At 55.4% G+C, this 56,315-nt stretch carries 42 protein-coding genes, 3 tRNA genes and 2 pseudogenes; 16 read left to right on the plus strand and 31 right to left on the minus strand.

Annotated elements, in window-relative coordinates; genetic code table 11:
• Nucleotides 1-88: 88 nt before the first annotated feature.
• Nucleotides 89-369: pseudogene (locus I1969_RS11385) on the plus strand (transposase); the annotation flags it as partial.
• A gap of 549 nt (nucleotides 370-918) precedes the next feature.
• Here I1969_RS11385 and I1969_RS08105 read toward each other — a convergent pair.
• The 8 genes from I1969_RS08105 to I1969_RS08140 form a co-directional block, all read right to left on the minus strand.
• Nucleotides 919-1,275, minus strand: coding sequence for a DUF2304 domain-containing protein (locus tag I1969_RS08105; protein WP_117840743.1), 357 nt, complete (start codon nucleotides 1,273-1,275; stop codon nucleotides 919-921).
• Nucleotides 1,275-2,021 (minus strand): glycosyltransferase family 2 protein, encoded by a 747-nt coding sequence (locus tag I1969_RS08110; RefSeq protein ID WP_117840741.1) that lies wholly within the window; start codon nucleotides 2,019-2,021, stop codon nucleotides 1,275-1,277. The genes I1969_RS08105 and I1969_RS08110 overlap by 1 nt, the downstream gene beginning before the upstream one ends.
• 605 nt (nucleotides 2,022-2,626) lie before the next feature.
• Nucleotides 2,627-3,772, minus strand: coding sequence for a glycosyltransferase family 4 protein (locus I1969_RS08115; protein WP_084591857.1), 1,146 nt, complete (start codon nucleotides 3,770-3,772; stop codon nucleotides 2,627-2,629).
• A gap of 33 nt (nucleotides 3,773-3,805) precedes the next feature.
• The gene (locus I1969_RS08120) at nucleotides 3,806-4,666 is read right to left on the minus strand and encodes a LicD family protein (protein WP_195234459.1); all 861 of its coding nucleotides are present in this window, start codon (nucleotides 4,664-4,666) and stop codon (nucleotides 3,806-3,808) included.
• Between the two features lie 4 nt (nucleotides 4,667-4,670).
• Nucleotides 4,671-5,915: an MATE family efflux transporter gene (locus tag I1969_RS08125; RefSeq protein WP_147326478.1), complete on the minus strand. Its 1,245-nt coding sequence runs from the start codon at nucleotides 5,913-5,915 to the stop codon at nucleotides 4,671-4,673.
• Nucleotides 5,916-5,959: 44 nt separating this feature from the next.
• Complete coding sequence (locus I1969_RS08130; protein ID WP_195234461.1) at nucleotides 5,960-6,907, minus strand: glycosyltransferase; 948 nt, start codon at nucleotides 6,905-6,907, stop codon at nucleotides 5,960-5,962.
• Between the two features lie 108 nt (nucleotides 6,908-7,015).
• Entirely contained in the window at nucleotides 7,016-9,085 is a 2,070-nt protein-coding gene (locus tag I1969_RS08135) for a L,D-transpeptidase family protein (RefSeq protein ID WP_195234463.1), read from the minus strand.
• A 42-nt stretch (nucleotides 9,086-9,127) separates the two neighbouring features.
• Entirely contained in the window at nucleotides 9,128-11,299 is a 2,172-nt protein-coding gene (locus tag I1969_RS08140) for an NlpC/P60 family protein (RefSeq protein ID WP_158554630.1), read from the minus strand.
• 165 nt (nucleotides 11,300-11,464) lie between these two features.
• Between I1969_RS08140 and I1969_RS08145 the strand changes: the two genes are divergently transcribed.
• Nucleotides 11,465-13,237 (plus strand): phosphotransferase, encoded by a 1,773-nt coding sequence (locus tag I1969_RS08145; RefSeq protein ID WP_217495622.1) that lies wholly within the window; start codon nucleotides 11,465-11,467, stop codon nucleotides 13,235-13,237.
• Nucleotides 13,238-13,239: 2 nt separating this feature from the next.
• Nucleotides 13,240-14,181, plus strand: a complete 942-nt coding sequence (locus I1969_RS08150; RefSeq protein ID WP_195234465.1) for a DMT family transporter — start codon at nucleotides 13,240-13,242, stop codon at nucleotides 14,179-14,181.
• Nucleotides 14,182-14,242: 61 nt separating this feature from the next.
• On the opposite strand, the gene I1969_RS08155 is transcribed toward I1969_RS08150, so the two are convergent.
• From I1969_RS08155 to I1969_RS08175, 6 genes and pseudogenes are all read right to left on the minus strand, one after another.
• On the minus strand, nucleotides 14,243-14,890 hold the full coding sequence (locus I1969_RS08155; protein ID WP_195234467.1) for a C39 family peptidase: 648 nt from the start codon (nucleotides 14,888-14,890) through the stop codon (nucleotides 14,243-14,245).
• Nucleotides 14,890-16,143 (minus strand): N-acetylmuramoyl-L-alanine amidase family protein, encoded by a 1,254-nt coding sequence (locus I1969_RS08160; RefSeq protein ID WP_195234469.1) that lies wholly within the window; start codon nucleotides 16,141-16,143, stop codon nucleotides 14,890-14,892. Before I1969_RS08160 ends, I1969_RS08155 begins: the two co-directional genes overlap by 1 nt.
• Nucleotides 16,144-16,483: 340 nt before the next feature.
• The gene (locus tag I1969_RS11115) at nucleotides 16,484-17,437 is read right to left on the minus strand and encodes a hypothetical protein (RefSeq protein WP_229028348.1); all 954 of its coding nucleotides are present in this window, start codon (nucleotides 17,435-17,437) and stop codon (nucleotides 16,484-16,486) included.
• A 27-nt stretch (nucleotides 17,438-17,464) separates the two neighbouring features.
• Nucleotides 17,465-18,217 (minus strand): annotated as a pseudogene (locus tag I1969_RS11350) (glycoside hydrolase family 25 protein); the annotation flags it as partial.
• Nucleotides 18,218-18,482: 265 nt separating this feature from the next.
• A complete protein-coding gene (locus tag I1969_RS08170; protein ID WP_082421895.1) occupies nucleotides 18,483-20,693 on the minus strand; it encodes an N-acetylmuramoyl-L-alanine amidase family protein in 2,211 nt (736 codons plus the stop codon).
• 80 nt (nucleotides 20,694-20,773) lie between these two features.
• Nucleotides 20,774-21,994 carry a hypothetical protein gene (locus I1969_RS08175; protein ID WP_158554609.1) on the minus strand — a complete coding sequence of 407 codons (1,221 nt, stop codon included), beginning with the start codon at nucleotides 21,992-21,994 and terminating at the stop codon, nucleotides 20,774-20,776.
• A gap of 360 nt (nucleotides 21,995-22,354) precedes the next feature.
• Here I1969_RS08175 and I1969_RS08180 point away from each other — a divergent pair, with 360 nt between their 5' ends.
• Nucleotides 22,355-22,804 carry a DUF4869 domain-containing protein gene (locus I1969_RS08180; RefSeq protein ID WP_195234473.1) on the plus strand — a complete coding sequence of 150 codons (450 nt, stop codon included), beginning with the start codon at nucleotides 22,355-22,357 and terminating at the stop codon, nucleotides 22,802-22,804.
• Entirely contained in the window at nucleotides 22,804-23,781 is a 978-nt protein-coding gene (locus I1969_RS08185; protein WP_117746656.1) for a translation initiation factor 2, read from the plus strand. Before I1969_RS08180 ends, I1969_RS08185 begins: the two co-directional genes overlap by 1 nt.
• Here the strand turns inward: I1969_RS08185 and I1969_RS08190 are convergent.
• From I1969_RS08190 to I1969_RS08210, 5 genes are all read right to left on the minus strand, one after another.
• The gene (locus I1969_RS08190; protein WP_195234475.1) at nucleotides 23,778-26,264 is read right to left on the minus strand and encodes a glycosyltransferase family 2 protein; all 2,487 of its coding nucleotides are present in this window, start codon (nucleotides 26,262-26,264) and stop codon (nucleotides 23,778-23,780) included. The two genes, I1969_RS08185 and I1969_RS08190, sit on opposite strands and share 4 nt — an antisense overlap.
• Nucleotides 26,265-27,332 (minus strand): glycosyltransferase, encoded by a 1,068-nt coding sequence (locus tag I1969_RS08195; RefSeq protein ID WP_195234477.1) that lies wholly within the window; start codon nucleotides 27,330-27,332, stop codon nucleotides 26,265-26,267. It abuts the gene before it with no gap.
• Between the two features lie 12 nt (nucleotides 27,333-27,344).
• On the minus strand, nucleotides 27,345-28,463 hold the full coding sequence (locus tag I1969_RS08200) for a glycosyltransferase family 2 protein (protein ID WP_195234479.1): 1,119 nt from the start codon (nucleotides 28,461-28,463) through the stop codon (nucleotides 27,345-27,347).
• A 74-nt stretch (nucleotides 28,464-28,537) separates the two neighbouring features.
• Nucleotides 28,538-29,578 carry a glycosyltransferase family 2 protein gene (locus I1969_RS08205; RefSeq protein ID WP_195234481.1) on the minus strand — a complete coding sequence of 347 codons (1,041 nt, stop codon included), beginning with the start codon at nucleotides 29,576-29,578 and terminating at the stop codon, nucleotides 28,538-28,540.
• Between the two features lie 6 nt (nucleotides 29,579-29,584).
• On the minus strand, nucleotides 29,585-30,688 hold the full coding sequence (locus I1969_RS08210; RefSeq protein ID WP_195234483.1) for a glycosyltransferase family 2 protein: 1,104 nt from the start codon (nucleotides 30,686-30,688) through the stop codon (nucleotides 29,585-29,587).
• A gap of 256 nt (nucleotides 30,689-30,944) precedes the next feature.
• Here I1969_RS08210 and I1969_RS08215 point away from each other — a divergent pair, with 256 nt between their 5' ends.
• Nucleotides 30,945-31,964: a glycosyltransferase gene (locus tag I1969_RS08215; protein ID WP_195234485.1), complete on the plus strand. Its 1,020-nt coding sequence runs from the start codon at nucleotides 30,945-30,947 to the stop codon at nucleotides 31,962-31,964.
• 20 nt (nucleotides 31,965-31,984) lie between these two features.
• Here the strand turns inward: I1969_RS08215 and I1969_RS08220 are convergent, their stop codons facing one another.
• From I1969_RS08220 to I1969_RS08240, 5 genes are all read right to left on the minus strand, one after another.
• Nucleotides 31,985-33,781 carry an AAA family ATPase gene (locus I1969_RS08220; protein ID WP_195234487.1) on the minus strand — a complete coding sequence of 599 codons (1,797 nt, stop codon included), beginning with the start codon at nucleotides 33,779-33,781 and terminating at the stop codon, nucleotides 31,985-31,987.
• Nucleotides 33,782-33,983: 202 nt separating this feature from the next.
• The gene (locus I1969_RS08225; RefSeq protein WP_195234489.1) at nucleotides 33,984-35,801 is read right to left on the minus strand and encodes a VgrG-related protein; all 1,818 of its coding nucleotides are present in this window, start codon (nucleotides 35,799-35,801) and stop codon (nucleotides 33,984-33,986) included.
• Between the two features lie 128 nt (nucleotides 35,802-35,929).
• Nucleotides 35,930-36,349 (minus strand): HI0074 family nucleotidyltransferase substrate-binding subunit, encoded by a 420-nt coding sequence (locus tag I1969_RS08230; protein ID WP_006235564.1) that lies wholly within the window; start codon nucleotides 36,347-36,349, stop codon nucleotides 35,930-35,932.
• Nucleotides 36,336-36,623 (minus strand): nucleotidyltransferase family protein, encoded by a 288-nt coding sequence (locus I1969_RS08235; protein ID WP_006235563.1) that lies wholly within the window; start codon nucleotides 36,621-36,623, stop codon nucleotides 36,336-36,338. The genes I1969_RS08230 and I1969_RS08235 overlap by 14 nt, the downstream gene beginning before the upstream one ends.
• Before the next feature lie 8 nt (nucleotides 36,624-36,631).
• A complete protein-coding gene (locus I1969_RS08240; RefSeq protein WP_035138650.1) occupies nucleotides 36,632-37,063 on the minus strand; it encodes an RrF2 family transcriptional regulator in 432 nt (143 codons plus the stop codon).
• Nucleotides 37,064-37,287: 224 nt separating this feature from the next.
• On the opposite strand from I1969_RS08240, the gene sufC reads away from it, so the two are divergent.
• From sufC to sufU, 5 genes are read left to right on the plus strand one after another with little or no spacing between them, the layout of a single operon-like run.
• Nucleotides 37,288-38,088 carry a Fe-S cluster assembly ATPase SufC gene (gene sufC, locus I1969_RS08245; RefSeq protein WP_195234491.1) on the plus strand — a complete coding sequence of 267 codons (801 nt, stop codon included), beginning with the start codon at nucleotides 37,288-37,290 and terminating at the stop codon, nucleotides 38,086-38,088.
• Nucleotides 38,089-38,100: 12 nt separating this feature from the next.
• Nucleotides 38,101-39,513, plus strand: coding sequence for a Fe-S cluster assembly protein SufB (sufB, locus tag I1969_RS08250; RefSeq protein WP_195234493.1), 1,413 nt, complete (start codon nucleotides 38,101-38,103; stop codon nucleotides 39,511-39,513).
• On the plus strand, nucleotides 39,513-40,784 hold the full coding sequence (locus I1969_RS08255) for a SufB/SufD family protein (RefSeq protein WP_117746668.1): 1,272 nt from the start codon (nucleotides 39,513-39,515) through the stop codon (nucleotides 40,782-40,784). Before sufB ends, I1969_RS08255 begins: the two co-directional genes overlap by 1 nt.
• Nucleotides 40,781-42,106, plus strand: a complete 1,326-nt coding sequence (locus I1969_RS08260) for an aminotransferase class V-fold PLP-dependent enzyme (RefSeq protein ID WP_204986374.1) — start codon at nucleotides 40,781-40,783, stop codon at nucleotides 42,104-42,106. The genes I1969_RS08255 and I1969_RS08260 overlap by 4 nt, the downstream gene beginning before the upstream one ends.
• Entirely contained in the window at nucleotides 42,099-42,521 is a 423-nt protein-coding gene (sufU, locus tag I1969_RS08265; RefSeq protein ID WP_035138654.1) for a Fe-S cluster assembly sulfur transfer protein SufU, read from the plus strand. The genes I1969_RS08260 and sufU overlap by 8 nt, the downstream gene beginning before the upstream one ends.
• Before the next feature lie 671 nt (nucleotides 42,522-43,192).
• On the opposite strand, the gene I1969_RS08270 is transcribed toward sufU, so the two are convergent.
• Complete coding sequence (locus tag I1969_RS08270; protein ID WP_035138656.1) at nucleotides 43,193-44,005, minus strand: transposase; 813 nt, start codon at nucleotides 44,003-44,005, stop codon at nucleotides 43,193-43,195.
• Nucleotides 44,006-44,408: 403 nt separating this feature from the next.
• Between I1969_RS08270 and I1969_RS08275 the strand changes: the two genes are divergently transcribed.
• The 3 genes from I1969_RS08275 (at nucleotide 44,409) to I1969_RS08285 (ending at nucleotide 47,949) form a co-directional block, all read left to right on the plus strand.
• Nucleotides 44,409-45,143, plus strand: coding sequence for an iron-sulfur cluster assembly scaffold protein (locus tag I1969_RS08275; RefSeq protein ID WP_006235554.1), 735 nt, complete (start codon nucleotides 44,409-44,411; stop codon nucleotides 45,141-45,143).
• Between the two features lie 18 nt (nucleotides 45,144-45,161).
• A complete protein-coding gene (locus tag I1969_RS08280) occupies nucleotides 45,162-46,166 on the plus strand; it encodes a GGGtGRT protein (RefSeq protein WP_006235553.1) in 1,005 nt (334 codons plus the stop codon).
• Nucleotides 46,167-46,422: 256 nt separating this feature from the next.
• Nucleotides 46,423-47,949, plus strand: a complete 1,527-nt coding sequence (locus I1969_RS08285; protein WP_195234495.1) for an FAD-dependent oxidoreductase — start codon at nucleotides 46,423-46,425, stop codon at nucleotides 47,947-47,949.
• A gap of 394 nt (nucleotides 47,950-48,343) precedes the next feature.
• Here the strand turns inward: I1969_RS08285 and I1969_RS08290 are convergent.
• The 3 genes from I1969_RS08290 to I1969_RS08300 form a co-directional block, all read right to left on the minus strand.
• A tRNA-Lys gene (locus I1969_RS08290) sits at nucleotides 48,344-48,416 on the minus strand.
• 43 nt (nucleotides 48,417-48,459) lie between these two features.
• Nucleotides 48,460-48,535: transfer RNA gene (locus I1969_RS08295), tRNA-Lys, on the minus strand.
• A gap of 22 nt (nucleotides 48,536-48,557) precedes the next feature.
• Nucleotides 48,558-48,634, minus strand: a tRNA-His gene (locus I1969_RS08300).
• A gap of 166 nt (nucleotides 48,635-48,800) precedes the next feature.
• On the opposite strand from I1969_RS08300, the gene I1969_RS08305 reads away from it, so the two are divergent.
• Both I1969_RS08305 and I1969_RS08310 read left to right on the plus strand, forming a co-directional pair.
• Nucleotides 48,801-49,982 carry a pyridoxal phosphate-dependent aminotransferase gene (locus I1969_RS08305; protein WP_195234497.1) on the plus strand — a complete coding sequence of 394 codons (1,182 nt, stop codon included), beginning with the start codon at nucleotides 48,801-48,803 and terminating at the stop codon, nucleotides 49,980-49,982.
• Between the two features lie 141 nt (nucleotides 49,983-50,123).
• Nucleotides 50,124-51,014, plus strand: a complete 891-nt coding sequence (locus I1969_RS08310; protein ID WP_195234499.1) for an ROK family protein — start codon at nucleotides 50,124-50,126, stop codon at nucleotides 51,012-51,014.
• 114 nt (nucleotides 51,015-51,128) lie between these two features.
• On the opposite strand, the gene I1969_RS08315 is transcribed toward I1969_RS08310, so the two are convergent.
• From I1969_RS08315 to rho, 3 genes are all read right to left on the minus strand, one after another.
• Nucleotides 51,129-51,578 (minus strand): VanZ family protein, encoded by a 450-nt coding sequence (locus tag I1969_RS08315; protein ID WP_148332258.1) that lies wholly within the window; start codon nucleotides 51,576-51,578, stop codon nucleotides 51,129-51,131.
• A gap of 7 nt (nucleotides 51,579-51,585) precedes the next feature.
• Entirely contained in the window at nucleotides 51,586-52,986 is a 1,401-nt protein-coding gene (locus tag I1969_RS08320; protein WP_195234501.1) for a hypothetical protein, read from the minus strand.
• 313 nt (nucleotides 52,987-53,299) lie between these two features.
• A complete protein-coding gene (gene rho, locus I1969_RS08325) occupies nucleotides 53,300-55,855 on the minus strand; it encodes a transcription termination factor Rho (RefSeq protein ID WP_271748092.1) in 2,556 nt (851 codons plus the stop codon).
• Nucleotides 55,856-56,315: the final 460 nt, after the last annotated feature.

The raw sequence follows: 56,315 nt of genomic DNA on the forward strand, positions 1-56,315 counted from the left end.
GATGCGGGCGTGTTGGCTAAAATGGGTCGGCCGGGATTGGTCAATCTCGGCCGACTATATTTGGCTAAATTATTCCGGCGCTAACAGCATCCCGAAGCTCCGCTCCGGCAGCTTCTTCCCGGACGACGTGATCGAGCGCCACCGGCGCGTGGACCGCGCCCTCGTTGCCGCCGTCGCCGAGATGTACGCCACCGGCACGAGCACCCGCAAGGTGCAGAGGGTAGCCGAGAAGATAGGCGTCTCCAGGCTCTCGAAGGACCAGGTGAGCGCCATCGCCTCGAGCCTGGACCAGGCATCGAGGATCTGTACGGAAGGCCGCTCGAGGGCTCGCCAGTGCCCTACGTCTGGCTCGACGCGACCTACGTCAAGGAGCCCACTCTTCTTCGAGATTGTTTTCCGCAAGATAGCCAAAGCAATATCATTCCAAAGGCGTATTTAAAACCCAGCCCCACTGGGGCGTAGCGGTAGTGTGGTAGTAGTTCAGCCATCAGGCCAGTGATATCGTCCTAATAAATTTAACGGGTTAAAGGGCTAGCAAAAACCGATACATCATCTGCATTATGCATTACAAAATGATGCGTAACTACACACCACATCGAAATTAACCCAAATGGCTCGATAATGGAATTACGCTCTTTTGTAATGGAGTCCTCCGGCTGATTCTATTATCTGTTCTACATTATTAATACAAAACTATTCGACCACGACATAACAGCTGAAACAACATTGCAGCCGGAGCAGGGATATCGCCTCCATTGACAAGCAAATGGCAACCCGCGATGAGAATCATCGGATTTGGTACCGATCCAGACCTCAGCAAAGGGTATAAGCAACGTTTGTATAAGGCAGATTTCCACTTTCCTCAACTAGCAGCATTGAAGAACTAAAAGTAAACTGAATCAAATAATTGTATCAAGCTCAGTCATAATAATCCAACCGATTCTCAAGCTCTTTTTCGAGCAAGGCAATCCTTTGTGTAAGGCTTTTGATTGCCAAAACATGACGGCTCACCGCAACGCTAAGGGATAGAGAGATTGCAAGCAACAGCACAATTGCACCCAGGAAGAGGAAATTGGCCGGGTTAACAAACCCAATAGCCGTGGAGCAATAAAAAATAAGCTGAGGGAATAAATCACAAAGCAAGGCCGCCATGCACATTAAAATCCAAAGCAAAGAATACTTAAGAAGCATCTTTCCTTTGGATACGAGTCGAAGAACATAAACGAGGAACCCACCAAAAAAGATGGCTGCCCCAATCCTTAGAAAAAAATTCATTATTGGTCTCCCCTATGGATCCAACACACAAGGACAATAGCAAGCGTAACTTTAATCATGTAGTAGACGGAAGAGAGAACCCCAATGGATGAACGCCCGCCCTGGCGCTCATTCATCTTTACAGGTGCCTCCATAACGGGGAGACCAAGCTTCATAGCCAAAGCTATCGATTCCGGCTCCGGATAATCATCAGGATAGCTCTTGCAGAATAAGTCGATGGCGTCTTTATTGCAGGCTCTAAAGCCAGAAGTGGGATCGGTGACCGCCTTACCTGTAAGCAACTTAAGCAAAAAAGAGAGCCACCTGATTCCAACACGACGCATAAAGGTTGATTGGAAACCGTCGGTCTCGACCAAGAATCGAGAGCCTATCGCCAGACTCGCCCCACCCTCAATCAGCTTAACAAGCTCAGGTATATAAGAAGGATCATGTTGGCCATCGCCGTCAACCTGAATGTCAATATCATAACCAAATCTCTGAGCATACTTATGCCCCGCCTGGACCGCCCCACCGATACCAAGGTTCTGTGGGAGATCCAATATGTTGACATCATGCTCTCGACAAAGCCTAAGTGTCCCATCCTGTGAGCCGTCGTTAATTACGACATAGTCATATCCAGCAGCCTTAATAGAAGCAACGGTATTGAGAATGCATTCCTGCTCGTTATAAGCGGGAATAATTACCAGAACACGCGGATATCCTTTTGAATCTTTTGTTAAAGCAAATGACAATCGAGTTTCATCCATTCCAAATAATAGTTGGCCCTTAGCGACGCTCGAAGAAAATGCGGCCCTTACAGTCCAACGCACTGTCTAGTAATGAATAAAGTTTACAGCATCCGGACTAACCATCGCGAAGTTACATCTCAAGCTTGGATATTTAGTTTGCACGGCTGGCATACAGCTGACGTTCACCTGGAGCCCCCATCTGCCATCGCGAGATACAAATCCGCTGCGGCTCTCGCCCAATTGCGCGGTGCATAAGACTTCGACGCCATTCTAATCGGACAAAACTGCTCCAACTATCCCCCCCATCCCAACGATAGCCTTAATCTTTGGCACTAGCTTAAGGAAACGCGGTCTGGGTTGATACAGGCGAGGCCAACATGCAGCAGCGACGCGACGCCGGACGCTAGCAATAAATAGGCGCCGAGACCCATGTCGGCCCCAAAGCCAGGCGCAATAACAGCGGCGTGCTTCTTGATATTCAGCGGTGCTCAAGCGAGCAAATATTCATGAAATAGGAGGAATCGACAATACCAAAATCGGCACTTATATCCAACTTCACGCAAAAGCCGAACAAAAGCCCTTGATTATCAACTTCATCCGAACAAAAGCCAGCCAAGTATCACTTAGCAAATACAAAACGCCTTCTCGACATCCATAGCAGTGGCATCCCAGTTATATCGATTTTCAACAAGCGCCCTAGAGTTTCGAGACTGAAGAGAAAGCAGCTTTCGATCATCAAAAAGCCTGCATAATGCCGAAACCACCTCATCAGATGCCATGGACCGAATTATTGTGCCGTAGCTATCATCTAAGATAAGCTCGCGTGCCCCGCCCACGTCTGTTACCACTGCAGGCGTTCCGCAGGCTGAAGCTTCAAGAAGTACCGTTGAAAAGCCTTCGGAACGAGTTGGAAGACAAAGCACATCTGCTTGCTGAAGTAAGGAGGAAATATCCTCTGTGTTACATCTCCCAAGCCAAAACAAGTTAGACGAACAAGCTTCCTTGACCTCATTAGCCAGCGGACCATCCCCTGCAAGAACAAAACAAATATCACGCTTGGTAATATCTTTTGTGCGAGCCGCCTCAATAATTGAATAAATTCCCTTTTCAGGAATAAGCCGCCCGACAAAAGCTACAACCAAAGATGACTGAGGGATACCTAATTCAGATCGGAAATCTCTCCCCGAAGAAATACTCCTATAGAATGAGGCATTGATTGAGTTTGAAATTACGCCTTTTGCAGTGATATTAAAGTGCTGAAGCCATTCAACACTTTTAGAAGAAATCCCATAGAAATCAGGTTCAAACGACTTTACGCGATCAGTAATCCAATCTTCATATCGGCGAACAAAATAATCAAGAAATGGCTGATTGAAAGAGAGATACGCTGAGCCGTGGTCGAGAACAACAGCCTTAGCACTATGATCCGCAGCAAACTTCAGCCCTTCGAGCGAGAGAGGGAAAAGTCTCGTGTTTATCAGAACACCATTCCACTCATAATCATCAAGGGTTTGCAGGAGTCGGTAATAATCACTGGTTTTTTTGGGAAGAGGAAGTCTTCCATCAAGTAACGGAATGCAAGGAAGACGAATTACCTCCAGGCCGTTTTCGACTGAATGACCGACTCCCACGCGCATCGAATCATTAGTAACGATAACCACCCTATCGCCGCGTGCAGTCAAGGCGTGAGCGAGACCATCGACAAAATTACCAATTCCACTAAGTTGCGGGTGATAATGGTGAGTGAAAATACAAATAGAGGAGCTCATCACATAACCTCATCTGATATAGATGTCATATCCTTAATTCTGTGCCGTCCAGACTTCCCCATCTCCAAAGTCGAGCAAGAGCGGAAGATGGGTATGTCGATTATCCGGTGACGGTATTTTTTTCCAATCGCCATACATCGTTGTAAGATATGTATCCGTCATACGAGGAACAGGGAATTCACTGCCTTCGAAAACCGCACTGCTCAGAGGGAAAATCTCTGAAATAGGCACTGGCGCCATATTCGGCCAGCTTAACGTCAGACAGTAATCAGAGACCTCACCCGTATTTGAGTCGGCAATACAGGAATCGAACAAATCCTGGTAAGAGCATGCGCCTCGAGAAACCAGTTGTTCCACCACGTGCATAGCAGAACAACCAATTTGCTCGAGTTGACCAAGGAACCCTTTATGAGGGACAACAATGGAAGAAGAATGATATAAATAGGCTCTTTTCTGTGCAATTGATGCAGTTCGGACTTGCTTTGCACGAAGGCGTTTATCTGTATAGAGCTGGTCATATGGAAAGATGTCGACAAAAATGCCCATCGAACTGGAAGCCTCTCGAGCCTCTTGATTCTCGAAGCGAGTTCCATCGCGATACACCTTAGCAAACATCGCAGCATAGCCAGTAGTATTCCGCGATGTATGGAGCGAATATCCTTCCGGTAACCCACCCTCGGCTAAAGAGCAAAAGCGGTCATAATCTGAACGCATCATTCCGATATCTATATCATCATCCCAAGGGATAAACCCCCTATGACGCATTGCTCCTAAACATGTTCCACCGTCAAGCCACCACCTGATGCCGTGCTTAGAGCAGAATGCGGCGACAACCTGAAGGATATCCAATTCAGTGTTTTGAAGCTTTAATAGCGCGTGAGCTTTAGACATCATCGGCCTATCTCTTTTCCCCGAACCATTGTTGCGTCTGTTTCCCCAAAACAGAAGACTGATAAATAAGGCAAATGGCATTGGATATAAGCGCCGATACAGTAGGGCCATTTAAGCCAAACAGCATTTGCGCAGGAGCCATAACAGCGACAGCACTAATTAAGGACAGCATGCTGCCAACAAATACCCCTCGGTAATTATCAAGAGAAACCAACAAATCGTTGACAAACCAAGCGATGCCAGTCAAAAAGGCACAAGCCAACATAGGCTGAAGGAGATCGGTATGTTTAGCTATTCCAGCGCCATAAAACAGTGACAGCAATAATTTACCGAAAAAGAAAAGGGCAACTGAAGATATGACACCGACAAAAAAGATGCCAGCAAGTATTTTACCTATGAGCGAAAAAAAGGACTTTTCTCTAGAATGGTAACGCTCTACTAGATAACCTAATAAAGGATTATAAATATAGGTCGCACCCATTTGGATAATTGCCACAGGTGCAGCAACTGATGCATAAATACCCAGAGCAGAATCTCCGAATGAATAAGATAAATACTGCCTGGGAATATTCGGCGCCGCAGAAGCAGCAATGCCGCCCAGAACGATGGGCAAACAGCTACATAGGAAGGCTCTGACCTTCGCTCGGCTAATTCCAAGCTTGATTGCAGAAATCCGATTTGATCTTGGATAATCGTAAATAACTCCGATGCCTATTGTCACTACCGTCATAAGCAACAGTGCACCTTCGAGGCTATTAAAAAATCCAAAGACAAGAATGAATGAAAGGAGAGAGCCGATGCCCTGCATTATGAGGGATTTCCCAATATAGTCCATCCTATGACCAACCTGATCATTAGCATGCATGACATCAATGACTAAGCCAGCGGTTTTATAGAGAGCATACAGAAGAATAGCGGGCACCGTACCAATACGACACGTTGCAATGGAATAGACGGCTAACATTGCAAACGCTATAAAAGTAGTAAAGAAACGAAAAGTCAGGTATTCACCAGCAGAGTTTTTCCTTTCAACATCTGCAATTTGCACCGTGTACATCCTGTATTGGGCTAATTGAGAAAACATGTTGAAAATAGACATAGCCAGCGAATAAATGCCTGCAGCACTATATCCATCAGACAGCCGAACGACCAAAATGGTGATAAGCCACTGACAGCCTAAATTAGTCAACGAACCGACGGTATTCCAGAACATATTATGTTTAATCGAAAGAGTCTTCTCTGTGGCCTTCACAAATATAAGCGCCCTTCTAAACCTGTCGAAATGAGGATACGGAGCTATCTCGCAGCTTTAAGTTCTTTTAAAATCAAAATAAACAGCCAATTCGGCATAAGACGTATAATGATATCTGCTTTAGCGATAGACGGGCAAGCTCGTCGGTATTTAAGTAAACCAATTATGGAGCGCCGCTCCCTTGCTTCAGCGAACCCCAATATTTCCTTTAGATGCGATGAATCGGGAAATCTATCGGCAAATCGCCTAGCAGTATCAACCCTGTTTTTAACTCTTGTCGAATACCAATCATCTTTTGAAGAAACACCTGCAAGGAATCCAGTTTCGTTACCACCATGTCGACGATACTTAACCAAAGGAGTCATAGTAAAGCTGCACTTCCCCAGTTCACTGCAACCCAATGTCAACCACAAGTCATGTGCAGTCGATTCCGGAAAGGGAATCATCGACTTCGCCGCACTCGCATCTAACATGAGAGCCATACCAATGCCGTAACATACGCTTGCGGCCTGTACAGTAATATCCTCTCCAGAGCACCAATTTACTTCCGGCGAATTAGGATGAGCTTTCCTATAACTCTTTACCAGAATATTTCCGTTTTCGTCAATTACCGATCTATCACAAACATCTAGAATTGAGCCTTCTTCTAGCATATGGTTGAGCGAAACTTCAACTCTATTAGGCTCCCAAATATCATCCTGATCGCAAAGTACTACGTAATCCCCTTCCGCCAAGGAGAGCAGCGCCTCGAACGATTTGACATAACCGAGATTATTATCACCGTGATAATACCGATAGGCGTTTTTCGTTATATGCGCTTGGATAAACCGCTCTAATGAATCCGATTCAGGGCAGTCATTTCTAACTAGAAGCGTAAGCGGAAACGTTTGTTTATCTATCGAATCAAGTTGTTCCGCGAAAAACTTAAGATCGGGTTTATAAGCTGAGAGAAGTACGCATACGCCAATATCATTTCCCATTTCTATTTCCAAAAATCCTCCCAAATTCATTGCTTAAAGATTATCAAAGCACCCTCAGTTAAAAGAAACTCTTTTAAAAATAGAGTATTTATCCCTGTCTCTTAAAACGAGTGCCTAATATCAATAAGTAACAACCTTTGTTCCATAAGGAATGTTATCGTAAATCCATTTTGCATTCTGAATCTCAAGGCGTACGCATCCAGCAGAGGATGGAACGCCCATCGTGGGATCCATCACGCGGTTGCTGTTGACGTAGTAGGGTGAGGAATGGAATAAGTAATCACCATAGAACTGCGTGTAGTAATAGCAAGTATATCCATGCCCAAAGGAGTATCCCTTACCGTAGACTTGATACTCCCCTATCACCGTAGGCGTGCTAGCTTTTCCCGTCGAACATACATATCGACGGTTTAAGGACCAGTTATTCCAGGATCCAGTGTAAATACTCGTAACGCAACGTGACGTATCGACAAGTATCAGCCAATTTGTATTGCTTGAATAACTTTGAGCCTTAGCATCCATATAGTCTGACACCCACGCGCCGTTAGCCATAAAGAAATTCCAGGATCCGTCCACAACGCGCCAGCCAGTAGCCATAGCTCCACTAGCATCAAGCCAATACCAGGTGGCGCCCAGATTGAGCCATCCTGTCTGCATATAACCAGACGAATTCAAGTAATACCAAGATCCGTTAACGGCAACCCAACCGGTTTTCATAGCATAAGTGGACGGATCTAAATAGAACCAGGAGCCATCCTTGTACAGCCAGCCAGATCGTGCATAGCCAGCGGTCTCATCAAAAAAGTACCATTTTCCGTTAACGTTCTTCCATCCAGCGCAGGGGGAGCCATCGGTTGAATCAGCATAGAACTTACAGCCTCCAAGCATCACAAACCCGTGAGCTTCGACCAATTCGCCATCGCCGTTTGATGTAAACAGTTTTCCATTACGCAATGCTCCACACAATGAGCAATCAGAACCAGCAAAAGCCTTAGATGGCTCATCCTGAACCGAGTCCTGGACATCTACCCATTCACGACAAGCAACAGCGCCTGAAGCTTTTGCATAATAGCTTTTCCCATTTACAGAAAAATGACCAAGAAGCATTTTACCGTCGGCGGCAGGATCGAGATAATAGTATTGACCACCGTCCTTCAGCCATTCAGTCTTTATAATGCCCGACGCTTGAGAAGGCTCAGCGTAATACCAGTCTCCATCGCTCATAAACCAGCCAAGTGACAACGCTCCCGTTGAAGAAAAATGATACCGGTTGGATCCGATGACATAAAAGCCGGTAGCCATTCTATTGTCATTTGCGACATCGAGCCAATACCAAACGCCATTCACCAAACGCCAGCCCGATGCAAGTGCGCCGGAACCGTCAGCGTAATACCAGTCCGTCCCATCAAACGCCCAACCAACAGTCATTGCGCCGGAATCCGATAAATAGTAACGAGACGAACCGACAGAAACGATTCCTCTAGACATAACACCATCATTGGCGGGATCAAGCCAATACCAGTTATTGCCAGTTTGAAGCCAGCCGGTTAAGACTTCACCATTGCTACCCCAATACCATAAACCGTTATCAAGGTACCATCCATTAATCAGTCCATAGGTTCCAAGAAGATAAGGGTGCCCATCAATAACACGTCGACCAGTAGCCATAGAACAGCTGTTAAGGGAGTCAAACCAGTACCATTGGTCTCCAATAAACTGCCAGCCACTTGCCAGAGCGCCTGACGGACCCGCGTAATACCACTTATTTTCAGTAAAAATCCAGCCGCAGCTCATTGCGCCGTCACGAGCGGGGTCCAAGTAGTACAGCAAGTCGTCAATATTCTGAATTCCGGTCAAACGACAGCCATCTAGATAGTAATACCAGGACAAACCGTTCCATTGCCATCCAGATAGTTGTTCTGTAGTCGACGGGTCATGGCTATCGACAACCTGTAGGCTCGAATCTTCCGTTGTTTTGCCGGCACAATCGCTGGAGTCTTGAGAGCAACCGCCACCGACCAATGCTCCCGGCCCTCCTGTCGAGTCGCGCTCTACGACACCGTTATCCGCCCCCTCTTCCACGGCATAAGCAGTGCAAGAAAATGCGGGGGCTGTAACTGAAAGTAAGGCGGAAAATAGCATCAAGGCAATTACTCGCCAGCAAATTCGATGATCAATCCGAGCATTCATTTCAAGCCCCCAACCGGTACCGACTGTCTTGCAGGGAATCTATTAAATAAACGGACGAGCTGCGCCGATTACATTTCCCCTTGCGCTAATAGGATGAATTCCGACACCTTGATGAGGCCAGGAATCAATCATCAAGCCGCCGCCAAGTGCAATTGCAATATGACCGCGGTAATAAATCACATCGCCGCGTTGAATCGAGCTCGTGCTCACGGGCATAAAGATATTGCTTCGATACCAATTCATGGAATTGTAGGTTTGGCTTGGATCCCAGCGATGGTTATAAGGGTTGTAAACACCCATATCCATGCCAGTAGCATAAAGGCACTGCAAGACAAAACCAGAGCAATCAACAGCTCCACCGGGAGCGGTAGACCAAGGCTCAATATATTGCGTACCGATATACTCATAGGCGCGCTGGATAAAGGCGTTCACGCAATCTTCCCGCGTTGCTTCGACAGAAATGCGAGAAGGGGTCACATAGGTAAAGTATCCGGTGCAATAGCTAGGCAGCTGAACAGTCCAAGAACTGACCTGAGGATACTGGGATGGATTTTGCCAGCCAACTTTGTCGCACTGGCCATCGCTCCAGAAAATTCGGCGAACACCGTCGATGGTCCTTGCGCCCGTTGCCATAGCGCCGCTGCCGTCTAACCAATACCACTTACCCGAATCTTTAAGCCAGCCAACATGCATGCTTCCATTGGACTCAAGGTAATACCATGTTCCATTCAGGCATTTCCAACCAGTTGCCATTTTTCCGTCAGCGTTTAGGTAATACCATGAACCACCAGTAAAAACCCATCCGGTCTTCATCACGCCGGAATTGGCATCAAGCCAATACCAATCGCCGTCAATCTGCAGCCATCCAAGATGAATGGCACCCGTTCCGGGCTCAGCGTAAAACCTTAGATTTGCGACATTAACCCAGCCGGACGCAACCTGCCAACCATCAGCTCCAGCGGTTTTTAGAATAGCGCCGTTTTCGCGAATCACATCCTTGCAAAGATATCCATTATCATCGGCATATCTTTCAACGCCATCATTAACGGTAACCCAGCTTGAAACCACGAGCCTACCGCTCTGGTTTGCAAAACAATCGTTGCCGCTCACCTCAAATAAGCCCGTTTTCATTAGATGGCTAACAGGGTCCAGGTAATACCAGCTAGCGCCTTCTTTATACCAGTCAGAAATAAGCGCACCAGATTGAGAGGCTAGATACCAGCCGTTCTCGGACTGAGCCCAGCCAACAGCCATAACCCCATTGGGGTTCAAATAATATGCTGCATTGCCAAGGTCTAAATACCCAACGGACATCTTACCATCGGAGGCTGGGTCGAGATAATACCAAGCGCCGTTAACGAGTTTCCAGCCAGTGGCCGCAATACCGTTAGAGCAGTAATACCAATCTGCTCCGTCTTTGTACCATCCATTTGCGAGGCCATAGTCACCAAAAATGTAGGTTCTTCCATCAATCTTTTGACGACCCTTAAACATGATGAACGTCTGTGGGTCAAAATAATAGCGAGCCCCACCTATCGTTTGCCATGACGAAGCAAGGGCACCCGATGAATAAGCCCAGTACCAATTCCCGTCAACGAGAATCCAGCCGGTTTTCATAGCACCAGTGGCATCTAAATAGTATTTCCCGCTCCCGAGGTCGACAAAACCAACCTGCATTATATGGGTGGCAGGATCCAGGTAATACCATGTGCCGTCTTGATAAAACCAACCAGCAGCTAAATCGCCTCCAGCATTGGCATAAAACCAATTTCCATCTGAGTTACGTAGCCAGCAGTTCTGATATAGCGCGCCAAAAGGCGTTGCGGCATTGCCGTCATTCGCATAAAACGAAGCAGTCGATCCGCCAGCATCGGTCACATTGAAATAACCTGTCTGCATTGCACCATCATTGGCTGGATCAAGCCAATACCAATAGCCCCCGCTTTGCAGCCAGCCAGTTTGGTGTTTACCGTTTTTTCCGTAATACCAAACTCCAGACGACTCGTCTCGTTGCCAGCCATCTTTTATGACGGAAGAATTATCAGGTTGCAAATCATCGGAAACCACAGAAGAAAAATCCGCTTTTGACTCAATACTCTGAGCCTCAACGGAATCCTGTGCAAACGCGACATTCGCACTCAGGGGCAAGCAGCAAGCAGTGATTAATGACGCAGCAGCACAAACAAGCGTGGCCTTCTTTTCGAATCGATACATAAGCGACCCTCCCAGATATCTCATTTATTAATTTTAATCCACATTCCAGGATTGATTTTCGTTACTGTCTGTTCAGTCTATGTAGATAAATATATTAAATTGAACATAACGTTCAATCATTCTATTCTTTTCCTAAGCAATGAACATCTTAATTGGAGGCCTGCAGTGGAACTGACCAAGCGTAACTTTACTGTTCTGTACGAATACCTAAAGAACCCATATGCCAGCCAGCGAGAAGTTGCCGAGCGCACTGGCCTCTCACTTGGATCGGTAAACGCAGCAAATAAAGAGCTTACGAATGAAGGCCTTCTCGAATCGGACAGCCTAACCGACAACGGTTACGAAGCACTTCACCCCTATAAGGTTGAAAACGCAGTGATATTGGCTGCGGGGCTTTCGAGCCGCTTTGCTCCCATTTCGTATGAAAAGCCCAAAGGCCTTTTAAAGGTACGTGGTGAGATTCTCATCGAACGTCAGATTAGGCAGCTGCAAGACGCAGGTATCAGCAATATCACCGTCGTTGTCGGCTATAAAAAAGAGTATTTCTTCTATCTCGAAAGCAAGTTCGGCGTTTCGATTGTCGTCAACAACGAATATGCATCCAAAAATAACCACGCATCGCTTATGTGCGTAAAAGAGCGGCTTGGCAACACCTATATTTGTTCAAGCGATGATTACCTTCTAAACAATCCGTTTGAAGCATACGTTTGGAAAGCATTTTATTCTGCTCAATATGCTGAAGGCGCCACCAAAGAATGGTGCATTCAAACCGGAGCAATGGACAGAATCACCAATGTTACGATTGGCGGTTCCGATGCTTGGTATATGCTCGGACATGTCTACTTTGATAAAGCCTTCTCGCTTGCATTTAAGCAGATTCTCGAAACGGAATATAACAAGCCCGAAACAACGGACAAGCTTTGGGAAGATCTATATATCGAGCACATCAAGGAGCTCGATATGGTGATCAAAAAGTATCCTGAGGGCGAGATCAACGAATTCGATTCTCTTGATGAACTGCGTGCCTTTGATCCGCATTTTATCGAAAACGTTGACTCCGATATTTTCGATAACATCGAGCAAGTGCTCGGCTGCTCCAAATCAGAGATTCACGACGTTTATCCCCTTAAACAAGGTCTTACGAATCTATCGTGCCACTTTAGAACCAATGACGGAGAGTACGTTTACCGCCATCCGGGAGTCGGGACCGAACTGCTTATTAACAGAAATGGAGAAGTAGCCGCACTTAAAAAGGCCAAGGAACTCGGCCTTGACGACACGTTCATTCATGAGGACCCAAAGCGCGGTTGGAAAATTTCGAAGTTTGTACCCAACGCAAAGCAGCCTGATCCGCATGATGATGCCCAAATGAATCGAATGATGCAGATGTGTCGTTCGCTTCACGAGAGCGGTGCAAATGTCGAAACCGAATTTGACTTCTACCTCGAAGCGAAGCGCTACGAATCACTTCTTTTGGAAAAAGGCCCTATCGACATTCCAGGCTACAGGGAAATGGCCGCCGAAATCGATGAATTGGAGCACTTTGTCCAGGCCGACAATGCGCCAAAATGCCTTTGTCACAATGACTTCTTTTACCTCAATTTCCTTATCGATGAAAACGACAAGTACTATCTCATTGACTGGGAATATGCTGGCATGAGCGATTATGCAAACGATTTTGGAACGTGCAGTGTCTGCTGCGAGCTTTCCGAAGATGAAGTCGACCGCGCGCTTGATGCATATTTTGGGCGCAAGGCAACAAACAACGAAGTTGCACATAACTATGCGCACATTGCCCTTGCAGGATGGTGCTGGTACCTCTGGTCTCTTCTGAAAGAAGCCGAAGGCGACTTCGTAGGCGAATGGCTCTATATCTACTTCAATTACAGTGCCAAATACCTTAAAAAGGCACTGGAGATCTATCGAAAAGGTGAGTAACGATGCAATTCGGCTTTTTTAGCGGTCTTCTTTGGGGCCTTGATACAGTAATACTTGGAATCGGTTTGGCGCTCGCGCCCTATATTGGATCGGCGGAAGCGCTTGCATGTGCCTCCATTGCGGGATCTTTTCTCCATGATGCCTTCTGTGCGATCTGGCTCTTTGGGTACATGGGAGTTCGAGGCAGATTAAAAGACACGCTCGCTGCACTTAAAACTCGTTCGGGCAAGGTCGTCATCGCCGGCGCACTGCTCGGTGGACCTATCGGAATGACCGGATACGTATTGGCGATTAATAATATCGGAGCAGCCTACACGGCAATTATATCCGCCTTCTATCCCGCTGTCGGAGCATTCCTTTCTTTCGTGCTGCTGAAGGAGAAAATGGGCAAAGGACAGATTCTTTCCCTTCTCGTTGCTCTTTGCGGCGTAATGACGATGGGCTATCTATCGGCCGGATCGAGCGAGATTGCAAATGCCCCCCTCGGCTTACTCGGCGCGGTGCTTGCTGTTATCGGATGGGGATCCGAAGCGGTGCTGTGCGCATGGGGAATGAAAGATGATGCCGTTGATGACGAAACGGCTTTGCAAATCCGCGAAACTACAAGTGCGCTTGTTTATGGAGTGCTTGTACTCCCCCTCTTCGGAGCATGGCATTTCACGCTGGGTGCCATCCCGAGCATGCCTACATTGATTATTGCACTCGCCGGACTCGCAGGAACTGCATCCTATCTGTTCTATTACAAGGGGATTGCGGCAATCGGAGCAGCGCGTGCGATGGCTCTGAATATCTCCTATTCGGCATGGTCGGTGGTCTTTGGCCTGATCTTGCTTGGAAAAATTCCCGATATGGCATCCGTAATCTGCTGCGTTGTAATTGTATGCGGAACAGTTTTGGCAGCTAGTAACTGGGACGAACTATTTGGACGTAATAAGACGGCGTAGCTTGATTAACAATATAGTAAAAGGGGAGAGCTCGACGAGCTCTCCCCTTTTAGCATCATGGCTATTCAATTACCACAGCCTGGCTATCCATCTGTTGCCACGTGCCGAAGAACACCTGGGCATTTCGCGTAACATTGCCGTTAATCGAATCCGAAAGATAGACAATTCCCTGCTCGTCATCATAGCCTTTAAGGACTACGGCATGATTACCGCCCCACAGACCATAGGAATGCCCGTTATACCAACGAGCAGCATAACGGCCTCCTGGCCAACTTCCCCATTCGGTATTCCACATCTCAACAGGTTGTCCACAGGTCAGTCTGTTCTTAATGGAAGAAATTGACGAGAAAGAAACGTCTTTTGCCTGCATGATACTTCCCGCAGCGCGCAGAAAGTTATTACCAGCAATAGTAATCGCAGGGGCGACGCATCCCATGAGACCCCCGCTGCTACGCCTTGGGTTGCCATCAAAGGCGGTAACAAAGTTGCCGTTGCTTCCCTTGGGCAAGTAATAATCCGCAATAATCGTCTTACCTAAACCGAAACCATAGTAGTTAAGCAAGTTTGTAAGGGCAACCGACTCACAGCCAGTAGGAAGTTCCGGGTACTGCGAATAGCACGGGACATCGACCCAAGCGCCAACCATTGCGCCGGATGAACTGAACTTGTAGTCAGTAGAGCCGATCCAATACCAACCGTTGCTCAACATTACTCCCCCACGTGCGGCATCAAGGTAATACCATGTGCCCCAAGGGAAAGCCATCCCGTTTTCATCGCGCCAGAAGCGGAATCCAGCCAGTACCAGTTGCTGCCATCGTTAAGCCAGCCGGTCGCCATTCGACCATCCGAGTTAAAGTAATACCAAGACCCAGCAATTTGCTGCCACCCAGTCAGAATTACTCCACTAGCAGAACAATAATATCGAGCACCCTGACTCTCAATCCAACCAGTTCTGGCATTACCGTCGTCGTCAATCAGCTGGATTCCCGAATCGGTCATGATGCCTTTAAGGTCAATTGCGCCGCTGGATGACGAATGATACATCCAAGACCCATCACCGTTTGACCAGCAATTAGCCATCATCTTGCCGGTACTATTAAATATGTATTCACATGATCCGATAGTTTGAACGCCCGTGGCCATGGCGTGCGTCGAGGGATCGAGCCAGTACCACGCACCGTTTAGGTTGAGCCAGCCGGAGGCGAGGGCGCCGGAGCCAGTCGCGTAGTACCAGGTCCCGCCGTCGAGGACCCATCCGGTCGCCATCGCGCCGGAGGCGCTGAACCAGTACGCTGAGCCGTTGCACGCGTGGAGGCCCGTCACCATGGCGCCGCCCGCGTCGGGGTCGAGCCAGTACCAGGAACCGCCGGTGTAAAGCCAGCCGGTCGAGGCGATACCGTCAGCGAACCAGTACCAGGAGCCGTCGACGAAGCCCCAGCCGTTAAGAGGGCCGCAGCTGCCGAAGTAGCGGCGGACGCCCTGCGCATCAGTCTGGTAACCCGTCAGCATGGCCCCCGTCCGGGCGTCGAAGCAGTAGGGCACGCCGCCGACGGAAACGGGGCCGCGCGCCAGCGCGCCGGAGCCAGTCGCGTAGTACCAGGTCCCGCCGTCGAGCACCCAACCGGTCGCCATCGCGCCGGACGAATTAAACCAGTACAGGGAGCCGTTGCACTCGTGAAAGCCCGTCGCCATGGCGTGCGTCGAGGGATCGAGCCAGTACCACGCACCGTTTAGGTTGAGCCAGCCGGAGGCCAGCGCGCCTGAGCCCGTCGCGTAGTACCAGGTCCCGCCGTCGAGCACCCATCCGGTCGCCATCGCGCCGGAGCCATTGAACCAGTATGCGGAGCCATTGCACTCATGGAGCCCGATGGCCATGGCGTGCGTCGAGGGATCGAGCCAGTACCAGGCCCCATTGGTATAGAGCCAGCCAGAATGCAACGAGACCGGATTGACTGAATCCACATAGAACCAGTTGCCGTCAAACGAATTCCAACCCAGATTCCATTTAACGGATTCTTGAGCAGGACCATCATCGATTGAATCGGAAGGAGAAAGAGTCGAGGGGACGGATTGCCTCTCAATATCAGTAGGGATAGAGGAGCTTATGGGTTCTGCGTTCGCGATATCAACCACACCGGGCCCAGCGAGCAGTAGGGTTGAAAGAATGATTAGGATTAATATTATTCGCTTTTTCCTTGCCATGTGCAGCCCCCAGTAGTAACCAATTTTTACATAAACATAGTCTACAAATGGATGGCTAAGAGCAATATGTAATTAGAAAAAAGCAATTAAAGAAGAGCTGCTAGCCAAGCCATACACCATTGCTAGCAAAAGAGTATTGCACCCCATCGATTTCTTGAACACCCGTAGTCATTGCGTGCGTCGTGGGGTCAAGCCAGTACCAGGCGCCGCCGACGTATGCCCAGCCGGAGGCCAGCACGCCTGATCCCGTCGCGTAGTACCAGGTGCCGCCGTCGAGGACCCAACCGGTCGCCATCGCGCCGGAGGCGTTGAACCAGTACGCGGAGCCGTTGCACTCGTGGAGCCCAGTGGCCATGGCGTGCGTCGAGGGATCGAGCCAGTACCACGCACCGTTTAGGTTGAGCCAGCCGGAGGCGAGGGCGCCGGAGCCAGTCGCGTAGTACCAGGTCCCGCCGTCGAGGACCCATCCGGTCGCCATTGCGCCGGAGCTGTTGAACCAGTATGCGGAACCGTTGCACGAATGGAGGCCCGTCGCCATGGCGCCGCCCGCGTCGGGGTCGAGCCAGTACCAGGAGCCGCCGGTGTAAAGCCAGCCGGTCGAGGCGATACCGTCAGCGAACCAATACCAGGAGCCGTCGACGAGGCCCCAGCCGTTAAGGGGACCGCAGCTGCCGAAGTAGCGGCGGACGCCCTGCGCATCAGTCTGGTAACCCGTCAGCATGGCCCCCGTCCGGGCGTCGAAGCAGTAGGGCACGCCGCCGACGGAAACGGGGCCGCGCGCCAGCGCGCCGGAGCCAGTCGCGTAGTACCAGGTGCCGCCGTCGAGGACCCATCCGGTCGCCATCGCGCCGGAGGCGTTGAACCAGTACATGGAGCCGTTGCACTCGTAGAGCCCGGTGGCCATTACACCGCCCGCGTCGGGGTCGAGCCAATACCAGGCTCCGCCCTGGCGCAACCATCCGGTATACGCTTTGCCGTCAGAGGTTGCGTAATACCAAGTGCCCTCTTTTAACTGCCAGTAATAAAGAGAGACATCAACATACGCGTAATTCATATCAACATTTCCGCTAATACCAGAAACTTTTCCGCGGCTTGTATACTGCCAAAAGCTGTAACTGGCGGTATAGTGACATTGGGAGTTGTATTGAGCAATCCAATGATCCCAAGAACCGCTCTTAAATACAGGGTCGGTCAATATATTGTTAAACCAATTTAGGTTTGCATAAATGCCTGGCTTATATCCAGCACTAGAAATCTTATTACAGAATGTCTGAGCTCTAGATGCAATTCCGGATTGACGACCATCTGCAATAATTGTCTTGTCCTCAAGATCGTAATACACCGGTAGCCTAGGATTGTGCCCCGATAGGCAGTCAATCACCATGGACGCCTCATCGGCTGCCTGTTGATTATCAAAAGCATATGAATAGACATAGACGCCGTAGGGAATTCCGAGTCGCTCGCACTCAGAAATATTTCGATTAAATTGATAGTCAACTCGACCGCCGAAAGACGGAGCGCCAAACCCAACGCGCAGAATAGCGAAATCGATGCCAGAAGCTTTAACTGCGTCCCAATCAATACGCCCTTGGTGCTCGCTGACGTCAATGCCCTGAGCTGTAACCCCATCGGGAAGAGCGTCCATAGACAATAAAGCTATTCCGTCTTCTTCGGAAGAAGCATCATCTGAAACTAATTGTCCACCCTCATAACGCCAAGAATTCTCAACCAGAGTCTGAGCAGCCTCTGCATCCGCAGGGCATACAAACATAGAAACGGGCGCAAAGAGCATCAGCACCAACAATGCCGAAAACAACTTAAGATGTTTGTTCATGTAAACCTCGTCATTCGCTCTTGATTGCGTCTAGCTTACAGCATAGCTATGAAAGATTCCCGAACATCTAACAGGACAAGATGCCATCTAGGACAATAAATAGTTGGGCGCAATGCTGCAAAGAAAAGAAGAACTTACCGGCAGGGTTGAACCCGCAGGCTCATTGCCCCCTCCTCTTGCCCCCAAGAATACCGACTTCAAATAAACTTTCAAACCAGATGTCAAAAAGGTAGGGGGCCCAGAGAGTCCCCTACAACTCGGAATTCTAACGAATCAGTATTACTTTCGATGGGCCCAAAGCGGTCAAACCGGAGATGCGATTTCCATAACCATCACTATGCCAGAACAAATTTTCGCTCGGCGAATTGCCCCAGAAAAAGCCAATGTGGCTATCGTCCGCATATGGGTTGTAAGGATTGAAGAACACAATGTCCCCCTTACGAGCCAAACCACTACGTAACAACTCATCAATAGAGTTGAAATAAGTCACGTTCGCACACGTATCGATAGCGTAGCCGTACCAACGATAAGCGTTTACGCAGCCGCCCCTTCCGGGACCTCCACTCCAAGGGGAATGGCTCTGCTCGGCGGCAATGGGAGCTAAATTCCCGCCCGCCTTCATATATGCATGCGATACAAATCCACCACAATTCATGCCCGTATAACCGTCCCAACGCGGATCACCCTTTGGGTACATGCACGTTTCCTGGCTGAGATGCGTGTCGTAGCGTGTTCCACGGTAATAGCCGTCGTTTTCGTGGCTCATAAGCCAATTGACCAAGCTGGACCTATTGACCCCCAAAACAGAACCAGACGTATTCAACCATGCACCACTTGCATTGAAGTAATAGTCAACGCCATCGATTTTCAGCCACCCGTTAGCAAACATGGCACCCGAAGGCTGGAGCCAGTACCACGTACCGCCGTCATTAAGCCATCCAGTTTTCATCTTGAATGTGGAAGGGTCCATCCAATACCACGCACCGTTGACATATTGCCAACCAGACTTAAGGACACCATTGGAAGATGCGTAGTACCAAGTATTGCCACTTTCGTCAGAAGCGTCTTTCGACATAATCCAACCAGACGCCACGTTAACGACACCATTCGCATCCGCATAGAAAACCGCATCTCCAATATGAATCACACCTGGCAATGAAGACGAGTCAGTACGATCAGCGACTACAGGAGATCCATCAGATGAAGTAGGCAACGGCTCGCTCAGTGCTCCAGACGAATTCGCCCATGCCATACCATCGTTCAAGTTGATCCAGCACGAAGATGCCATTGCACCGGAATCATAAGAAAAATAGCGCTTGCTTCCTACCGCAAATTCACCAGTACGCATTGCGCCGGATACATCATCAAGGTAATACCAGGCGCTTCCGGACTTTATCCATCGCCCTCGTTGAATAGCTCCGTTTGATGCGGCGTAATACCAAGTACCATCAGCAAGTGCCCAGCCTGTTGCCATGGCACCTGAGCTCGTAAGGAAATAGGTGGACGAGCCCACTTGCACAAAGCCCGTGAGCATAATATGGCTTCCTGGATCCAGGTAATACCAAGAATTCCCTAGAAGTAACCAACCTCCATGCAGTAAGCCGTTGGAGTCAGCGTAATACCAGTTGTTGTCAATAAGTGCCCACTGGGAGGATAGCATGGCCCCTGAACTGTTAAAGATATAAGAGGTGCCATTGCATTCATTCAGCCCGGTGGCCATAGAACCGTCTGCAGGATCAAGCCAGTACCAACGACCCCCATCCGAGAGCCAGCCCTTTACCAGAGCGCCAGAGCCGGAAAAATAATGCCAGACAGAAGCATCAAGATGCCATCCGATAAGCATTGCACCAGAAGAAGAGAATCCATACGTGGCTCCCCCAATCTGCAGCATCGCATCGTGGACCATCTTGCCCTCATCATCCAGCCAATACCAGTTGCTGCCGTCTGAAAGCCAGCCTTTTACCATGGCGCCAGAACCGGAGAAATAACGCCAAGCAGAAGTGGAGCCCGTAGAATCTAGGTACCAGCCGACACGCATTGCGCCCGAAGAGGAGAAGGCATACGTCGCACCCCCGACTTGAACCAACCCATCCTGAGCCATTCGACCTTCGTCGTCGAACCAGTACCAGCTACCGTCTATATGTCTCCAAGAAGAAACAGCGATTGTTCCGTCGGACAAGCCCCAACGCCAAAAACCAGCCCCTTCTTCGGGTGATATCCACCCCTGATGCCAAATAATTTGATTCGAAACCTCGGAAGGGGTCTCATTATCCACCTGAGAGTTCTGCTCGACAGCGAAGGTCGATTCGCGCTGAGCATCAACGCCTGACTCGACAGAAGCAATAGCAACGTTAGATGCGGGACCTTCGTCAGTGTTATTCGAATCAAGGGCGTATAACATCGAGGGCGAACCCAAAAGGAGCCCAAAAGAAATGAGGCCCGAAAAAGCCAGCACTCCGAATGACCATTTCTTCATAACAGCACGGTATCCAATCACGCAGCGGCCCCGTCGCTTCAGGGCAACGGGGCCTCAATCAAAACTAGCTCAGTAATGTGCTAGCCAATTTGCTGGCAGTTTTTGCACTCTCGTGAAGCGCCACGCCTCTGGGCCTCCTGAATAGAGATCTGCGAATAGCCCTTTGCGTCCTTACCAACGGTACGGCACTTATGCGTATGGTAAACATCGCTACCGTTCTTATACCAAACTAAACCGTAGCCCGGAATCCACTTGCCGTCCTCGCCGACATAGTAGGAGCCAACCCAGGCATTCGTAGCCATGGCACCGGAAGACTGGAGGTAGTAGTCGCCGACCCAGGCGTCGTGAGCCATAGCGCCGGAACCGCTAAAGTAGTACCAGGCGCCGCCGACCTGACGCCAGCCGGTGGCCATCGCGCCGGAATCGTCGAACCAGTACCAAACTCCACCAACGTTAGCCCAAGAGTTAGAGGCCATAGCGCCCGAACCTCCGAGCCAATACCACGTGCCGCCATTGCTGAGCCAGCCGGTTGCCATGGCGCCCGAACCGCTCGCATAGTACCAAGAGCCGCCTGCCAAGAACCAGCCAGTGGCCATTGCACCGGAGTCGCCGAACCAGTACCAGGAGCCGCCGAGGCTGCGCCAGCTGTTAGCGACCATGGCGCCCGAGCCGTCGAGGTAGAACCACGTACCGCCGATGTTGAGCCAGCCAGTGACCATCGCACCGGAGGCATTAGTGTAGTACCAGGTACCCGAATCGTTGATCCAGCCAGTCAGCATGACCCCAGATTCGTTGAAATAGTACCAAGCCCCGCCGAGATTATGCCAACCGGTCAATAGCTCACCGTCGGAGGTCGCATAGGACCACTTTCCGTAGATGGAGTCGTAGAACCAGCCACTATGCTGCATGCGGCCATCGGCGTTGGCACCAGGGGTGTTCAGGAAGTAGTTCTTGCCGTCAATCTGAACTCGGCCGTATGCCATATCATGGTTTTCGGGATAGAAGTAATACTTGTCCCCACCGATAGACTGCCAGCCCGACACCGCGGTCCCGTCAGCGCCAAAATAGTACCAGACAGCTTCGTATTCGTTATGCCACTGGTTCGTGACCATGGCGCCAGTTTCGGGATCGAAATAGCGAAGGTTGCCGTCCTCGCACCGAACGAGTCCAGTCTTCGGACGACCGTCGGAACACCATTCCGTAATCGGTCCACCGCCTCCGCCACCGCCAGCAATATCAGCAAATGAGGGCGCCGGGGCAACCGTCATGCAGGCAGCAGCAAATGCAACAACTCCCAGCACTGTTAGTCCGTGCCATCTTTCTCGAAGGTTTTTCATACGACATCCTTTTTCCGAGATTTAAGGCTCTCTTAAGTTATTTTTAAACTATCAATTCAGTATTTCAACGGGAAATCGATAAAAGGTGTCTTTGTGACTGCAATTTAAATATGAGTCGCCACACCTCAACCGTTACGCTAAATAGCTTCTAAGGCAAACTTAGCGCATGAGCGAACTGATTAAACGAGTGAACTGAATAATAAAGCAACAAAATACAAACCTTGGTCATCAATCACATCTACCGCGGGCCGATAACGCCCGCCTCATGTGCTGCGATATAATCAATCTCACTAGATGCCAAATCAGCAAGCCGAAGGAGCTGACGTGCTAACAATTCACTATGGTGATATGGAAAACGTTATCTACAACACGTCCGTTTACTTCGATAACGTATATTCGCCCCAGTGGTTTCAAGACTCCTTTGCCCAAAGGGTCATAAAATCCATCGACAAAGGCACCGTGGTAGGCCCCAATGCAATCGATACCAAGATTCTAGGCATCATTCCTCCCGAGAAACTATCCAGCGGCACCAAAACGCTACTGCTTATGTACTTTATGCCGCAGAATATATATAACGCCTCAAATTGCGGTGATAATTGCGCCTACTGGATTCTGAGGATCGCCGCGCAAAAGGATCTAACAATCAATCTCTACCACATAATGGATTTTGGAAACGGCAAATTCACGGTAACCATTGCAAATACGGGCGATATAGTCCACACAATGTTTGACCTTGTCCCCATAGCTGGAAAATGCCTAAGGGAGAGCTCCTGATGCGCGGATCATACAAGGTAATTATTCAAAATAACCGGGTTCAGTTTAAACTGACCATCAATAGAAATCTGACCATCATCCAAGGTAACAGTGCTACAGGCAAGACAACTCTGCTTGATATGGTGGCAGCTCACGAAGAGCTTGGGGCACAAAGCGGCGTAACAGTAAGTTGCAAAGTGCCCTGTAAAACAATATCTGGAAAATATTGGCGTAGAGATCTCCAAGAGATTTCCAGCAGTATTGTTTTTATTGATGAGGGCAATACTTTTGTTCGATCAAGAGAATTTGCCCATGAAGCAAAGCGTAGCTCAAACTACTACGTAATTGTCGCCAGAGAGTCACTGCGCCAACTGCCCTATAGCGTTGATGAAATCTACGGTCTTAAGAACACCAACCGAACCACAACGAAGTATCCCGTTTACTCTCGTGTCTACACCTCTACATATCGTATTTACGGTGATACTGATTTTAGAGGCGAGAGGCCCGAGCTTGTCATTGTCGAGGACACAAATTCGGGCTACGAATTCTTCAGTTTGCTATGCAAAAAGAGCAGCATTAAATGCATCAGCGCGGGAGGCAAATCAAATATTTGCAACTGCATTATGGACGCACCGGAAAACGACATCCTCGTGATTGCCGACGGTGCCGCCTTTGGACCAGAAATTGCGGAAGCAGCTGCTCTATTGCGCCGAAAGAACATCAAGCTATTCCTACCGGAATCGTTTGAATGGCTCGTGTTGAAGTCGGGATTATTCAACAGCAAACACATTAAGGACATGCTGCTTAACCCCGCTGAACATATCGAAAGCTCAAAGTTCTTTAGCTGGGAGAAGTTCTTTACTGCAGAACTCATCGAATGCTCACGAGACACACGTTTTCGATATGACAAGAGCTGCTTGAACGAGGAGTACCTGAACCCCACCGCTCTTGCAGCTCTGGAGGATACTTTGCCGGACCTTGGCATTACTTCGCACTAAAACGAGAAGTACTCACTGTCGGAGGATAGGTTTGGTCCGAGCCACGGGTCGCCATCGAGGAAGAACTCAGGCCAGTGCTGCATGAACAGCGCCTGCTCACGCTTCCAGCGGCGCAGCTTTTCCTCGTTGGCCTCTTCCCTGCCGCGCGAGGTGAACTCGTAGTGGTACAGCTCGGCATAGGGCGTAAAGATGGTGCGGTAGCCAGCTTCCCGCACGCGCAGGCAAAAGTCAGCGTCGTTAAAACCGACGGCAAATTCCTCGTTGTAGCCGCCGACCTGCTCAAATACGTCGCGTCGCACCATCTGACAGGCACCTGTTACGGCGCTAAAGTTACCCGGACGTACGGCGCGGGCAAGATAGCCCTCGCGCTTTGCCGAGAAATCCTGGTTGGCATGGGCAAGTGCGCCACGCACACCAACCAATATGCCAGCGTGTTGCACCAGATGGTCGGCAAAGTAGAGTTTGGCGCCCACCACGCCCGCATCGGGACGCTGCAGATAGCCCATCATCTCTTCGATAAAGTCGGGGCTTATGACCTCGGTATCATTGTTCAGCAACAGAAGGTAATCACCCTTGGCATGCTCCACGCCAAAGTTAATGATCTGGGAGTAATTGAACTCACCCGGCCAGTACGCAACGCGCGCGATGCCCTTGCCTTCGGATGCTGCAGCCACGCGCTCTGACAGGGTTTCGTAATACGCAAACGTCTCCGGGGCTTCGCTGTTGTTCTCCACCAAGACGATCTCGTAATTGGTATACGTGGCCTTCTGGGCGATCGACATCACACAGGCGTCAAGCGTCTCAATGTGATCCTTGGTGGGAATCACAATGCTCACCAGCGGCGCAGGCTCCGGCAGCGCAAAGCGCATGCGGTAGACAAACGGCGTCTCGGTCTCCTCGACCGTTCCGCAAATGCCCAGCGCGTTAAAGTGGCGCTGCAGCGCAAGACGACCGGCTTCAATAGCATACGGCTTGCTATCGGCAGAGCCATCGGCGGTCGACCCCGGATGAACGCGCCAGTGATACAGCACGTGCGCAACATGTTCAAACCGCGCGCCCGCCGCAAGGCAGCGGAGCGTCAGGTCGTAGTCCTGGGCACCCGCAACGTCTTCTGGGGACGTGCCGATACGATCGATAAGCGCCTTCTCCACCATCAGGAAATGCGTCACGCAGTTATGGCTATAGAGCAAGTCTACATTGAGCTTGGTCTTAAAGACCGGCTGGCCCCACTCCCCCGTTTTCTGAAACATGTCCTCGTCGCAGAACAGGACCTGGGGACGCTCGCCCTCGGCAGCATTGTTCAGCGCGGCAACATAGTGGAACAACGCGTCCGGCTCCAGAATGTCATCGTGGTCCAAGAACGCGATGTAGTCGCCCATCGCTTGCTCAATACCCGCGTTGGTGTTGACCACAATGCCGCCGTTGCCGGGCAGCCCAAAGCGACGAACGCGCTCGTCGTGGGCGCCTGCCGCAAGGTCGGCAACCGCATCCCATTCAGGTGAGGCATCCATAAGGAGCAATTCCCAGTTGTCATAGCTCTGGGCTAGCACCGAGTCCAGCAGCTCGCGCAGGTAGACTCGATCGGTCTTGTAGCACGGCACCACAATGCTCACGAGCGGCCTATAGGCAAAGGCCGCCGAAGCGACACGCTGGCACGCCAAATCGCCCGGCTTTGCGCGATGCTGCTCAAACCAACGTCGATAAGCTGCGTCGTCTGCACGCGCGTCCTTCATACGGTTCCAGCTGTCGTCGACCATGCCGTTGTACAGGCGACCATCCATGGCGCAAAACCCGCTCTGGATCTGCTCTGTGGGATCGCTCACAATCGCGACAAAATCTCGTATATCCTGAGGCATCTCAACGCTCAGAAACGTTTTATTGACGCGGCATCCGTCCTGCTGCGGCACATCGACCTGCGACTCAAACACATGCACGGTGACATCGATGGCATTCATATGCGTATCGGAGATCTGGAACTCGGGTGCGCACTGGGGGTCTCCCGCCCAGGTAACCTCATAGCGCCACACCGCGCCGGAGTCTGCCGGCAAATAGCGAATGGCATCGATCTCGTAGCGACCGCAGCATTCGCCACGCTGCGCATCGCGGATAAGCGCGCACAGCGCAGGCTTTGCTTTGTAGTTAATCTTGGATTCCAGCTTGGCCACGCGGCTATCGAGGCGAATAGAGCCCAACCTTTGACCACCGGATGCAAAAACGACATCCATCGACGAGCCATCCAAAAACGGAAGTACCATGACGGCGAGCTCGCGCTCGTAACCGGAAACGGAAGGGCAAAGCGCCAGCACACGGCCATGATCGACCGGGAGCACCAGCGACGGCACACGAGAACCGCTCGTCGTCGCATGGACAAACGCTTGAGAACCCTCCCGCTCAATAAGCGCGGCGACATCCTGACCGGCAAAACGAAGCAGCACAAACAGACGGCCCTGGCTGCGGCAAAGTGCCAAACGTTTGATACTCATCTACACTTCTCGCTTTCCCAGGGCGTTCGCTGCCATGCGTTTGCAGGCACCCAGGCGCCCAAACCTCAAGACGTCGTAATCGAACATGAGCTTTTTGCACAAACGAGCAGCAGGGGCCTTACCGATAAGTGCCGCGCGCACCATGGCGGCAACCGAAGGAGCACATTGTGCGAGCGCAGCATCGTTGTCCACGGCAGAACCGTTAAGCGCCGCGGCAACGGCAGCAAACACTTTGCCGCAGTCCGAACCCAGCAACCTCAGCGCATCGTACAGCACCAGATCACACAGGAAGTACGCCAGGTCATCAGCATGCTGTGCGTCGAGACCGTCGCGCCGCCAGTCAGCCAGCATAGCGGAGTAAATCTTCACGTGCTCCAGCAGACGTGTCTCGTCGTCGTAGCGCATGGTGTCCATGAGCGAACCCTTGCGAGCCACGCGATAGTCGTACAACTTGTTCGAGATAAGCGCGGTCTTGTGCGAACGACCGTACACGGCAAAGTCGAAGACCTGGTCCTCGCCATACTTAACGGTTTCGTCGAACACGATCCCGTTGCCCAGCAAGAAGTCGCGCTTGCAGGCGGTGCGCCATGCAAAGGGACGAGACGCTTCCTTAAACAGCAGGTCGGAGCTATAGCCCTCAAACGACACATCGCGCGGGCTAAGCACATAGTTAAGCCACGGATACCCCGCCTCCAGCGGATACGGGTTCGCGCCAAAGGTCAACACGTCGCAGTCCTCGCGCTCAAAGGCATCGACGATCACGCGGCATGCATCGGGCGTAAAGCGGTCGTCGGAATCCAAGAACGCGACAATAGGCGCCGTGGACGCGGCGATGCCTGCATTGCGCGCGCTCGACAGGCCCCCGTTCTCTTTATCGACCAACGTAAAGCGCGCGTCCTTTTCGCAATAGGCAGCCGCAATATCGCGCGAACCGTCCGGCGAGCCATCGTTGACCAGCACGCCTTCCCAATCGGGCATGTCCTGCGCAAGCAGGGAGTCCAGGCACCAGGCCAGGCACTCCTCCACCTTATAGATGGGAACGACAACGGAAATCTTGGGGGTAGTCATAGCCAAGTGCTCCTACTGTGCGGCCGGCACGTCATCGGGATGCGGATTATCGCCGTAGGTGCGCTGATACGTCAGCACGCGCCAGACCAGCGGCAGGCCGCCAATCTTAAAGTAGTGCTTAAACGTATTGAGCTTGCCGGGCTTCTTAAAGTCAAAGCGCGAATCGATATAAGCACGGGGCGACTTGACCATCAGGCGCAAGTCGGTCTCGCCGCGCGGATCGAACAGCGACAGATCAAAGCGACCGGCATCCCAATCGGCCTTGAGCTCGGGCGAAGCCTTCTCCCAAAACTGCTCGCGCAGCTCATCGACCAGACGCTCGTCATTCCAGCGATACGTATCGACCTTCATGCGCATTAAAATGCCCTGGAGCTGAACCTTGAGCTCGGGACGTTCATCCAAAAAGCGCTGCATCTCGGCGTATTCGTCGCACACGCAAAATACCTTGTTGGGCGAATTAACTGAGCTCTTCTCGTTGTCTTGGCGATAGCACAAAATGGGGTCCGCGATAAACGCTGCACGCTCGGCGCATGCCCAAACCTTAAAGTTAAAGCCTGCGTCCTGATACGAGGCGCCCGGCGTGGGAAGGAACCGAATCTGATTGTCGTTGAGGAACTCGCGCCGATAGATGGCCGACCAAATGGAAGGTTTGCGGTAGAAGATGCCCGGGCGATCGACGGGGCGATACGCGGCGCCCGTCATATACTCGCCGATGATCCCAAACAGCTCACGGCGCTCGCTGGGCGTGGACCAATACAGATAAAAGTCGCCCTTTACCACATCGGCATGCTCAGCATCGGCCTTGGCGACCAGCTTTTGGAGCGAATCCTCAAACATAAAGTCGTCGGACTCAAGAATGCCCACGTACTCACCGCGCGCCATCTCCAGGCCGCGGTTCATCGAGTCGCCGTAGCCGCTGTTGGCCTTGTCGATCATCTTTACACGGGGGTCGCGCTCCATGTACTCGCGGATGATATCTGGCGAACTATCGGTAGAACCGTCGTTGATGCAGATGATCTCGATGTCCTTGAGCGTCTGCGCCACGGCGGAATCGAGGCACTCGCGCAGGTAGCGCTCAACATTGCAGATGGGAACAAGCAGCGAAACTTTAGGGGTATCAGAGTTCTGCAAGAGAACCTCCTGTTGAATAGCGTATAACAGGGTTATTTTAGCAGCCGAGTTGCGGCGGGCGGCAGCGCTTGGAATTAGAGAAAGCGCTCCAGGCAGGCTTTGAGACCGCGAGTCGAAAGATAGAACAGCGTGGCGTCTGCCATCGAAACGCCCGAGGTCGCCGCAACGAGCTTATGGGCAACACGACGAACGGCACCCTTAGCAGGCATATCCGCCCACTCCGTTCCCAAAAACGTCGTGAGGTCCATGTTGACGCGAGCCGCCACGCGATAGAAGTCATCGGCATCCAAGCGCGCCAGGTCGAACACAATTAGGTCCAAAAACCAAGTTATCAGCTCGCCGGGGCACAGGTCTAAAAGACCGTAGGCCGCCCAGTCCTCCAAGACCTCCTCGAGCATCCTCATGTGGGCGTCAAGCTTTTTGGCGCGAGCCTCGGCACCGTTGAACTCGTGCGTCGCCGATTCGCTCTCCATCACGTAGTGGTAGAACTTGTCCGGCATGACGACGGTCTTGCGGGCAAGCGCATAAGCCGCAAATTGGAAGACGACGTCCTCGCCCAAAGCCAAACCGGGGGCGAAGCGAATGCCTTCGCGATTGAGCAGCTCGCACGAAAAAGCCGCACGGCAGGCATAGGGCTGCGCATTCGAATGGAACAGCAGTTGGGGATCACGGGCGCCGAAGGTACCAGCTTTGGGGCTCATGAGTTGCTGGACGCGCTTGGGGGCAGCATCGGCAGGTTCACAGACGCCGCCAAAAACGGCGGCCTCGGCATCTGCAGACTCCATGGAATGCAGCACGTGCTCGACCGTCCGGGCATCGATGTAATCGTCGGCGTCCACAAAAAAGACGGTCTCGCCCTCGGCGACATCGATACCGGCATTTCGAGCACACGAGACGCCCGCGTTTTCCTGGTCAATCACCAGTACGCGATCGTCGGCCTGCGCGATCTGGCGCAACACGTTCAACGAATCATCAGTCGAACCGTCGTTGACGCAGACAACCTGAATCGAGCGCTCGGACTGGGCCAACAGCGAATCGAGGCATCGCTGAATGGAGCGCGCAGAGTTGTAAACGGGGACGACAATGGTAGCTTTAGGACACGAGGCCTCTCCCATGTCGACCTACCCCCTCAGCGATTCGATGAGGAAGGCAGCGACCACGCCTGGGCCTCCAACCGAGGCGTAATACTTAGCACGCCCCAAGGCACCATCCGTCGCGAAACTCGGATGCTCGTCAACCCAGCCCTCAGGATCTTTGAGGATGGCAGCGAGATTTGCGCGCTTCCACGGCTTGAGGTCGTCAAGCGAAAAGTCCCCGGCGTCCAAGGCCGCTTGGAACTCCTTGGCCATCTGAACCAGGAACTCCTTATAGAACTTAGGCGCCAGGCGCACGTAGTTCCACATGTACGAATCGTACTTAATGAGCTGATTGAACTTGAGCATGCGCGCGACGTCATCACTTGAGTGGTCGCGGGCATAATCCTCTCGAATCCAACGCTCAATCTCGGCATACTCGGTATTGACGCAAAAGACCTTAGCCGAAGAATTGACCGAGGAATTCTCGTTGTCCTGGCGATACGACAACACGGCATCATGCAGGTAAACAGCCTTATCGGCACACGCGATAACCTTAAAGGCGAATGACGTGTCCTGAAAGGATGCCCCTGGAGTCGGCAAGAACTTGATGCCGTTGCGCTCAAGAAAATCGCGACGGTACACGGCCGACCAAATCGACGGCTTTTGCTTAAAGAACTGCGTCGTGTCGCTCGGGTGCACCGGCTTGTCGCAGTCCTTGGCCTTAAACATCTCGTGCAGCGAACGGCGCTCCTCGGGCTTAGACCAGTAGAAATCAAAGTTAGCCTTCGCAAAGTCGGCATTATTGCTATCGGCGGCCGAGACAAGCTTTTCGAGTGCGTCGGGCGCCATAAAGTCATCGGACTCCAAGATGCCAACGTACTTGCCACGCGCCATCTCCAGACCGTGGTTCATTGAGTCGCCGTAGCCGCTGTTGACCTTGTCGATCATCTTGACGCGCCCATCGCGCTCCATATACTCGCGGATAATCGCCGGCGAGTTGTCGGTCGACCCGTCGTTAATGCAGATGATCTCAATATCCTTGAGCGTCTGCGTCAGGGCGGAATCGAGACACTCGCGCAGGTAGCGCTGAACATTGTAAATGGGAATAAGCAGCGACAGAACAGGGCTGCCAGAGGCGTTAGTAGACAAATGTGCTCCTTAGGAAATACCTGTCGTTTCATGGTATCAAAGGGCCAGCGCGCCAGCGGGCGTTTATATAATCTATGGAGCCTCTTGCGGGCAAAGCAGCCCCACGTCATGCGGCGGGCCCATGGCAGGTTCCTGCGTTTTATTCAAAGCTTGCCGCCAAGGTGCGCCGAGCCTTTACAATAGGACAGTCCCAAGGACGTATTCGATAGCTTCCGCGCTGCACTCACCCGCCGCGCGTGAAAGGATATATTGCCCCATGCCTTCAACCCTTCCCGCTCCCATCGATAAGCTCGCCATTGTCGTCGTTACGTACAAGCGCCAGGAACTCCTGGCCAACTTGTTCGACTCCATGACCGAGCTTACGTCAGCGCCCTGGCGCATCGTGATCGTCGATAACGAGAATTCGCGTGAGACCGAGGCCATGTGCACCGCATTCAACGAGCGCCTGGCCAACCTGTGGGGCACCGACATCGAACAGCCCGACGCGAAGGGCGGCACCGACCGCGTCATCTACGCACCACAGCTCGAAAACGGCGGCGGTGCAGGTGGCTTCTCCGCCGGCACCAAATGCGCCTACGACCTGGGCGCCCAGTGGTTCTGGGTGATGGACGACGACGTGCTCGTCATCCCCGAAGGCATCGAGCGTCTTGCCAAGTGGACCGACCGCTACGATGTCATCCAGGGTTCGCGCCTGGACTTTGACGGCGGCGCCTTCTTTTGGCAGTACCAGCTCATCCTTTCGCTTGGTATCCCCAACCCCATCGCTAAGTGGGACCTGGGCCCCAAGGGCTACCGCGCCATGAACCAGTTGTGCTTTGAAGGCGGCATGTTCTCGCGCCGCGTGGTCGACAAGATCGGCCTGCCCGATGCGCGCTTCTTTATCTACGGCGACGATGCCTGCTACGGCTACGTAGCCAGCCAACACTTCCCCGCCGCCGTTGTTGCCGACGTGGTTCTCAAGCGAGCCCGCGCCGTCTCTAACTGGGATATCGCCGGCAAGCGCCAGCTCAACTCTACGAGCGACACCAACCGCTACTACATCATGCGCAACCGAGGCTTCCTCGCTCGCTATATGCAGATCTACGGTGACTACCACCCCATACTGTTCCGCCTGGGCAATGCCGCGACCTTCTGCAAGGAATTCATTCGCCTGGCTGCGGTCGATAAGTGCTTTAAGACCGGCATTCCGGCGCTGCGCCGCGGCATGAAGGACGCCCGCAAGATCATCAAGGATCCCAACTGGAAGCCCATGCCGCCCATGAAGGACGCGGAGTAGTAAAGGGCTTTCGCCATCCCCTATAACCGCTGGCACACCACGGACACGCGCTGCCCATCAAACCCAAACCCCCAGCGTATGCGGCCAACGCCGGGTCGCGGCACACGGATTTCGTCGATACCGTCGCGCTCTATGTCGAGCAGCGCCTGCACGGCCAGCAATTCCAGGCCCAGCGCATCCACACCGGGGTCATACATCATGTTGATCGTTACCAGCGGACGTTCATCGAGCATACCGATCGTATCGGCTATGTCAAACACAGCGCCCGTAGGAAAAACCTGGATGTCCCAGCGATCCGCGCCACACTTTCGCCTCGAAGCAGGATTGGCATAGCCCGGCAATCCAAAGCAGAGTCCTTGCAAGAGTAGGTGATATGGCAGCGGTGTATCTGGGTCGGTCGCACCGATTCCCGCATCTCCCAAGATGCGGCTTAGCGCCCGCCTCACGGTATCCTCGTTCCCATGGCACAGCCCGTCGCGAAACGCATCGACGTCTCGAATGTCTTCCGCAGCGCACTCAAACCACTCAATAATCACTAGACGCAAGGCCTGACGAAGCTCGTTATTGGGCAATCGCAAAGCACAGAGGCGATCGCCATACTCTGGCTCCTCAGTCATATCTGTCGTCAGGAATCCTGACAGATACAGCGCCGTCCACAAGCCATCATCAGGCGAGGCCCCTAGCCCCGCAGCGCCCAAACAAAGCGGGACCCCAACGCATCCATGGGCCTCGAGCAAATCAAACAAGACCGAAAGGCGGTCGAGATTCCAGTCACTAACTACCCTACTCAGGCAATCCGCATACCCATACAGATCGGCACGCACGGGCGCCGTGCAGCCTCGGTCCAGAAAACCGATCACACGCGCTGGACTCGAGCAATAGGCCCTACCAAACCGATATCCCTCGAGCCATTCACGCGCATCATCCAGGTATTCCTCGTGCCCAACATGATTCAACAGAGCCTGGACCTCGGCATCCGAAAAGCCGAAACAACGGTCACACCAGGTCGAAAGCGGCGCCGTCAGACAATACGAGCAGCCATGCAAAGAAAGCGCCGCTTCGGCAGGGCCGGGATACTCCCCCATCAGACACGTCAGCCGCAACGAATCGTGCGCAGTGGCAATGGCGTCGAACAGTACGCGATCGAATAGCCCTGCCGGATCGGCGTCGGAAGCGTCCCTCGCGCTCGCACGGCGAGACCACGCCGCATCGTACCCATCGACGAGCAATACAACCTGCTCATCGCAGGCCATCTCCAGCAGCTCAATGAGCACACCGAGCACCGAGTCAACCTCGTCCGCGCTCGCCACGCCACGCGCGACGTGTTCGATGTGACGCACCTTATCTCGAGCTAAATCCGGAGCCTCCAAGAGCGCCAACAAGCGAGCGCACTCGCCCGAAAGGGCATCGCGCACGACGCCGGCAACAGCGGGGCCACGCCTCGCAGCGCCAGAAAAGTCCAGCGATATCACCGGATAGCAAGCGTACTCATCCCGATAGCGCCCGCCGTCTGCATCCCAAATCTGAGCATCGGCAAACAAACGCTGGCCAGAGCGACCGACCGCTGGACGCTCCAGAAAAGCCCTGAGCATCGACAAGTTCATGCTCTTGCCAAAACCCTCGGGTCGACAGCACACCACAACGGACGCGTCGCAGTCCAACACATCGGCAATAAACATGGTCTTGTCAACCAGCATGCAGCAACCAAGGGCCTCCGCATAGTCGTGCATGCCAATGGGCAAAACCGCATCGTTGGCACAGCCGATCAAACGCACGCCAAAGCCGGCATCACAACCATTATTCGCCTGTTCAGACACCAAAACGTTCCCCCTAAATCGCAACACGACGCCAATTGTAATGACCGCATCGCATGTACCGATGTCACCGCGCAAACATATCGGGCAACGGTAGCAACAAGAGGCGTGAGGGGGCACAACTAATCGTTGCACAACAAAACGGGGCCCGACGCATTCGCACCGGACCCCGTCCCGACTCTTTAGTTATCTGGCAACCGAGAGGCTACTCCTCCGAGCCGTCCTCCCCAGCAGCCTTCTTCTGCTGATCGAGCTTATGCTTACCGCTCACGATGGACGTAGCGCCCAGCGTAGCCAAGCTCGCACTGGCAAGGCTCGCCATCACGATCAAGTCGCCCGTCTTGGGCATATTGCCGCCAGATGACTTGGTCGTTGTAGTCGTCGTGGTTGTAGTGGTCACCGTCTTGGAGTCATTTTGCTCTTGGTTCTGGTTGTCGGTGTTGCCCTTACTGCTGTCCTCGCCCTGCTGCTTTCCGTCCTCGGTCTTGTCCTTGTTCTTGTCCTTCTCCTCAGATTCAGACTTCTTGTCCTCGTCCTTCTTCTGAGCGGACTTGTCGTCCTTCTCATCAGAGCTAGAACCCTTATCGGATTCAACCTTCTCGGAAGCCTTATCCTTGGAGTCGCCCTTTGCGGCTTCGGTCTTTTCCGTGGAAGCCTGATCAGAGTTGTCCTTGTTCTGGGCCGAGCCGTTATTGACGCCAGCCATCAGCGAAGAACCCAGCGTAGAACCAAGCTGCTCGGAGAAAGAAGGCTTCTTGTCCGGCGAAGCAACGGGAGCGTCCGGCACCTTATTCGAGTCGTCCTTGGAAGCATCGGAATCAGGGGTTGCGTCAGAGCCAGAGCCGTTGTTAGAGCCGGTGTCAACGGACGAATCGCTCGAGCCGGTGGATGAGTTAGAGGTGTCAGCGTCGGTCGAACCAGAAGCGTCGCTGTCCGTATTGCCGGCAGAGCTTGAAGACGAATCGCCCGCAGCAGAGCCGTTCGAATTGGAGCCGTTCGAGGTAGAGCCGTCGTTGGTAGTGCCACCAGCAGAGCCATTACCGTCAGCATCGGTCGAGGGCGCATCCATCCTGTCATCGTTGGCATCGTCACTCGAGTCGTCATTCGAATCAGGTGTCGGCGAGGGCGCCGGTGTGGGCTCGGGCTGCACGGGCGTCGCGGCGGCAGCCTCGTCCTCAGCGATATAAACCAAGCAGTCCTTTAGCTCATTCTTATAACGATTCTTCCAGCCCTCATGATACTGGGGCTGGCTCGAATACTTGGTCGCCACGTTATTGACCACGCTGTTGGAGAGCGCCGTCACAAACTCGCGGTCGGACATATCATTGGAAAGATTCGCCCAGCGGAAAAAGTCCCTGCAGCCACCGGTGCCGCACATGTTGGTAATGCTCCACACCATGCCCTTGACGCAATCGGCGCGGCCCGAAATATCAATACCCAGGCCGCTCTTGAGCCACGCCTCGGTCACCGCATAGTACGAGTTGTACGCATAAGCATCTTGAAGTGCTGAGAACTCAACAGGATCGGTGTTGTAAGCACCCTGGAAGGCCTCCTGCGCAATACGGCCCAACTCGGTGAGCTGACCGTTCTCGTACATGGCATTGCTCGTGTTGGAAATCTCGCTGCCGCGATCAATCGCATCCTTGAGCATGCTGTATTTTTCGGGGCTGTAGTTGTAGACCTGCTTCATAAACGGAATGAGCGACCAGCGGCGGTCGAACTGGTAATAGCCCAACGCGTTATAGCCGTCACCGTACGAAAAGCCCTGGTTGTAGTTACCATGGCTCTCGTACTTGGTAAAGTACTTCATCTCGGGAGTCACGTTGACAAACGAAACGCCCTGGACCGACCTCAGCACGCCTGAGAAGGACTGCTGGGTGTAGAGACCCTTATCGATATCGGTGGCATCCGAGGCAACGCCCGGCGTGGGCTCCTCGGCAGCGGCGGGTGCCGGCGCGGAAACGGCGCCAAACGAAAGCGCCAACGTCAGGCCCGCGACAATAGCAGAATGCTTGGGCTGCATAAGATCCTCCCTGCATTGGTGTAGTTAAAGTTCAGTTTGCAAAGATAAAAATAAGTATTGCAGCTCGCCCGTTGTTGCACAACAACCCCTCGGTAAACGGCAACAACCCTCCGCGAAATCTTAAGGAATTAAACAAACTGGTCGTCGGGCGCCATCAGAAGCTCGCCGTATCGCTCCATCAGCCCGTCCCTCAACTGACAGAAAGCGGGGATATAGACGTTCAAGATGCGCTGAATCAAATCTTGAGCGAGCTTGTTGTCGTAGATATGGACGTTCGTATTGCGGTCTCTGAGCATGTCTAGCCAGGCCGCCTCATCAATAAAGTCGTAGAATCGGTACGACTCCTTCACGATGGCACGAGGAGACCCCGACGCGGCAAGCGTGGCGCCCTCATACTCGAGCAGACGCTTAAGGAGCTTCCAGCTCAGTTCAAATTGAAGATTGAACTTATTAATCAATCCACTCTGAACAAAATCATTGTTGAGATCCTGATTGGGCGCATCCTCAAGATTCGCCAAGGCGCTAACAAAGTTCTCATATTTTTTCATACAGAATCACACCATCCCTGGCAATCTCATCGAGCAATTGCTGCGAGAGGGACTCGTCGAGATTGACGACATCTACATCTAAAAGAGTATCAAGATGTTCCTCGATCAAATATGAGAAACGGCCGAAATCCCGGCAACCTGCTACGGCGATGTCAATATCGCTCTTGGGCAAGTTGTCGCCTCGAGCACGAGAACCAAACAACACGACCTTCTCGGCGTCACATTCCCGAGCAAAAACTTCGATTTGCTTGTACACCTTGTCGAGAGATGCCATTTGCACCCCTACAGCTTAATGTCAAAGTTGATTTCGGGGACGGCAGCCAGGTCGGCCAACGTCACGCCGTCGACGTACTTTTCGATCACGTCGTCCAAACCGCGCCAGAACTTGACGGTCGAGCACAAATCGCTGCGGGTGCAGCTGTTGTCGATGCCATCGCACGCCACCGGAGCCGTGCTGCCCTCGACGGCACGCAGGATGTCGCCGGCGCGCACCTCGGCCGGGTCCTTCGCCATCATGTAGCCGCCGCCCTTACCGCGCACGCTCCTAAGCAGGCCCGCCTTCATGAGCGGACGAACCAGCTGCTCCAAATACTTTTGTGAAATATGCTCGCGGTCAGCGACCTCGCGAAGGGCAATCTTGCCCTCGGCGTCACCAAGCGCTGCGATATAGATCATCAGACGGAGGGCATAGCGGCCCTTAGAAGAAATGAGCATACCTACCCTCTCATCGCATCTGGGACAACATAACCAGGTTTGTTTGTCCCAAATCTTAAGTAAATGGGACAAACACAACAGGTTATTTTGTCCCAGAATTTGAAAAGTCGAGTGGATTAGTCGGGTTTTCCCTTGACTAACGCCGAACCCATAGTAACTTTATTCCGAGAAGATTCCTAGGGTTTAGTACACCTATGAGTACACCATATACAGAGAGGGACAGCATGAGCGCAAATCCGCTGCTTTCCATCGAAGGTCTGACCGCCTCCGTGGACGAAAAGACCATCCTCCACAACGTCAACCTCAACGTCGCCGCCGGCGAGACCCACGTTCTGATGGGACCCAACGGCGCCGGCAAGTCCACCCTCGGCCACCTGGTCATGGGCGACCCCGTTTACACGGTCAACAACGGCCGCATCGTCTTTGACGGCCAGGACATCACCGAGCTCACCACCGACAAGCGCTCGCGCGCCGGCCTGTTCCTGAGCTTCCAGGCCCCGGTCGAGATTCCGGGCGTGCCGCTGTCGAGCTTTTTGCGCGCCAGCATCGCCGGCCGCCCCGGCCTGGAGATGAAGGGCAAGGAGTTCCGCCGTCGCGTGAAGGAGCTCGCGGCCGAGCTCAACATGGATACCGCCTACCTCAACCGCGAGCTGGGCGTGGGCTTCTCGGGCGGCGAGAAGAAGAAGGTCGAAATGCTCCAACTTCTGCTGCTGCAGCCCAAACTCGCCATCCTGGACGAAACCGACTCCGGCCTGGACGTCGACGCCCTGTCCACCGTCAGCCACGGCATGGACGCGTACCGCAAGAGCTGCGACGGCTCCATGCTCATCATCACGCACAACACACGCATCTTGGAGCACCTGAATGTCGACCGCGTCCACGTTATGGTCAAGGGCCACATCGTGCGCGAGGACGACGCTTCGCTCATCCCCTGGATCGACAAGAACGGTTTTGAGACCTTCGAGCGCGAGGCCGCCGAGCAGCGCGCCCAGGCCGAGGCCGCCGCTGCCGAGCAGCAGGCGTAAAGGGGCGACGCAATGACCAAGAACCGCACCGAGGTCGCGGACATCGACCGCAGCCTCTACGACTTCACCTATGGCGAGGAGGGATTCGAGCGCCTCGACGCCGGCATCACGCCCGACATCGTGCGCGAGATTAGCGCCAAAAAGGACGAGCCGCAGTGGATGCTCGACCTGCGCTTAAAGTCCCTCGAGATCTTCAACCGTTTTCCCGACCCGACGTGGGGCCCCTCCATCGAGGGCCTGGACATGGACAACATCGTCACCTACGTCAAGCCCAACACCGACCAAAAGCACGACTGGGAGTCGGTGCCCGACGACATCAAGAACACCTTTGAGCGCTTGGGCATCCCCGAGGCCGAGCGCAGCTACCTGGCGGGCGTCGGCGCGCAGTACGACTCCGAGCTGGTCTACCACAACATGCAGGACACGGCGTCCAAGATGGGCATCGTCTACTCCGGTATTGAGGAAGCCCTGCACGATCCGCAGTGGGAGCCGCTCATCCACGAGAAATTCATGACGCTCATCCCGCCCACCGACCACAAGTTTGCGGCCCTGCACGGCGCCGTGTGGTCGGGCGGCTCGTTTGTCTACGTGCCCAAGGGCACCAAGCTCGATTTCCCGCTGCAGAGCTACTTCCGCCTCAACGCCAAGGGCGCCGGCCAGTTTGAGCACACGCTCATCATTGTCGAGGACGATGCCGACCTGCACTTTATCGAGGGCTGCTCCGCACCCAAGTACAACGTGGCCAACCTCCACGCCGGTGCTGTCGAGCTCTTTGTGGGCAAGCGTGCACACCTGCGCTACTCGACCATCGAGAACTGGTCCAAGAACATGTACAACCTCAACACCAAGCGTGCGCGCGTGGACGAGGACGGCGACATCGAGTTGATCAGTGGCTCCTTCGGCAGCCATGTGGGTTATCTCTACCCCATGAGCGTGCTCAACGGCCGCGGCGCCCGCTCGAGCTTTACCGGCATCACCTTTGCCGGCGCCGGCCAGAACCTCGATACCGGCTGTAAGGTCGTACTCAACGCGCCCGAGACCTCGGCAACCGTCGAGACCAAGGGCATCTCCAAGAGCGGCGGCATCCAGACCTTCCGTAGCTCTATCGTGGCCACGCCCAAGGCCGAGGGCTCCAAGGCAACCGTGAGCTGCCAGTCGCTCATGCTCGACGACCAGAGCCGCTCCGACACTATTCCGGCCATGGACATCCGCGCCAAGAACGTCGACATCGGCCACGAGGCCACCATCGGCCGCATTGGCGACGACAAGGTGTTCTACCTGATGAGCCGCGGCATCTCGGAGGAAGAGGCCCGCACCATGATCGTCAACGGCTTTGCCAACCCGGTCTCCAAGGAGCTGCCGCTTGAGTACGCCGTCGAGATGAACAACCTGATCAAGCTGGAGATGGAAGGAGCGATCGGATAATGAAACAGGAAACCAACACCGCTGCTACCACGCTCGAGCAGGTTAATGCGATGCCGGCAGCAACTTGGGGCTGGCTCAAAATGAACCAGACCAAGCTCGAGCTTTCGGACGAGCTTTCCGCCGCTCCCGCCGAGGCCGTTGAGGTTGAGGGCTTGGAAGAGCAGTTTGCTGGCACGGCCGACGCCTTCGATACCGCCATGGACGCCATGGCCGAGCGCTTCCCCGAGCGCCGTGCCTCCGCCCCCGGCGACGCCGCCGACCGCGCCCGCATCACGCCCGAGACCGAGCTCGACGTGCCCGCCACCTCCGTCTACCAGGCCGGCGCTATCAAGCTCGAGGAGGAGCTCTCCCCTGCCGAAGCCTTCGAGACCGGCATGGGCGAGGCTGCCTGCACCTATCTGATCGACCACGCCACCAAGTGCATCGTCATCGATGTGCCCGCATACCAGCACGCCACGGTTACCGTGCGCGTGAGTGGCGCCGACGCGGCGGCGGCCATCGCCGCTATCGATGTCGTCGCCCGTCCGCAGGCAACGCTCGACCTCGCTCTAGCCCTGGACTCCCCCGTCAGCGGCCAAGGCGTCGTGGGCTCCGTGCTGCGCGTGTGCGCTCACGAGTACGCCACCGTCAACGTGACCTGCACACAGACGCTCGATGACAGCTGGATCGCACTCGATGACACCGGTCTATTCCTAGACGAGGGCGCGCGCGTCAACGTGCAGCACACCGTCCTGGGTGCCGGTGCCAGCGCCACCGGCCTCGCCGGCGATCTGCTGGGCGACACCGCCAAGGTGACCATCGATACCGATTACCTAGGTGCCCGCGAACAGGTGCGCGACTTTAACTACGAGCTGCGCCACCGCGGTCGTAAGACCGAGTGCGAGATCGACGCCAACGGCGTGCTGACTGGCACGTCCAAGAAGGTCTACCGCGGCACCATCGACCTCGTGCACGGCTGCAAGGGCGCAACCGGCACCGAGCGCGAGACCGTGCTGCTCGCCAACAAGGGCGTCGACAACAAAACCGTCCCCGTCATCCTCTGCGACGAGGACGACGTCGCTGGCAACCACGGCGCCACCATCGGCCACGTCCGCGACGAGCAGCTGTTCTACCTCGCCTGCCGCGGCCTTGACCAAAACGCCGCCGAGGACCTGTTCATCCGCGCCAAGCTGGAGGACGCTGCGCTTTCCGCCACCGATGAGCGCACCCGCGCCGCCGTCGTCCGCCTGGGCAACAACTTGATCGATAACTTTGAGGAGGAGCTCGCATGATCGACACCGAGCACGTTAAATGCGATACCTGTACTGCCCCCGAGCCCATGGAACTCGACGCCAGCGACGAGGCCTCGCGCGGCTGGCCTACCGTCGACATCGAGACCAATCCCTACAAGGCGCAGTTCCCGCTGTTCCAGCAGCACCCCGAGATCGCCTTCCTCGATAGCGCGGCCACCGCGCAGCGCCCCGCCTGCGTGCTCGACGCCGAGCGTGACTTCTACCAGCGCATGAACGCCAACCCCCTGCGCGGCCTGTACTCGCTGTCCGTCGAGGCCACCGAGGCCATCGCAAAGGTGCGTCAGCAGATCGCCGACGTCATCGGCGCCCCCCAGGCCAACGAGGTCGTCTTCACCCGCAACACGAGCGAGTCGCTCAACCTGGTCGCCAAGAGCTTTGCGCCCACGGTCCTCGAACCGGGCGACGAGGTCGTCATCACCATCATGGAGCACCACTCCAACCTGATTCCGTGGCAGCAGGTCTGCCGTGAGACCGGCGCCAAGCTCGTCTACCTCTACCCCACCAAGACCGGCCAGCTCACCACCGAGGAAGTTCTTGCCAAGGTGGGCCCCAAGACCAAGATCTTGGCCGTGGGTCAGGTCTCTAACGTCCTGGGCGTTGAGAACCCGGTCAAGAACCTCGGCAAGCTCGTGCACAAGTACGGCGGCTATCTGGTCGTCGACGGCGCGCAGTCGCTGCCGCACATGCCGGTCGATGTGGCCGACCTTGGAGCCGATTTCTTTGCCTTTAGCGCGCACAAGGCCATGGGCCCCATGGGCATCGGCGTGCTGTGGGGCAAGATGGACCTGCTCAACGCCATGCCGCCCATGCTTACCGGCGGCGAGATGATCGACTCGGTCACCGAGCAGGACGCCGTCTGGGCGCCCGTCCCCGAGAAGTTCGAGGCCGGCACGCAGGACGCCGCCGGCATCTTCGCCACGGGCGCGGCGCTTGACTACCTGGTTAACACCGTGGGCTACGAAAACATCCAGGCACGCGAGCAGGCACTCGTCCACTACCTGATGGGCGAACTCATGCAGCTCGACTTTGTCCAGATTATCGGCTCCATCTATTGGGACAATCACCATGGCGTCGTGAGCTTTAACGTCAAGGGTATCCACCCGCACGATGTCGCGAGCATCATGGACATGGACGGCGTCTGCATCCGCGCCGGTCACCACTGCGCACAGCCGCTGCTCACCTGGCTGGGCGTCGAGAACCTTGCCTGCTGCCGCGCCAGCGTGGCCTTCTACAACGACAAGGCCGACATTGACAAGTTCATCGCCGGTCTGCATCACGTTTGGAGCACGTTCAATGGGTAATCTGTACACCTCCACCACATTTATGGAGCACAACTCGCACCCCGACTATAAGTACGAGATGGACGCTCCCACGCACGAGCACGACGGCATCAACCCCAGCTGCGGTGACGAACTCACCTTGCAGCTGCGCGTCGAGAACGGCGTGATCGAGGAGGCCTCCTTTACCGGTCATGGCTGCGCCATCAGCCAGGCCAGCGCCGACATCATGGCCGACCTCATCACCGGCGAGACGGTCGAGGAGGCGCGCCGCCTGGCGGGGCTCTTCCTCGCCATGATCCGCGGCGAACAGCTCTCCGAGGAAGACCTGGAAGACCTAGACGAGGCTGCCCAGCTCCAGGACATCTCGCACATGCCCGCCCGCGTCAAATGCGCCGAGCTCGCCTGGCGCACCCTCGACGGCATGCTCGAGGGGTAAACTAACCAGTAGCGTATGCGCCGAATCCAAGGTTTTTGATTGCCGAGCCGCCCGATACGGGCGGCTCTGTTTTTCCTAATGAGCGCCGGACGCACGAAGTCCGCGCGTCCGGCGCTCCGTCTGTCATTTACCACACAGCAGACGCGAACACGGGCGTTTTCCACAGCACCAAAGGCCTGCGGCAGGGCCCCGGACCCGCCAAGCAATGCGCCAAGCCCCGTTCTGCTGAGCTCCGACTCGCTTCGCGCCTGCCGCAGAAGGGTCCCATAGGATGCTGCGTGCATTTTTGCGAGTATTCAGCACGCCAAGCTGTGTGCATACGCATCGGAAGCGTTAATCAACGTCTCCAGGCGCATAAATATTGTGTTTTAGACCAGACATCGCGGTCTGACGGGACGCAGGCACATACTCCGGGGGTGCAACGGCAGGGATCAATAGCTTAGGGGCCCGTGTGTTGCAAGATTGTGGCAGTGCCGACAGCACCACGATGCTGAAAACTCCGTTTTTTGCACGGCGCAGACGGGGGTAGGCACGGGCAAACCCGGACTGAGCTGTTATTTTATGCAAGATGACGATTGTTCTATGCATATTAAGAAGTGCAGTTACCGTACCAAGCTTTTGAACGCTGGTTGCGGCGTATGGACGACCCCAGCTGCGGTGAACAGGCGACCCTACATCACGTTTCCGCCAGCCCGCATCGCCGTTCGCGCGCGGGCGCGCACGATACGAGAGACGGTACTTTTGCCAATCCCGGTATACCGCTCAATCTGACGCACTGTAAAGCCGGCATTGTTCAATCCAACAATAACGGTATCGCGCTGCGCCGGCGGTACAGTTTTAACCCCGTTGAGCGGAACCCCTAGCTCCTTCGCCAACTTGTTGGCAAAGGCGTGGCGTTCCCACTCCGTCTCTTTCATATCGCGCAGCGCCGGTTCGCCGCTGTCGGGCGTCGAAAGCGAATAGGCAGCAAAGGCCTCGGCAGAACCAAAAAGCTCAAGCACGCAAGAAGGATCGGAAAATCCCCTCGTGGCATCTGCCGCATCACTGTCGTAAGCGCGCAGATGCTCCGCAAAGCTGCTCCAGGGGTAACGCTCGATTAGGCTCATGCCCGCCTCCTGCGGATCGGCGTGAACGGAGCGAATAGCCTCCATCACCTGCCAGTCGGTATCGAGCGAGCGCCGGTCAAAACGGTTCTGGAACAGATGCCCTGTGCGCCCCGTGCGTTTATTGAACCGCCGCGCGTACGTCAAAAGCAGCCGGTGCATCGCCGCGCTCATCGCGTCCTCGTAATCTGCAAGCACCAGACGCACGTGATTGCCCATAAGGCACCAGGCGATAACCGTCACGCCCGCCTTGCGGCAGCACTCACGCATCAGCTCCAAGAACTCCCACCGGTCTTCATCGCCCTCAAAGATGAGCTGCTTGCCCGTACCGCGGGCACAGACATGGTAAAAGCCGGTAACCGTTCTCCAAACGCGCTGCATGGCGCTCCCTTCGCCGGGATCTGCTTGCCATCCAATACAGCACGATTGAAGCGTGCCATCAAAACATTCACGCAAAACAATTCGCTCGCGCGGCCAAAGGCAGTAAACAGGCGGCGAACGGCACCGTTGCAACAGGTCAACCCCCGCAACGCTTACAAGAGCTGCCCAAAAGCTTGCCAAAGACGGACCCCCTCTACGGAAGTTCGCGACCACAGAACATAGAGTTAAACCGTTTCAATTAAAACTTCCGGACTTCTCGCTACGAAAACTGAGCCGTTCGCCGAATATTCCGTGCATTTCGCGGTATTATAGGGGCTGCATGTCATGTCCCTTTCGAAGGGTCGCCCGGCAATCGCCAGCCACGGCCCCCAGACGGGACGCCAACACGATAGAGAGGAGAGGCATGCAGTACTCACAGGAAGTGGAGAACATGTGCCCCGTTGCCAAGGGTGCATACCACGGCCCCGCACCCATCCCCGAGGAGGGCAAGTGGGTCCAGGCTAAGGAGATTTCCGACATCTCCGGTCTTACGCACGGTGTGGGTTGGTGCGCACCTCAGCAGGGCGCCTGCAAGCTCACGCTGAACGTCAAGGACGGCATCATCGAGGAGGCCCTCGTTGAGACCATCGGCTGCTCGGGCATGACCCACTCTGCCGCCATGGCTTCCGAGATCCTTCCCGGTAAGACCATCCTCGAGGCCCTCAACACCGACCTCGTCTGCGACGCCATCAACGTTGCTATGCGCGAGATCTTCCTGCAGATCGTTTACGGCCGCAGCCAGACCGCGTTCTCCGAGGGCGGCCTGCCCGTGGGCGCCTCCCTCGACGACCTCGGCAAGGGCCTTCGCTCTCAGGTCGGCACCATGTTCGGCACCAAGGCCAAGGGCGCTCGTTACCTCGAGCTCGCTCAGGGCTACGTCACCCGCATGGCTCTCAATGACAAGAACGAGATCATCGCATTCGAGTTCCTGAACCTCGGCAAGTTCACCGACGCCGTCAAAGCCGGCAAGACCCCCGAGGAGGCCATCGCTGGCGCTATGGGCCACTATGGTCAGTGGGAGAACGCTGCCAAGTACATCGACCCGCGCACCGACGAGGAGACTCACTCCGTCGCCAGCGTGTTCCCGGTTCACGAGTAGAAAGGGAGGGAAATAACTATGACTGTTACGTTCGAAGGTTACGAGCGCCGCGCTGACAAGATCAACAAGTGCCTCGCCGACAACGGCATCGCCTCCCTCGAGGAAGCTCTGCAGATCTGCACCGACAAGGGCTTCAACCCGCGTGAGATCGTCAACAACACCCAGTCCATCGCCTTCCAGAATGCCGAGTGGGCCTACACCCTCGGTTGCGCTCTCGCTGTCAAGCGTGGCGCCAAGTCCGCTTCTGAGGCTGCCGCCATCATCGGCGAGGGCATCCAGGCCTTCACCGTTCCCGGCTCCGTCGCCGAGGACCGCAAGGTCGGTCTGGGCCACGGCAACCTGGGCGCTATGCTGCTCTCCGACGACACCGAGTGCTTCGCCTTCCTGGCCGGTCACGAGTCCTTCGCTGCCGCTGAGGGTGCTATCGGCCTGGCTCTGAACGCCAACAAGGCTCGCAAGAAGCCGCTGCGCGTCATCCTCAACGGTCTGGGCAAGGACGCTGCTCAGATCATCGCCCGCATCAACGGCTTCACCTACGTGAAGACCCAGTTCGACTACTTCACGGGCGAGCTCAAGGTCGTCGAGACCATCCCCTACTCCGATGGTCCCCGCGCCGCCGTTAACTGCTACGGCGCCGACGACGTCCGCGAGGGCGTTGCCATCATGTGGCACGAGAACGTCGACATCTCGATCACCGGTAACTCCACCAACCCCACGCGCTTCCAGCACCCCGTCGCTGGCACCTACAAGAAGGAGCGCCTCGAGGCTGGCAAGAAGTACTTCTCCGTCGCTTCTGGTGGCGGCACTGGCCGTACCCTGCACCCGGACAACATGGGCGCCGGCCCTGCCTCTTACGGCATGACCGACACCATGGGCCGCATGCACTCCGACGCCCAGTTCGCCGGTTCTTCCTCCGTGCCTGCGCACGTCGACATGATGGGTCTCATCGGCATGGGCAACAACCCCATGGTCGGTGCCACCGTCGCCTGCGCTGTCGCCGTCGAGGAGGCCCTCAAGGCCTAATCGCGCCCGCGCGATGCTCATATAGTTGAGCTTTGGAGCCGCTACCTTTCGAGGTAGCGGCTCTTTTTGTTTGCGCTGGTGCAGGGTAGCTAATGCCGATATATCAGTTGGGGCGAAATACAAGATGTGATGAGATGGAGCGTCAGAGCGTCCATGACGCCCACCTGCCATATTTGCCCTTTACCGATTTGCCGAGTCTTTGCGGCCCCATTGCCGATCACCCGTGCGACAATGCGCCGGACGAGAAAGGAATCCGATGGAATCGACTGATGTACTGGTAATTGGATCTGGCATTGCGGGCCTTTGCGCCGCCATCGAAGCGGCACGCACGGGTGCAACCGTCACTGTGGCAAGCGCCGGCAAGACTATGAGTGGATCGAGCTTCTTCCCCGGAACCTGGGGCCTAGGGCTTATCGGACCCGTTAACGAAGACGACGAGCAGGACCTCATCGACACCATCCTGGCCGTCGGCGGCGGCGTTGCCGACCCCGAACTCGTCCAAGCGTTCGTCCACGGCATTCCCCAAGCGATTGACTGGCTCGAGCAAGACCTGGGCGTTGAGCTCCAGCGTCCGCAAAGCGCCAAGAGTGCTCAACAAAAGCAATTTATCCCCTGCTTTGACCACAAGACGCGCATGTGGCGCGGCCTCACCCGCAAGCCCCTTGAGGACGCTCTGACGACCTGGATCGAGTCGCTCGGCATTCGCCTGCTCCCCCGCCATGAGCTTATCGACCTTGTTGAGGACACGAACGGCAGAATAACCGGAACCGTACTCTACGACCTTACCGAAAATCGAATCGTGCCCTTTGCTGCCAAGGCCACGGTCATCGCAGCCGGTGGCACAGGCGGCCTGTTCGAGCGCAGCCTTACGTCGGCTGATGTGCTCAGCTCCTCGCAGGCCATCGCACTGGCGCACGGCGCAACACTTACTAATATAGAGTTCATGCAGATGATGCCCGGCTTCATCGAGCCCAGGCGTAACTTGGTCTTCAATGAGAAAACCTGGCGCTACGTGCACGTAGACCAGCCGGTAGATATTGCCGACGACAAGCTGGACGACCTGCTCGAGCAGCGCTCTGGATATGGTCCCTTCACGTCACGCTTGGCCTCCCGCTCTATCGATCTCGTCATCGATCAGGCAGGTGTCGAAGGTCTGGCACTCCACTACGACTTCCCCCGCGAGGATGTCCCAGAGTTTGTGCAGACCTTTGCCACCTGGCTGCAAGACGAGCACGGCATCGCGCCGACCGACGAGATGCGCGTTGCGATGTATGCCCACGCCGCTAACGGCGGCATTAAGATCGATAAGACCGCGCACACGGGCGTTGAGGGCCTCTACGCTTGCGGCGAGGCGACAGGCGGCATGCACGGCGCCGACCGCATTGGTGGCTTGTCAAGCGCCAACGGCATCGTGTTCGGACGCATCGCGGGCGCATCGGCAGCCCTTGCAGCGCAGAAAGAGCCTGAGACAGCCCTGAAGGCGGATATCGCCCTCCCCCGCTACGGCATTTCCACAACAGATGCCGAACGCCTGACACACGGCCTTAAGCACACGATGAGCACCTATTGCATGATCAACAGGACCGAAACAGGCCTATCCGAGGCCCTGCAACAGCTTGAAAGCCTGCAAGACAAGGCCATGGCGCTGAGCAAGCCGCATGCCGATGACAGCGAGATCGCAGCCCTCGCCCGCCTACAGTCGCAGATTCGACTAGCACAGGAAATGGTCAAAGCCATGCGCAAGCGAACTGAAAGCTTAGGTTCGCACTATCGAGCAGACTAAATCGATTCTCACTTTGAGTTTGATCACAACTTCTCAACATGCATCGAGCCCCGTAAGCATGATTCCCCTAAGGAGAACACGCCTACGGGGCTTTAGCCGTGTTTCCCTAAGGGAATCACGGTGCAGATTACTCAGCTCCGCGCCCTTTCGGGTTCGACCCCATGCGTGGTCAACAAAAAACGACCAGCCTGAGCCAGTCGCTTTAACAATCTTTGGGTGGGCCGTCAGGGGGTCAGCCTGCTGCGCAGGCGGTCGCTGCGGCGCTTCGCGCCTTGCGCGCTGCGCTGGCAAATGCTTACGCATTTCCTCAGCTCCGCACCCCGACGGGTTCGACCCCATGTGAGGTCAACAAAAAAGCGACCAGCCTAAGCCAGTCGCTTAAACGATCTTTGGGTGGGCCGTCAGGGGGTCGAACCCTGGACCTTGGGATTAAGAGTCCCCTGCTCTACCAACTGAGCTAACGACCCAAAGCTAAAGTCCGTTATGGCGGACTTTAGAGGAGATATCGTGTGGTGGGCCGTCAGGGGTTCGAACCCTGGACCTTGGGATTAAGAGTCCCCTGCTCTACCAACTGAGCTAACGACCCGATATCAACACGAAGCAAGAACTGGGGTGGGTAAAGGGACTCGAACCCTCGACCTACGGGACCACAACCCGTCGCTCTAGCCAACTGAGCTACACCCACCGTGTCCTGTGCGCTTCGCGCTCGACTATTATTGCAAGGAACGCCACGCGATGCAAGCCCCAATTTTCAAGAATTTTGAAAAGAGTTTTTCGAGCGCGTTTCGAGCAATTCCCACCGGTTCCATAGGAGTAAACTTGCCCCACTGCAAATCCTCGAAAGGACCGGCATGAAAGAACTCTCCAACCGCACGGCAACATTTACCGATTCGGTCATCCGCCGCATGACACGCATCTCCAATAAGTACGATGCCGTCAATCTCTCGCAGGGCTTCCCCGACTTCGATCCTCCGGCGCAGCTGCTCAACAGCCTGAGCACCATCGCCGCCGACCCCAAGCCGCTCTACCACCAGTACTCCATTACCTGGGGCTCCCAGGCCATGCGCGAGGCGCTCGCCGCCAAACAGGAGCACTTTATGGGCATGCCGATCGACCCCAACCAGAATATCGTGGTCACCTGCGGCTCCACCGAGGCCATGATGGCCGCCATGATGACGGTCACGAACCCCGGCGATAAGGTCGTCATCTTCTCGCCGTTCTACGAGAACTACGGCGCCGACACGATCCTTTCGGGTGCCGAGCCCATCTACGTGCCGCTCAACCCGCCCACATTCGACTTTGACCGCGAGACACTCGAGGCGGCCTTCCGCGACAACGACCCCAAGGCCATCGTCCTGTGCAACCCTTCCAACCCCTGCGGCAAGGTCTTTACGCGCGAGGAGCTCACCTTTATCGCCGACCTCTGCAAAAAGTACGACGCCTACTGCATTACCGACGAGGTATACGAGCACATCGTCTACGCGCCCCACGAGCACGTCTATATGGCCACGCTGCCCGGCATGTTCGAGCGAACCATCAGCTGCAGTTCGCTGTCTAAGACGTACTCCATCACCGGCTGGCGTCTTGGCTACACCATTGCCCCGGCCCAGATCACCGAGCGCATCAAGAAGGTCCACGACTTCCTCACCGTGGGTGCCGCCGCTCCCCTGCAGGAAGCCGTCGTCACCGCCCTCAATTTCGACGGCAGCTATTACGATGAGGTCCTTGACCTCTATACCGCCAAACGCGACCTGTTCTGCCAAGGGCTCGATAGTATCGGACTTAAGCACAACGTACCGCAGGGCGCCTACTACGTGATGATGGATATCTCTGAGTTTGGCTACGACAGCGACCTCGAGTTCTGCGAGGACCTGGCCTCAAAGGTGGGCGTGGGCGCAGTGCCCGGCTCGAGCTTCTTCCGCGAGCCCGTCAACCATCTGATTCGTTTCCACTTTGCCAAGCGAGACGAGACGCTTAACGCGGCACTGGAGAACCTCAAGTCTCTACGTGATAAAATCAAGCCGCGCGGGTAAGGACGGCCCGGCAGCTAAAGTAGCCAAAGAAGCCTCGCACCGCCCGCCGCGTTGCGAGGCTTCTTTTTATAACGCTTTCTTAAATAGTTTAGAGCCCTATACTCTAGTCACGGAGCAACTCGTCCCAGAGAGAGGAATACTATGGCAGATCAGCAGCTTATCGGAGCGCTCGAGGCCGGCGGCACCAAGATGGTCTGCGCCACGGGCTATGCAGACGGTACGGTCCTGGAGCGTGAGCAGATCGCGACCACGACCCCGCAGGAGACCGTTGAGGCCGTCAATGCATGGTTTGCCGACAAGGGCATCACCGCGCTGGGCATCGGCGCCTTTGGCCCCACCGCAGTCAACCCCGCGTCGCCCCAATACGGCAAGATCCTGGAGACGCCCAAAACGGCATGGCGCTACTTTGATCTGCTGGGCACCATCCAAAACGAGCTCAATATTCCCTGTGGCTACGACACCGACGTCAACGTTGCCTGCTTGGGCGAGGTCACCTTTGGTTGCGCCAAGGGCCTCACTGACGTTGTGTATCTGACCATCGGCACCGGCGTGGGCGCCGGCGTGCTCTCGGGCGGCCAGCTCGTGCACGGCATGATGCATCCCGAGGCCGGCCACATCCTGGTCACGCGCGACCCGCGCGACACCATCGGCGAGCATAGCGCCTGCCCCTTCCATGACAACTGCCTCGAGGGCCTCATCGCCGGCCCTGGCGTTAAAAAGCGCTGGGATGGCAAGAGCGCCGGAGACATGGCCGATGACCCGGAGGCCATGGACCTGCTCGCAGGCTATCTGGCACAGGCGCTCATGACCTACACGCTGTGCTACGCACCGCAAAAGATCATCATCGGCGGCGGCGTGGCCGACCACACCCCCATCGTGCCGCTCGCACGCAAAAAGTGCGCCGAGATGCTCAACGGCTATATCGTCACGCCCGAGGTCAACGACATCGATTCCTATATTGTCAACAACAGCCTCGAGGGCAAGCAGGGCATCATGGGCTGCCTGGCCCTGGGCGCACAGGCGCTTCAGTAGCAGACGCACCCACAGGGCGTGGCGCGCTCGGCAAATCCAACCTACGGAACGACGCCACCACGCCTCATATAACCCCTCAAATAAAAAAGGCCGCCTAGGACCAAACAATACGTCCTAGGCGGCTTTTTTGGCGCACATCAGCCACCGTAAGAGATATCGAAGCACAACGCCCGTTGCCGCTCCACAGCAGTCGATCATCACATCGGTGATCATGCCGGCGCGTCCCGGCACAAAGAGCTGAATCGTCTCGTCGATCGAGGGAATCAGCAGCAGGAACACCGCCGTGGGCAGCAGCACGTCAAAGGTGCGCCGGCCCTCAAAATCAAAGGCGTGCGTTGCCAGGATGCCGAGCACCATATACTCGGTAAAATGCGCGCACTTGCGAACAACAAAGTTGGTCACCCATTCATATGGAAGTCCCACGCCGTGCAGGAAACCGCGGATAGCTTCCATGACCGTTAGGCTCAGCGAGCCCGACCCCGAGCCGGGAACCAGCGAATTGCCCCAGATCAAGAGCGCCATCAGGCAGGTAACAACCGCCCATTTTCGATTGATCTTAACCATGCAGAAGTTATGCCTCCGCGCGGAGCGGCGCGAAGCTGGCGGTACCGCCCTCGATAACGCTCAGATAGGCACGGCCCGTACGCTTGGCGGTAGAGGACTGCAGGCGCTCGATCTCTTCCTCGAGGATCTGATTGACGCGCTCGTGACGACGGTTTTCCATAATGCCGGCGGCAATAGCCTCGGCCCGCTCGATGCTCTCGCGCGAGATACGGGCGGTATCCTCGGGGAACACAGCGCTGTGACGGCCGACATAGGCGGGGGCAGCAGGCTGAGGGGCAGCGACGGGAGCGGGCGCTGCAACAGGAGCGGGCTCGTCAATCTCATCCAGAATCGCGGTGGCGGCGGCCCACATGTCCTCGTGGCCCGAGTAATCGGCCATGGGAACATCAACCTCGAGCGAGGCGTCCGGAAGGTCGCCGGTGTCGATGCGATCTTGGGCATCAATCGATGCGGTGATGGCTGCAGGCTCATCGAGGTCATCGAGATCGATGTCCGCGGCACCGGAGATGATAGGCATGCTGGCGAGGTTTGCATTGTACGGCACAGCCTCAGCCGCCTGCTGCTGGGCAGGAGCGCCCCACAATGAGCTTTCGGCGGCACGGCGGGCGGCAACGGCCTCCTCGTCCGCAGTCATGGCTTCATCAACGTACGAATTGTCGGCAGAAGCGTTCGCGTCCGCCGAGGTAGCGTTGTAGGCGTTATTGGCTGCCGCGTTGGCAACGAGTGCCACGAAAGCCGCCGTGCTGCCCGCAGGGGCGGCCTGGGAACCAGACACGGCGCGTGCCGCGGCGGCGATGTCGTCGCGATTGAAGGAGCCGGTCTGCCCGCCGTTGGTGAGCTCGTCGATGGCGACTTGATAGACGTCGCGCGAGTGTGCAGGGTCGCAGCTCACCGGCGAATCGTCGTCAAGCATACTGTCGATCATGGACCGAGCCTCGTCCTCGTCCATAGCATCTGCGGCTCGAGCGATGGTAGGGACACCATCATCGGCATGACGGCGCTGGAACGCACCAGTCAGGCCGGAAAGGAATGCCGAGGTAGACTGCTCCGCCTGAGCCTGAGAATCAGAAGCCGCAGCGTAAGGAGTCGCATCCTGCTGCTGAGCTGAAATCGAGGCGGTCTTGAACTCGCTTTGATGCTGATTGAGATTGGCGGCACCGCCCATGGCATCGGGCTGGAACAGACGCTCTTCACGCTGCGCACGATACTCGGAGATACCCAGCGAGGCGGCATAGATGCCCACGCCCGCCACCGCGCCCACGGCGAAGGGAACCGCACCCGCCACGACCGTCTCGTTCACAGACGAAAACGGCAGCGTCGCGGCATACATAACCACGGGAGCGGCAAGGCCGATCCCGCACGAAAGTCCGGCAAGGACTGCTCGTTGTGTTGCATCAGAAGAAGCCATGAGCTCTCCCCATCTTCCAGCACCCAAATCGCATCATTCAGTTGGCTGCGCGAGAGAAGATGAAGCGGGGCTATGCCCCAAAGCAACGGTATATGGTTCGTTTCATCTGCGTTATCCGTCGCGAAGCTTAAAAGCTATTATGCGAAACCGCCCTGTCGATTGCAAGCGACGATGTCGGATTGAAACGGGAAACCTGCTGCTTGCCAGTCTTATGGTCAAAAATAAGCGCGGAGCGGCGATATAGAAAAGGGCCGAGGCTCAAAGCCCCGACCCTTTATTGCATTGATGACTATCGCTGCGTGTGGATGACAACCTAGAACGTCTGCTCGTAGTCGCTGTGCTTTTTGGCCGAACGCACCAGGAACTCCTGGTTGGTGTTGGTGCCCTTAAGACCCTTGATAAACGACGCAGCTGCGCGCTCGGTGTTGTTCATGCCGGCAAGAATGCGACGCAGGCCAAAGACAAACGGACGCATCTGCTCGTCAACCAACAGGTCCTCGTTACGCGTACCGGAGGCAACGGGGTCGATAGCCGGGAAGATGCGGCGGTCGGCCAGGTCGCGGTCGAGCTTGAGCTCCATGTTGCCGGTGCCCTTGAACTCCTCAAAGATGACCTCGTCCATCTTGGAGCCGGTGTCGATGAGGGCAGAGGCCAGGATGGTGAGCGAGCCACCGTTCTCGATATTGCGGGCTGCGCCCAGGAAGCGCTTGGGCGGATACAGTGCCGCCGAATCGACGCCGCCCGAAAGGATGCGGCCTGAGGCGGGCGCCGCCAAGTTGTAGGCGCGGGCAAGACGCGTGATGGAGTCGAGCACCACCACGACATCGCCGCCCAGCTCCACGATGCGCTTGGCGCGCTCGATGACGAGCTCTGCCACACGAGTGTGGTTGTCGGCGGGCATATCGAAGGTCGACGCCACAACCTCGCCCTTGATGGAACGCTGCATATCGGTAACCTCTTCGGGGCGCTCGTCGACGAGCAGGCAGATGAGGTGCACCTCGGGGTTGTTAATCGAGATAGACTGGCAGATCTTCTTGAGGATTGTGGTCTTGCCGGCCTTGGGCGGGGACACGATCAAGCCACGCTGACCCTTGCCGATCGGCGACACGATGTCGATGGCGCGACCGGTAATGGAGTCCTTGCCATGCTCCATGCGCAGCGGCTCGTTGGGATAGACCGGGGTGAGGTCACCGAACTTGGGGCGGTTGCGAATCTGCTCGGGGTCCAGACCGTTGACGGTCGTGATTTTGGCGAGGCCGGCGCGCTTGTCGCCGCCGCGCGAAGGACGCAGCGAGCCCTCGATGACGTCGCCCGTGCGCAGGCGCGCGGAGCGAATGAGGTAGGCAGGGACGAAGGCGTCGTCGTTGGACTTCATGTAACCGTGGGCGTGGATGATGCCGGAACTGTCCGGGCGAATCTGCAGGATACCCTTGATATCACGGAAGCCCTCGGCCTTTGCGGCAGTGGTGTAGATCTCCTCGACAAGCTCGGCTTTCTTCTTGCCGGTCGTCTCGATCTCGAACTCCTTGGCCTTCTCGCGCAGCTCGGCGACCTTCATGGCAGCGAGTTCCTCGCGCGAAAGCGTGGGTTCGGTGGGGGCGGCATTACGCTCCTTGTTGCGCTGCTTGCGATCGCGCTGGCGGTTGCGACGGTCGTTGTTGCGGTCGTCCTTGCGCTCGTTGCGCTCGTCGTTGCGCTTGTGCTGGCGACGGTTGGGGCGAGCGTTGTCATCGGCCTCAGCGGGCGCGGCGTCATCGGTTGCGGCGGCGTCGGCATTGGCCTTAGCGGCGTCATTGGCCTCGGCGCCGGAATCGACCTGCGCTTCGACATCAGCCTGCTGCTCGGACGCCTTGGCCTTAGCGGACTTCTTACGACCGCGCTTGGGCTTCTCGGACGCAGGCTGTTCGACGTCCTGGGGCTCGGCGGCATCAGTCGATGCATCGGCGGTCGTCTCGTCGGAATCCTCGGACGTACCCTTCTTGGCGGCCTTAGCCTTGGACGTGCGTTTAACAGCAGTGCGACGGCTGCGACCTGGACGGACGTCGGCGGGCTCGACATCGGCAGAAACGGCCTCGGAAGTCGTGGCATCCTGGACGGGTGCATCGGCAGCGGTTGCAGACTCGGCGGTCGCCGCAGCATCCCGAGCGGCTGCAGCTGCGGCTGCGGCCTTCTCTGCCTCGACGAAGGCCTTGGGCTTGCGACCGCGACGGTGCGGGCGCAAAGCCGGATCGACAACGGGAACTTCGCTGGCCTCGACAGGCGCAGCGGACTCAGCAGGCGATGCGCCCTCCCCTGCCGCGGAACGAACCGAAGCCTCGGTGAGCTCGAGGGTTACCTGATCGGCAACCTGCTCGGCCTTAGCAGCCGTGCGACGGCGTGTGCGCGGTGCCGGCTTCTCGGTCGGCTGGTCGGCGGCAGGTGTCTCGGGCGCAGACGGAGCTGCAAGCTCGGTCAGAGCCGCGGCCTCGCGCTCGGCAGCACGACGGCGGGCGCGCACCACCTGAGCCTCGCTAATCTGCGCCAACGCACGCGCCTGCGCGACCTCATCGGAAATCGGCTCCGAGGAGTCAGCTGCAACGGTGCGCTTGACGCGCGTCGTGCGCGTGGTACGGCGCTTGGGCTTGGTGACCTCCTCGCCGTCAGCAGCAGACTTGGCCGTGCGGCGCGTACGCTTGGGCTTTGCCGGAGCAGCCTCCTCACCAGTTGCAGGCACGGCCTTCTCAGCCGCTGAAGGCGTAGGCGTCGAAGCAGCCTTAGGCGTCTCAGGAGCCGAGGCTTGCGCGGGCGCCGCGACCTGGTCCAACGCAACCGGTGCAGCGGGAGCGGCTTGCGTCGTCGTTATTTCGTTTTCTTGCTGTTGATCAGACACAGTGTTTGCTCAACTTTCTTTTCAAGCCCTGTGATCACATGCTCCCTGCATAAACCTTCAGGGCGGCTAAACAGTCTAGTTCCGTCAAATACCGACGGACATCATTGATCTGTATCGAGATGATTGCGTCATATACGCAGCTTTAGTGTAACACAACCGCCGCCACCTGCAACTTAGTCATTGGACGTTCTTAAACGCCCAGTCATCAGGGACACTCCTCCTCAAAAGCGCCTTGAAATGTCGCGCCAGAGGAGTGAAGCCGTGGCACCTGGAATAGCCGCGCCACGAATCGCGCCCATCTGCTACGTTTGCCCCGAGCCCCTGACCATACCCTTGTTTTTTCAAAAACAACGAGTCTGCTACCTGCACTGATAATTGTCCTTGGGGGAAGCGGGCACTGCGGGGCGCGGCAACGGCGCGCGATTTCCGCGTCGCAGCGCTACCCTGATGCTGAATGCCG

This window comes from Collinsella aerofaciens (genome assembly GCF_015548375.1).
GTDB classification, from domain to species: domain Bacteria; phylum Actinomycetota; class Coriobacteriia; order Coriobacteriales; family Coriobacteriaceae; genus Collinsella; species Collinsella aerofaciens_AB.

What these genes read in the sequence shown, in the direction of transcription:
- I1969_RS08105 (WP_117840743.1), bottom strand. Translation starts at nt 1,275, where the DNA reads ATGAATTTTTTTCTAAGGATTGGGGCAGCCATCTTTTTTGGTGGGTTC.
- I1969_RS08110 (WP_117840741.1), bottom strand. Translation starts at nt 2,021, where the DNA reads ATGGATGAAACTCGATTGTCATTTGCTTTAACAAAAGATTCAAAAGGA.
- I1969_RS08115 (WP_084591857.1), bottom strand. Translation starts at nt 3,772, where the DNA reads ATGAGCTCCTCTATTTGTATTTTCACTCACCATTATCACCCGCAACTT.
- I1969_RS08120 (WP_195234459.1), bottom strand. Translation starts at nt 4,666, where the DNA reads ATGATGTCTAAAGCTCACGCGCTATTAAAGCTTCAAAACACTGAATTG.
- I1969_RS08135 (WP_195234463.1), bottom strand. Translation starts at nt 9,085, where the DNA reads ATGAATGCTCGGATTGATCATCGAATTTGCTGGCGAGTAATTGCCTTG.
- I1969_RS08140 (WP_158554630.1), bottom strand. Translation starts at nt 11,299, where the DNA reads ATGTATCGATTCGAAAAGAAGGCCACGCTTGTTTGTGCTGCTGCGTCA.
- I1969_RS08150 (WP_195234465.1), top strand. Translation starts at nt 13,240, where the DNA reads ATGCAATTCGGCTTTTTTAGCGGTCTTCTTTGGGGCCTTGATACAGTA.
- I1969_RS08155 (WP_195234467.1), bottom strand. Translation starts at nt 14,890, where the DNA reads ATGTTGAGCAACGGTTGGTATTGGATCGGCTCTACTGACTACAAGTTC.
- I1969_RS11115 (WP_229028348.1), bottom strand. Translation starts at nt 17,437, where the DNA reads ATGAATTACGCGTATGTTGATGTCTCTCTTTATTACTGGCAGTTAAAA.
- I1969_RS08170 (WP_082421895.1), bottom strand. Translation starts at nt 20,693, where the DNA reads ATGAAGAAATGGTCATTCGGAGTGCTGGCTTTTTCGGGCCTCATTTCT.
- I1969_RS08185 (WP_117746656.1), top strand. Translation starts at nt 22,804, where the DNA reads ATGCGCGGATCATACAAGGTAATTATTCAAAATAACCGGGTTCAGTTT.
- I1969_RS08190 (WP_195234475.1), bottom strand. Translation starts at nt 26,264, where the DNA reads ATGAGTATCAAACGTTTGGCACTTTGCCGCAGCCAGGGCCGTCTGTTT.
- I1969_RS08195 (WP_195234477.1), bottom strand. Translation starts at nt 27,332, where the DNA reads ATGACTACCCCCAAGATTTCCGTTGTCGTTCCCATCTATAAGGTGGAG.
- I1969_RS08205 (WP_195234481.1), bottom strand. Translation starts at nt 29,578, where the DNA reads ATGGGAGAGGCCTCGTGTCCTAAAGCTACCATTGTCGTCCCCGTTTAC.
- I1969_RS08215 (WP_195234485.1), top strand. Translation starts at nt 30,945, where the DNA reads ATGCCTTCAACCCTTCCCGCTCCCATCGATAAGCTCGCCATTGTCGTC.
- I1969_RS08225 (WP_195234489.1), bottom strand. Translation starts at nt 35,801, where the DNA reads ATGCAGCCCAAGCATTCTGCTATTGTCGCGGGCCTGACGTTGGCGCTT.
- I1969_RS08230 (WP_006235564.1), bottom strand. Translation starts at nt 36,349, where the DNA reads ATGAAAAAATATGAGAACTTTGTTAGCGCCTTGGCGAATCTTGAGGAT.
- I1969_RS08235 (WP_006235563.1), bottom strand. Translation starts at nt 36,623, where the DNA reads ATGGCATCTCTCGACAAGGTGTACAAGCAAATCGAAGTTTTTGCTCGG.
- I1969_RS08240 (WP_035138650.1), bottom strand. Translation starts at nt 37,063, where the DNA reads ATGCTCATTTCTTCTAAGGGCCGCTATGCCCTCCGTCTGATGATCTAT.
- sufC (WP_195234491.1), top strand. Translation starts at nt 37,288, where the DNA reads ATGAGCGCAAATCCGCTGCTTTCCATCGAAGGTCTGACCGCCTCCGTG.
- sufB (WP_195234493.1), top strand. Translation starts at nt 38,101, where the DNA reads ATGACCAAGAACCGCACCGAGGTCGCGGACATCGACCGCAGCCTCTAC.
- I1969_RS08255 (WP_117746668.1), top strand. Translation starts at nt 39,513, where the DNA reads ATGAAACAGGAAACCAACACCGCTGCTACCACGCTCGAGCAGGTTAAT.
- I1969_RS08260 (WP_204986374.1), top strand. Translation starts at nt 40,781, where the DNA reads ATGATCGACACCGAGCACGTTAAATGCGATACCTGTACTGCCCCCGAG.
- sufU (WP_035138654.1), top strand. Translation starts at nt 42,099, where the DNA reads ATGGGTAATCTGTACACCTCCACCACATTTATGGAGCACAACTCGCAC.
- I1969_RS08270 (WP_035138656.1), bottom strand. Translation starts at nt 44,005, where the DNA reads ATGCAGCGCGTTTGGAGAACGGTTACCGGCTTTTACCATGTCTGTGCC.
- I1969_RS08275 (WP_006235554.1), top strand. Translation starts at nt 44,409, where the DNA reads ATGCAGTACTCACAGGAAGTGGAGAACATGTGCCCCGTTGCCAAGGGT.
- I1969_RS08280 (WP_006235553.1), top strand. Translation starts at nt 45,162, where the DNA reads ATGACTGTTACGTTCGAAGGTTACGAGCGCCGCGCTGACAAGATCAAC.
- I1969_RS08285 (WP_195234495.1), top strand. Translation starts at nt 46,423, where the DNA reads ATGGAATCGACTGATGTACTGGTAATTGGATCTGGCATTGCGGGCCTT.
- I1969_RS08305 (WP_195234497.1), top strand. Translation starts at nt 48,801, where the DNA reads ATGAAAGAACTCTCCAACCGCACGGCAACATTTACCGATTCGGTCATC.
- I1969_RS08310 (WP_195234499.1), top strand. Translation starts at nt 50,124, where the DNA reads ATGGCAGATCAGCAGCTTATCGGAGCGCTCGAGGCCGGCGGCACCAAG.
- I1969_RS08315 (WP_148332258.1), bottom strand. Translation starts at nt 51,578, where the DNA reads ATGGTTAAGATCAATCGAAAATGGGCGGTTGTTACCTGCCTGATGGCG.
- I1969_RS08320 (WP_195234501.1), bottom strand. Translation starts at nt 52,986, where the DNA reads ATGGCTTCTTCTGATGCAACACAACGAGCAGTCCTTGCCGGACTTTCG.